This window comes from Actinomycetospora lutea (assembly GCF_028737205.1).
Classification (GTDB): domain Bacteria; phylum Actinomycetota; class Actinomycetes; order Mycobacteriales; family Pseudonocardiaceae; genus Actinomycetospora; species Actinomycetospora lutea.
This window is the reverse complement of the sequence record NZ_JAQZAL010000001.1, coordinates 337550-393459: the sequence shown is the minus strand read 5'-3', so window position 1 is coordinate 393459 and position 55910 is coordinate 337550. Positions and strand designations below refer to the sequence as shown.

Below are 55910 nucleotides of genomic sequence, written 5' to 3'. Positions count from 1 at the left end.
AGGACACCGCCCGCGCGGTGTAGAGGCTCGCCCAGCACCGGCAGACGGCGTCGGCGACCGCGTCGCGGCCCCGCAGCTCGAGGAAGGTGTCGTGCTCGCCCGCGAAGGACGCGCCCGCGGCGTCCTCCCCGACCGCCGACGAGCGCACCGCCACCCGCACGATGCCGCCGGCGAGCCCGTCGTAGGCCGTGCGCACGGCGTCGAGCACCGGCCCGGTGGACGTCGAGCGCAGCAGGCGCGCCCGGGCCTGCGCCGCCGCGCGCTCCACCGCGTCGATCGGGGCGTCGGGGGGCAGGTCACGCAGCGGTGCCTCCACGTCGCCCGTGTCGCCCAGCGCCGCGCGGAACGCGTCGGTGGTGACGACGAAGCCCGCCGGCACCCGCGCGCCGAGCGCGACCAGCCGGTGCAGCCCCGCGCCCTTCCCGCCGACGGCGGCGACGTCCGCGCTCGCCGGGTCGGGGAGGCCGAGGATCCAGGCCCCGCTCACGACCCGTCCCACCCGGCGACCAGCGCGATCACGGCCGCGTCCACGCAGCGGCGCCCCGTCACCGCGGCGGCGGCCTCGTCGGTGGCGACGAGCACCGTGGTCCCGGTCCCGGCGTCGAGCAGGTCGACCGCGACCCGCTGCGCGCCGGAGTCCTGGTCGCGCACCATCACCATGCGCGCCCCGCCGAGCCCGTCCACCTCGCGCTCGGACCACACCCGCCCGACGACCTCGCCGAGGATCATGACGACCCCGGGGCCTCGATCGCCCGGGCCAGGCGGTCGGCGCTCCCGTTCTCGAGCAGCGACACCGACACCCCGTGCGGCTTCGGGTACACCTGCGCGGCCCGCAGCTCGCCGTACTGCTCGATCGCCGCCGACCCCGCGTTGACGGCCTGGCGCACCGCGGCCAGCGACCCGCGCACGGCGGCGGCGAGGTAGCCGCTGCTCACCCGGTCGACGGTGACCGTCTCGACGTCGGCGGTCTTCATCATCGCCTCGATGCCCGCTGCGAGCGCCACGACGCCGCGGGTCTCGAGGATGCCGATCGCTCCGGCTCCACGTTCAGCCATGGGTCCAGCTCCGCTTCGCTCCGTGTCCCGCCGCCATGATCAGCTCCCCACCATCGCCATGTCGCCCGCCAGCGCCTGGACCGGCACGCACGGGCTCGCGAACACGATCGACTTCACGGCGCGCCCGGACACCGCCCGCGCGACCTCCTCGCCGACCTCCACGGCCTCCTCGACCGTCGCGAGATCGCCGGTGACGGCCACCGCGACGAGCCCGCCGCCGAGGCGCACCGCCCCGCGGACCTCCACCTCGGTCGCCTTGACCATGGCGTCGACCGCGTCGAAGACCGGCACGAACCCCTCGGCCTCGATGAACCCCACTGCCCGTGCCATCAGGACTCCCTCTCGGTTGACTCGCCCCGCCCGCCCGACCCGCCCCACCAGACGACCGCTGCTCCCGTGCCCCACACCGGCCCGTAGGCCAGGACCTCGCCCGGCCGGTCCACCGCGCCGCTGCCGTCCAGGAACGCGAACGCGCGGAACTGGCTGTCGGCCTGTGCCGCGTCGGCGAACTCCTCGCGCATCGCCAGCACCGCCCCGCGGTCGCCGGCGCGGATCGCGTCGAGGACCTTGCGGTTCCACCGGTCGTGCTCGGGCTCGACGCGGTCCTCCGCCGGGCGGATCCAGCGCGGCGTCAGCCCGGACGACAGCCCGCTGACGGCGACGATCCCCGGCCGGCGGCCGAGCCCCTGCGCCGCGCGCACCCCGGCCGCGGCCACGGCCGCCATCGCGGCGGGGTCGGCGTAGAGGTTGCACGACACCTGCGCCCACCGACCCCGTCCGTCCGGGTCGAGCAGCCGGGCCGCGACGACCGTGCCGGTGTCGACCGGGAAGCCCTCGTAGCGCGTGCGCCGGGCCTGCATCCCCGCGGCGTCGATCGCGTCGGCCCAGGAGTGGGCGAGCTCGGTGTCGATCGCGAGGTCGTGGTCGAGGTGGCCGTAGTCGTAGGCGTACCAGTTCTCGTCGGTGCGCCGGCCGCGCAGCCGCTCGTCGCACTGCACCTGGTGGCCGAGCACGGTGAACCACTGCGTCGAGAGCAGCAGCACGGTGTCGACGCCCGCGGCGCGCAGGCGGTCGCCGACGGTGCGCGTCGCCGCGGCCAGCTCGGCCCAGCTCGGGGCCGGGTCGCCGGCGAGCAGGTGCGGCATCGTCGGGACCAGGGCCGCGGGGGCTCGTCCGGGCGTCACGGGGCGACCCACTCCACGACCGCGTTGCCCGTCGCGATGACCGTGCCGTAGGCGAGCACGTCGCCGGCGATCGCGGGCCAGCCCATCGCGGCGAGCAGCCAGGTGAGGCTGCCCGCCTTGGTCTCCGACGAGGTGGCCTCGATGTGCTTCGGCACGGCTGCCTTGAGCCGCGACGTCGGGCCCTCGCGGATGGTCTGCAGGAGCTCCATGTCGCCCGCGTACTGGGCGTGGGTGAAGGGGCGCTCGACGCCCATGTCCTCGGGCAGGTCGGGCTCGGTGTCCCAGTGCAGGTGGCTCAGGGAGTTCGAGGCGAGCAGCACCGCGCGACGCCCGGTGCGCTCGACCGCGCGGCGGGTGGCGGCGCCGAGGGTCTCCATCTCGGTGAGCGAGGCGTCGGAGTAGAAGTAGGGGTTGTTGTTGGCCGAGAGCGACACGACCGGGAGGTCCCAGTCGGGGTTGGCCAGGTGCAGCGCCCCGATCGTCGCGTAGTCGACCCGGACCCCGTCCTCGCGCATCGCGCTGGTCACCAGCCCGGCGCGGGAGCCCTCCTCGACGATCGCCTCGGCGAGGTCGACGTCGGTGCGGAAGTCGTAGTGGTAGCGGAACAGGTGCGGGAAGATCGGCTCCACCGAGACGCCGCGCGGGTTCGGCACGCAGTTGACGTGGTGGCCGACCATGGTGATCCAGTGCGGCGCGTGCACGATGAGCACGTCGGGCCGGTGGGCGCGCAGGCGCCGGCGCAGCTCCTCGTAGCCCCAGCGCAGCACCTCCCAGCCCCCGGTGGAGCGCGGCTCGTTCTGCGGCGGGTTCTCGGCGTAGACGAGGTGCGGCGGGTGCGGCGCGAGGTAGCCGGCGACGATGCCGCCACGGCTCGCCGACCTCGGTGCGGGGGCGGGCGCGGGCTCCGTGCCGGGGGCGCGCCGGGCGGCCGAGCGACCGCTCCCGGCGGTGGCGTGGAACACACGGGCCATGGCGGCGACGCTAGGGAGAGCCCGACCCGTCACCCAGGGCGCCGTCCAACGGTGCTGGACACCGCCGTTCGGGAGCGCCCAGACTCGACCGGGTGACGGTGGCGGCGGTGAGCAAGTCCGCGGTCCTGCTGCGCGCCTTCGGGCCGACCACCGACGTGCTCTCCACCCGCGCCCTCGCGGCCCGCACGGGCATCCCGCGCAGCACCGTTCACGTGCTCGCGAGCACGCTCGCGACCGAGGGCCTCCTCGAGACCGTGCCGGGCCGGGGCTGGCGGCTCGGGCCGCTGCTCGTCGGCCTGGCCGGGCAGATCATCGAGCGCACCGGGCTCGTCGCGGCTGTCGAGGGCGGGCTCGGCGGGCTGCGCCGCGCCGCCGGGCAGGAGGTCCACGTCGCCCAGCTCGTCGGCGGCTGGACCGTCTACCTGCACCGCGAGGCCGGCCCGGTGCGAGCGCCGATGGACAACCGGGTCGGTCTGCGCGCGCCGGCCTGGCGTGGCGGCTGCGGCAAGGCGGCGCTCTCGCGGCTGGCGGCGGCCGAGGTCGACGAGCGTGTCGAGCGGCTGTGCCGCGACGAGGGCCTCGCCCCGCCCGACCGCGCCGCCCTGCACGACGAGCTCGGGGCCGCGCGCCGCGCCGGGTACGTGGTGTCGTCGACCTTCCAGGCCGGGCGGACGTCGGTCGCCGCGCCGGTGGTGGACGCCGACGGCCGCCCGGTCGGCGGGCTCTCGGTCGCCGGCCCCTCGTCGCTGTTCAGCCGCGCCGTGCTCGCCCGCTGCGCCGAGGACGTCGTGGAGGCCGCGCGCCGCGCCGCCCGGCAACTCACGTCCTGACCCGTCCCCGGCCCGTCGTGTCCCACCGAGTGGAACGCCGAGGTTCCGCCCCGGCCGTCAGCGGTGCCACGCTGCGGTCATGAGTGCGCCTGCCACGGTCCCGGCCGCCATCGTCGGCCCGGGCAACATCGGCACCGATCTGCTGGCCAAGCTCGCGCGCAGCGCGCGGGTCGACGTCACCGCCATGGTCGGCGTGGTCGAGTCCGAGGGGCTGGAACGGGCGCGCTCGGCGGGCGTCGCCGCGTCGGCCGAGGGGGTCGACTGGCTGCTGCGCCAGGACCCGCTCCCCCGCATCGTCTTCGAGGCCACCTCGGCGAAGGCGCACGCGGCGAACGCCCCGCGCTACGAGGAGGCCGGGATCACGGCGATCGACCTGACGCCCGCGCACCTCGGCCCGATGGTCTGCCCGGCGGTGAACATGCCCGAGCACCTCGACGCCCCGAACATCAACATGATCACGTGCGGCGGCCAGGCGACGATCCCCATCGTCGCCGCGGTCTCGCGGATCGCGCCGGTGGCCTATGCCGAGATCGTCGCCTCGACGGCGTCGCGCTCGGCCGGGCCGGGCACGCGCGCCAACATCGACGAGTTCACCCAGACCACCGCGCGGGCCGTCGAGGAGGTCGGCGGCGCCGAGCGTGGCAAGGCGATCATCATCCTCAACCCGGTCGAGCCGCCGATGATCATGCGGGACACCGTGTTCTGCTCGCTGCCCGAGGGGGCCGACACCGACGCCGTCGCGGGGTCGATCCACGACATGGTCGCCCGCGTCCAGCAGTACGTCCCGGGCTACACGCTGCGCGCCGAGCCGCAGTTCGACCCGCCCACCGAGAAGTGGGGCAGTGCCCACGATGGATCTGGCTACGGCCGGGTGGCCGTGTTCCTCGAGGTCAAGGGCAACGGGGACTACCTGCCGGAGTACGCCGGCAACCTCGACATCATGACCGCCGCCGCGGCGCAGGTCGGCGAGCTGGTCGCCGCCGAGATGTCGGGAGACATCAAGGGGAGCACGCCGATAGGGGAGCGGAGCCCGACCCAGGAAGCAGAGGTGCCCGCATGAGCCGGCCCGAGATTCGCCACGACGTCCGCCTCACCGACACCACGCTGCGCGACGGCAGCCACGCGCAGGCCCACCAGTTCACCGAGGAGCAGGTCCGCGACACCGTGCGCGCGCTCGACCGCGCCGGCATCGAGGTCATCGAGGTGACCCACGGCGACGGGCTGGGCGGCTCGAGCTTCAACTACGGGTTCTCGCACACGAACGAGCTCGAGCTGATCGCCGCCGCCCGCGAGGAGGCGAAGCAGGCGAAGATCGCGGTGCTGCTGGTGCCCGGCATCGGGACCGTCGAGGACCTGCGCCGCGCCCGCGACGCCGGCGCCGACGTCGTGCGCGTCGCCACCCACTGCACCGAGGCCGACGTCTCGCCCCAGCACTTCGGGGTGGCCCGCGACCTGGGCATGGAGACCGTCGGGTTCCTCATGATGGCCCACCGCACGTCGCCCGAGGACCTCGCGAAGCAGGCCCGGATCATGGTGGACGCCGGCTGCCAGTGCCCCTACGTCACCGACTCCGCGGGCGCGCTGCTCATGCACGAGGCCCGCGCCCGGTTCGAGGCGCTGCTCGCCGAGGTCGGCGACGAGGCGTGGGTCGGCTACCACGGCCACCAGAACCTCTCGATGGGCGTGGCCAACTCGGTGATCGCCGCCGAGCTGGGCGTCAAGGAGATCGACGGCTCGCTGTGCGCGCTGGGCGCGGGGTCGGGCAACTCGCCGACCGAGGTGCTCGCCGCCGTGTTCGACCGCCTGGGGATATCGACCGGCGTCGACGTCACCGCGCTGCTCGACGCCGCCGAGGACGTCGTGCGCCCCTACCTGCACCGCTGGCCGAAGATGGACCGCAACGCGATCACGCAGGGCTGGGCGGGCGTGTACTCCAGCTTCCTGCTGCACGCCGAGCACGCGGGCGAGCGCTACAAGGTCCCGGTGCCCGACATCCTGCGCCGCTGCGGCGAGCTGGGCCTCGTCGGCGGCCAGGAGGACATGATCATCGACATCGCGCTGGAGCTGGCCCGCGAGCGCGAGCAGGGGTGACGACGTGCCCGTTCTCGAGCTCCACCTCGTCGAGGGCGACCACTCCCCCGCCGAGCACGCGCGGCTGCTCGGGCTCCTGAGCCGGCGCTACGCCGAGGTGCTCGGGTCGCCGGTCGAGCGCGTGCGGGCCTACCTGACGCTGCACCCGCGGGAGCAGTGGGCGGTCGGCGGCTCGACACACGCCGAGCCGGCGCCGTACTTCACCGCGATCGTCCTCGAGGGCCGACCGGTCGAGCAGCGCCACCGGCTGCTCGCCGACCTCACCGACCTGATCGTCGACGTGCTCGGGGTGGAGCGGTCCCGCGTGCGCGGCCGGGTCATCCAGGTGCCGCCGGACGACTGGGCCATCGGGGGCGTGCCCGCCTCCGGGGCGCGGCGGGACGAGATCGCCGCACGACGCAGATGAGCGGTCGCGGGCGCCGCGCCGACACCCGGTGCGCGCTCGACCGCGGCCGCGAGTCCTTCCACCGCAGGAAGTGGCAGGACGCCTACACCGAGCTGTCGCACGCCGACGCCGACGCCGGCCTCGGGACCGCGGATCTCGAACGCCTCGCCACCGCCGCGTACCTCGTCGGCCGGGACCGCGAGTGCGACGCACTCCGCGAGCGCGGGCACCGGGAGTGCCTGCGCCGCGGCGAGGACGTCGCGGCCGCCCGGTTCGCCTTCTGGCTCGGGTTCGGCCTGCTGCTCCGCGGCGACGAGGTCCGCGCGGGCGGGTGGTTGGGTCGCGCCCGGAGACTGCTCGACGACGGCCGGCACGACTGCCCCGAGCGGGGTTACCTCCTCGTTCCCCTCGCGATCGGCGAGCTGGGCGGGGGCGACGCCACGGCGGCGCTCGCCACCTACGAACGGGTGGGCGAGATCGGCGAGCGCTTCACCGACCCGGACCTCACGGCGCTCGCACGGCTCGGACGCGGCGAGGCGCTGGCCGACACGGGCAGGACCGAGGACGCCGCGGCGCTGTTCGACGAGGTCATGGTGGCGGCCACGGCGGGCGAGCTGTCCCCGACCGTCACCGGGATCGCCTACTGCGCGGTGATCGAGGCCTGTCAGGCGATATCCGACCTCCGCCGGGCCCGGGCGTGGACGTCGGCGCTGACGCAGTGGTGCGCCGCCCAGCCCGATCTCGTCCCGTTCCGCGGCCAGTGTCTGGTCCACCGGGCCGAGATCCTGCTGCTGCAGGGCGCCTGGCCGGAGGCCGCCGACGCGGCGAGGCAGGCCTGCGAGAGCCTCGGCGCCCCGGCGGGGGCCCACGGCGCCGAGGCTCTCGGGCACCCGGCTGCCGCCGGGGCGTTCTACCAGGTCGGAGAGCTGCACCGACTGCACGGCCGAGTCGTCGAGGCCGAGGCGGCCTATCGGGAGTGCTCCCGTCGGGGGCGACAGCCCCAGCCCGGCCTGTCACTGTTGCGCCTCGCCCAGGGGCGGGGCGATGTCGCGGCCGCGGCGTTGCGCCGCGCGCTCGCGGAGGCGTCCCCGCTCGAGCGGCCCACCCTGCTCGCCGCCCACGTCGAGGTCCTCCTGGCGGCCGGCGACACGTCCGCCGCCCGCCGCGCGGCGGACGAGCTGACCACCCTCGCCACACCGGCGCACGCCCGACTGCTGCACGCGATGGCGGCCCGGGCGCAGGGCGCGGTCCTGCACGCGGAGGGCAGACCCGAGGACGCGCTGGGCACACTGCGGGCGGCCTGGCGGACGTGGCAGCTGCTCGACGTCCCGTACCAGGCTGCCCGCGTGCGGGTGCTCCTCGCGATGACCTGCCGGGACCTGGGCGACGACGACGCCGCGGAGATGGAGCTGGACGCGGCCCGCCGGGTGTTCACCGCGCTCGGAGCCGCACCCGACGTCGCCCGGGTGGCCGCACTGACCCGCGCGCCCGACCCGCTGTGCGGGCTGACCGAGCGCGAGGTGCAGGTGCTGCGTCTCGTGGCGACCGGCCGGACCAACCGTGTGATCGCGGCGGAGCTGGTCCTCAGCGAGAAGACGGTCGCCCGGCACCTCGCCAACATCTTCGCCAAGGCCGATCTGTCGTCCCGCGCGGCGGCCACCGCCTGGGCGTACGAGCACGGGCTCGTCTAGCCCGCTGCACAGAACCACCCACGCCTCCCGGCACGACTGCACAGCACGCCCGATGCGCGAGGACGCCCCTCGTTCCTAGCGTCGCCGGGGTCCCGAGTCGCCCGTCGCGAGGTGAGGAACCGATGTCCACGACCACGACCACCCCCGGCTCCCCGATCGCCGAGGTCGCGGACCGCCTCCGCGCCCGCCTGCGCGGTCCCCTGCTCCGACCCGGCGACGACGGTTTCGCGGACGCGACCCTGATCTGGAACGGGATGATCGCCAAGACGCCCGCCCTGGTCGTCCGCCCGACCGGGACCGCCGACGTCGTCGCCGCGGTCGACGCCGCCCGCGAGCACGGGCTCGCGCTCTCGGTCCGGGGCGGTGGTCACCACATCGCCGGCACCGCGCTAGTCGACGGCGGGCTCACCCTCGACATGTCGGCGCTGCGCGGGGTCGACGTCGACCCGGTCGCCCGGACGGCGACGGTGCAGCCCGGGTGCGTGCTCGGTGAGGTCGACCGCGAGACCCAGCTGCACGGACTCGCGACCCCGCTCGGCTTCATCTCGGAGGTGGGGGTGGCGGGGCTGACGCTGGGCGGCGGCCTGGGCTATCTCAGCCGACGATTCGGGTGGACGGTGGACAACCTCCTCGAGGTCGAGATCGTCACCGCCGACGGCCGGGTCCGGCGGGCGAGCCGGGACGAGTCCCCCGACCTGTTCTGGGCGATCCGCGGGGCCGGCGCCAACCTCGGCGTCGTCACCTCGTTCACGTTCCGCCTGCACGAGGTCGGGCCCATCGTCCACGGTGGGCTGATCCTGTGGCCGTTCGACCGCGCCGACGAGGTCCTCGCCGCGTACCGCACGATCGCCGCCGAGGCGCCCCGGGAGCTCAGCGTCTGGATGCTGATGCTGCACGCCCCGCCGGCACCGTTCGTCCCCGAGCCGTGGCACGGCCGCGCGGTCTGCGCCATGGCCGTCTGCTTCAGCGGCGCCCCCGAGAGCGCGGCTGCAGCGCTCGCACCCCTCCGGGCGGTGCCCGACGCGGTCGTCGACCTGGTCGGACCGATGCCCTACACCGAGGTGCAGTCCTACCTGGACGACGGCGAGCCGAAGGGCCACCACTACTACTGGAAGAGCGAGTTCGTCGCCGAGCTGACCGACGAGCTGCTCGCGACGACGCGGGACCTGTTCGTGGAGTGCCCGATCCCGGGGGCCGAGATCGGTTTCCTCCACCTTGGCGGAGCGATCGGCGACCACGACGGCGACGACGGCGTCGTCGGCAACCGGGACGCCCGCTTCGTCTTCGGCATCACCGGCATGTGGGAGCCGGGGCACCCGGGCGCGGAGGGGTTCCCCGGTTGGGTGCGGGCCGGGTGGGAACGCGTCCGGCCGTTCTCGACCGGCGGGAACTACATCAACTTCCAGACCGCCGACGAGGGCGACGAGAGGGTCCGGGCCACCTACGGACCGCGCTTCGACCGGCTCGCAAGCATCAAGGAGGCCTACGACCCGGACAACCTGTTCCGGTCCAACCGCAACGTGGTTCCCCACTGACCTCCATGCCTTGCGCGGAATATTCCTCATGCGGCATGCTCGGCGCCGTGACCACCGCACCGGACACCGGGACGTGGGCGGCGCTCGCCGACCCGCACCGCCGGGCCGTGCTCGGGCTGCTGCGCGAGCGCCCCCGGGCGGTCGGCGAGCTCGTCGACCTGCTCGGACTCAGCCAGCCCAGCACCTCGAAGCACCTGCGGGTGCTGCGCGAGGCGGGGCTGGTGCGGGCGCGGGCGGACGCCCAGCGGCGGGTGTACGAGGTCGACCCCGCGCCACTGGTCGCCCTCGACGCCTGGCTCGCGCCCTACCGGCGGCTGTGGTCCGACAGCCTCGACGCCCTCGGTCGGCGTCTCGAGGAGACCGACCCCCGGAAGGACAGCACCCCGTGAGCCCCACCGGCAGTTACCTGGAGATCGACGGCCGCCCGGCCCTGCGCTTCGTCCGCGAGTACGACCACCCCGCCGACCGGGTGTTCACGCTGCTCACCGACCCCGACGAGCTCGCGCACTGGTTCCCCGCCCGGGTCGCGCCGTCGTCGTGGGCACCAGGCGCGGCGATCACCTACTCCTTCGAGGAGGACGGCGACGGCGGGGGCGGCGAGGTCCTGGCGCACGAGCCGCCGCACCGCGTCGGGTTCTCCTGGGACGGCGAGCAGCTGTGGTTCGAGGTCGAGACCCTGCGCGAGGGCCGCACCCGGCTGACGTTCACCCACGTCATGGAGGAGCGCGACGGCGCCTCGCGCAACGCCGCCGGCTGGGACCTCTGCCTCGACGCCCTGGACGCCGCCGTCGCGGGCACCCCGGACACCCCGCCCGGCGGTCGCACCCCGGCCTGGGAGGAGCTCTACCGGGCCTACGTCGACGCCGGCGTGCCCTCGGGCGCCCCGATCCCGGGCTGAGCGCACCGCCCGAGCAGACTCGGTGTCCGTGAGCACCGACCCCATCGCCGCGCTCGAGCAGGGCCCCGAGGTCACCGACGTCGACCTCTCCGGCGCCGACCCCGAGGCGCTCCGCGAGGCGCTGACCGCCGGCGGGCGGTGGGTGCTCCGGCGCTGCGTGCTCACCGGGCTCGACCTCTCCGGCGTGGACCTCGGCACCGCGACGCTCGAGCGCTGCGACCTCACCCGGGTCCGCCTGCGCGGCGCCGTGCTCGACGGCGCGCGCATCGAGGGCGGCTCGCTCGCCCAGGCCGACCTCGCCGACGCCGACCTGACCGACGCCGTGCTCCGCGGCGTCGACCTCTCGCGCGCCCGCCTCGTCGGCGCCCGGCTCACCGACACCACGTTCCGCGACTGCCGCATGATCGGCGTCGACCTCACCGGGATGCGCAGCCTCGCGGTCACGTTCTCGGTGGACGGGTGCTCGCTCGCCCTCGCCCGGCTCGCCGACGCCGCCCTGCGCGGCTGGCGCCTCGAACGCGTCGACCTCTCCGACGCCGACCTCTCGGGCGCCGACCTGCGCGAGGCCGTCCTCACCGACTGCGCGCTGCGCGGCACGGACCTCACCCACGCCCGCCTCGAGGGCGCCGACCTGCGCGGCGCCGACCTCGGCGAGATCACCCCGGAGACGCCGGCCGTGCTGCGCGGCGCGATCGTCTCCCCCGAGCAGGCGGCCGACGTGTGCCGCGCGCTCGGCCTCCAGGTGATCTAGCCCGAGGCTCTAGGAGAGACGGTCCCCGGCCCGCAGCACCGAGGCGGGCTCGCAGCCCCGGCCCGACACGACCAGGCGGCGCGGGCGCACCCACTCGTCGGCGGTCGCGACGACCGGCCCCTCGTCGTCGGCGTCCACCTCGCCGGGCGAACGCCCCGGGCACGGGCGGCCGGTGGCGGCGAGCCGCACGACGCCGAGGTCGGCGTCGTCGCGGCGCGTCGTCGGGACGCCCCAGGGCGACGGGTAGGGGCCGTAGTCGCAGGCCCGGACGAAGTCGAGGACCTCGCGCGCGGGCTTCGCCCAGGGCACCCGGCCGTCGTGCGGCACCTCGCGGCCGAAGTACCGGCGCGTGGTGAGGTCCTGGGGGTGCCGGGGCACGGTGCCCGCGTCGAGGTGGGCGAGCAGGCGGTCGACGAGCTCCTGGCCGCGGCCGACGCACTGCACCGACACGGTGAGCGCCGTGTCCTCGGCCGTGATCGGGAAACGCGCCTCCTCGACGACGTCCCCGGTGTCGATCCCGGCCTCCATCCAGTGCAGCGTCACGCCGTGCTCGGCGTGGCCCCGCGCGACCGCCCAGCTGGGGGCGTTGAGGCCCGCGCACTCGGGAAGGGGTCCCGGGTGGAGGTTGAACGCCCCGACGCGCGGCGCGGTGAGGACCTCGGGCCGGACGAGGTGGAGCGAGTGCACGTTGAGGAGCACGTCGATCCCCGCGTCGCGGAGCTCGTCGGCGAGACCGGGGTCGCGCACGCGGTCCCCGGGCAGGGTCGGCACGCCGAGCCCGGCGGCCGCCGCGGCGACGCTGCCGCCCTCGTCGGCACGGCTCGCGGTCAGCACCATCCGCAGCCGGTGACCGCTGCGCGCGACCCGCTGCAGTGTGCGGACCCCCGCGGCCTCCTCGGCGACGAGCGCGATCTCCACGGACACCCCCCTTCGGTGGCGATCTCTATCATTCCGGGCCAATCGGGCAGAAGGGTGGCATGAGCATGGGTCGGCGGATCGCCGTGGGCCTCGGCGTGCTGCTCGCGACCGTGCTCCTGCTGGTCGGCGGCCTGTGGCTCGTCCAGCGCGAGCTCGTCTACGTGCCGTCGCCCGGCCCCGTCCCCCCGGCGGCGTCGGCGCTCGCGGAGGCCCGGGACGTCACGCTGACCACGGCCGACGGGCTGGCGCTGGGCGCGTGGTGGGTGCCCGCGCGCGGCGAGCGGCGCGAGGTGACGGTGCTGGTCGCGAACGGCAACGCCGGCGACCGCGCCGACCGTTCACGGCTGGCCGCCGCGCTCGCCGACCGGGGTCTCGACGTCCTGCTGTTCGACTACCGCGGGTTCGGCGGCAACCCCGGGAGCCCCGGCGAGGAGGGGCTGGCGACCGACGCCCGCGCGGCCCGCGACCACCTCGTGCGCGACCGCGGCGTCGCACCGCAGCGCCTGCTCTACCTGGGCGAGAGCATGGGGTCCGCCGTCGTCGCCCGGCTCGCGACCGAGGCGCCGGTCGCCGGCATGGTGCTGCGCTCGCCGTTCGTCGACCTGGCGTCGGTGGGCGAGCTCGTCTACCCGTTCCTGCCGGTGCGGGCCCTGCTCGCCGACCGGTTCCCGGTCACCGAGATGGTCGCGCGCGCCCGGGTGCCGACCACCGTCGTGCTCGGCGGGTCCGACCGCACGATCCCGCCGGCGCAGAGCCGGGCGGTGGCCGCCGCGGCCGGCGGCGAGGTCGTCGAGGTGCCCGGCGCGGACCACGACGACGCCGTCCTCGCGCACGGGCCGGCGGTGGTGGGCGCGGTGGTGGCGCTCGCCGACCGGCTCGGCTGAGCTCCGGACCCCCGGCGCTCAGATGCCCCGGCGCGCCCCCATGTCGAGCGCGAGGGTCGACCCGGTCAGCGCCGAGGCCTCGGGGTCGAGCAGCGTCGCGACCGCCCAGCCCACCTGCTCCGGGGTGACCATCGCGCCCAGCGGCGACTCGGCCCGGCGCTCGGCGAGGACGTCCTCGACGGCGATGCCCCGCGCGTCGGCCTGGGCGGACGAGAGGCGGCGCAGGCGGTCGGTGTCCGCGGGGCCGGGGGCGACGAGGTGCGCGGTGATCCCCCGCGGACCGTGGGCGTCGGCGAGCTGGCGCACGAGGTTGGCCAGGGCCGCGTTGGTGACGCCCGCGCCCGGCACGTGCGGCGAGGGCTCGGCGCCGTAGTGCCCGCCGAGCGCGACGATCCGCGAGCCCTCGCCCAACCACGGGTCGGCGGCCCGGACCAGCCGCAGCAGGCCCCCGACCTTGAGGGCCACCGCCGCGCCGAGCGCCGCGGGCTCCACGGCGTCGAGACCGCCGAGGGCGGGCAGGCCCGCGGCCTGCACGACCATGCGCACCGGCAGGTCCCGGGCCCGCAGCGCGTCGGCGATCACCTCGCCGGCGGCGTCCTCCCCGATGTCGGCCGCGCACGCCCCGATGCCCTCGTCGTCGGCCGCCAGCGCGGCGACGGCCTCGGCCGAGCGGGCGACGGCGAGCACGGGCAGCCCGCGCGAGCGCAGCCGCCGCACGATCGCTCCCCCCAGGGCACCCGTGCCGCCGACGACCACGGCCAGGGGAGACGCAGCATCGAGGGGAGCACGCCGATAGGGGAGCTCGACCATGGGGCGCGGTTCGCTCACCCCCGCACCTTCTCGTACCGCCGATCGGGGACCCACGCCCCCGTTCGGCGGCGGGCAACGTTCGCACTGGTGGAACGTGTTGCTTGCATCACAGAGCCGCCGGGATGAACGGTGGCCCAGCGCTCATCGACGAGGAGGATCAGATGGCCAACGTGGTGCCGGTGGACGAGTTCGCCACGGGCGAGTGGTACCCGGGGTTCAAGCCGGAGCACTTCGAGTCGCCGTACATCGTCGACGCCGCCAGCCCCTTCAAGCCCGGCGACGAGCAGGGCTTCTGGTTCCTGGACTTCCACTGGTCGCGCGGCCTGACCCCGCTCGCCGCCACGCTGTGGAGCTCCGACGGCTACTGCTGGGGCACCCAGCACGCCGCCGAGGCCCTGCCGCTCCCGCCCGGCCGCGGCATCACCGCGCGCTTCGCCGGCACCCACCTGTACGGCTGCGCCCTGCCCGAGACCGATCCCCGCGAGATCGGCGCCCGGGCCAACCGGATCGCGACGAACCTCCCCCACTTCCTGGCGAACTACCGCTCGATCTGGGACGCCGGCCGCGACGAGCTCGAGGCGACCTGGCAGTACTTCCGCGGGGTCGACTTCACCGGCACGCCCGACCTCACCGACCTGCTGACCCAGGGCCGGCGCTACCACAAGCGCTCGATGGAGATCCACTTCGGCGTCATGTACCCGATGCTGGCCAACTTCCTCGGGTTCTACGGCGCCTGCGCCGACATGGGGATCAACCCCGCCGAGATCGGCAAGTTCCTCCAGGGCGAGGACACCAAGATCATGGAGACCGACCGCGAGCTCGACAAGCTCGCCCTGCGGGCCCGCCAGGCCGGCATCGCCGCGGTCTTCGAGGAGAACGAGCCGCACCAGCTGCGCGAGGCCCTCGGCCGTCACGGCGGCGCGGCGTCGGTCTGGCTCACCGAGTTCGACGACTTCCTGCAGATCTACGGCTGGCGCGCCGAGGCCACCTGCGACGTCGGCGTCCCGAGCTGGATCGAGGACAACACGATCCCGCTCGGCCTGGTCAAGACGTTCCTCAAGCGCGACGACGCCCACGACTTCGAGGCCGCCGCCCGCAACGCGGCCGCCGAGCGCGACGAGGCCATCGACAACGCACGCTCGGGCCTGACCCGCGAGGAGCAGGCGGTCTTCGACGCCGGTCTCGCGTCCAACCAGGCGGCGAACTTCCCCTGGTGGCAGGACGACCACAACTACTACATCGACCTCAAGGTCATGCTCCCGCTGCGGTGGGGGTGCCAGGAGCTGGCGCGGCGCGAGAACGCCGACGACAAGGACGACATGCTCTACCTGTTCTGGCCGGAGCTCCTCGACGTCGCGAGCGGGCGCCGGCCCTACGCGGGCGAGCTCAAGAGCCTCGTGGGCGAGCGCCGCCAGTACTTCGACCACTGGTTCGCGAAGCGGAGCGAGATGCCCAAGGTGCTCGGGACCATCCCCGAGGCCGTCGAGGACCCGGTGCTCATCGAGATCTTCGGGCTCAACCCGGGCGCGATCAAGGCCGTGCAGAACCCCGACGCCGCGAAGCAGACGGTGATGTCGGGCGTCGCCGCCGCCAAGGGCACCGCGCGGGGCACCGCACGGGTGCTCCAGTCGTCCGACGAGCTGCACCGCCTCGAGCCCGGCTCGATCCTCGTCTGCGAGTCGACCTCGCCGAACTGGACGCCCGCCTTCGGCAAGATCGCCGGCGCCGTGTGCGACGGGGGCGGCATGCTGTCCCACGCCGCGATCGTCGGCCGCGAGTACGGCGTCCCGACGGTCACCGCGGTCGGCATCGCCACGCTGTCGATCAGCGACGGCGACGAGATCGAGGTCGACGGCACCAACGGCACCGTCACCATCGTCACGAAGGCCACCACCACCACCCCGGACACCGGAGCCGAGACCCCTGCGGGTGTCGCCGGGTGACCGCCGCCCCGGAGGTACGCATGACCGCCGTGGATCCCGTCGAGCCCACGCCCACCACGGGTCACAGCTGCGACGCCGTCGTCTGGATCGACGAGGTCGACCCGGCGCGGGCGATCGCGGCCGGCGGCTCGAAGATGGGACGGCTCGCCGAGCTGCTGCGCTCGGGCGTGGAGGTCCCGCGGGGCTTCGCGGTCACCGTCGACGCCTACGCGCGGCACTGCCGGGAGTCGGGCCTCGACGAGCGGATCGACGCCGTGATCTCCCGGCTCGGGTCGGCGCCGGGCGAGGCCGAGGTCGAGGCGGCGTCCGCCGAGATCCGCGCGATGTTCACGGCGACGCCCGTCGGGGCGGACCTCACGGCCCGGCTCACCGAGGCCTACGAGGAGCTCTGCCTGCGCTGCGTCGACGTCAACGTGCCGGTCGCGGTGCGCTCGTCGGCCACCGGCGAGGACGCCGCCGACGCCTCGTTCGCGGGCATCTTCGACACCTACCTCGGGGTGTCGGGGATCGATCGGGTGCTCGACGCGGTCCGCAACTGCTGGGGCTCGCTGTTCACCGCCCGCGCGCTGGCCTACCGGTTGCGCAAGGGCATCAGCCACCACGCGATGCCGATCGCCGTCGGGGTCATCGAGCTCATCCACGCCCGCAGCTCGGGCGTCGCGTTCTCGGTCCACCCCGTGACCGGCAAGCCCGACCGGATCGTCATCGAGACCAACTGGGGCTGGGGCGAGGCGGTCGTGCAGGGAGTCGTCGACCCCGACCACGTGGAGGTCGGCAAGGCCGACGGCCGCGTGCTGAAGTACGACGTCGCGCACAAGCGGATCGTGTCGGCGTTCGACTTCGCGGTCGGTGCGGTCACCGAGATCGACATGCCGGCCAAGCTGGCCGACCGGCAGGTGCTCGACGACGAGCAGATCGGCGCGATCGCCTCGGCGGTGCGCGCGATCGAGGAGCACTACGGCCACCCGGTCGACGTGGAGTGGGTGATCAGCCGCCACCGCCGCGCGGGCGACCCGGTCTGCATCGTGCAGACCCGCCCCGTGACGGTGACGGCGGCCCCGGAGGAAGCGACCCCGGCCGCCTACGACCCGGTGGCGCTGGCCCAGAAGTACCTGTTCTCGGGCAAGCCGATCCCGGGTCGCTAGTCGGGTCAGGTGAGGGCGAGCCGGCGGCTGATGACCTCGGCGGTGTCGGTGACGAGCGTCGTGTAGCGGCGCATCGTGGCCGCCGCCGCCCGCGTGACGGGGACGGCGACGCTGACCGCGGCGACCGGCTCGCCCTCCCCGTCGCGGATCAGCGCGCCGACCGAGACCACGCCCAGCCGGCTCTCCTCCCGGTTGTCGGCCCAGCCCCGCTCGGCAATCTCGCGCAGGCGCCGGCGCAGCGTCGCCGGGTCGGTGATCGAGTGCGGCGTGGGCCGCTCGGGCGTCCACGCCGCGAGCCGGGCGTCGAGCTCCTCGGGCGCCAGGGCCGCGAGCAGGACCTTGCCCGTGCTCGTGGTGGTGGCCGGCAGGCGCGTCCCGACGCGGGCGAAGATCCGGACGGTGTGCGGGCTCTCGAGGCGCTCGACGTACACCGAGTCCATCCCGTCCAGTACCGCGAGCTGCACGGTCTCGCCGGTGGCGTGGCGCAGCCCGGCCATCGCCGGCATCGCCGCCTCGTGCAGGCCGACGTGCGGCGCGACGCTCGCGCCGAGCTCGTGCACGGCGAGTCCGAGCCGGTAGGTGCCGCCGGGCCCGCGCTCGAGCAGGCGCTCGTCGGCGAGGGTCGCGAGCAGCCGGTGCACCGTGCTCGTCCCGAGCCCGAGGCGGCGGGCGAGCTCGGCGACCCCGAGCTCGCGGTCGACCACCGAGAACTCCTTGAGCAGCCGCGCGGCGTTGCGGACCGAGCCCAGCTCCCAGCTCGGTCGTCCCGCCATGCGGGACAGCGTAGGGGCCCGGTCCGTCAGCGCACGGTGATCGGGACGCCCGGTGACGTGGTCCGGGTGCCGGCGGCATCGGTCGCGACGGCCGTGAGGGTGTGCGCGCCGACGGTGGTGCTCGCGGGGACCCGCCACGTCGCCTGGTACGGCGACGACGTGTCGGTGGCCACCGCCGGGGCGCCGCCGTCGAGGACGAACTCGACGCGGGTCACCCGCGGCGCCACGTTCGGTGCAAGGCCACCGATCGTCGCGCGGAGCTGGACGTTGGCGCCGCGCGCGATCGACGTGCCCGGCGCCGGGGCGGTCACGGTGACGGTCCGCGCCGGGGTCGTCGTGGTCGTCGTGGTGGTCGTGGTCGTCGTGGTGGTGGTCGTCGCCGGCGGCGTCGTCGTGGTCGACGTCGTGGTGCTCGGCGTCGTCGTGGTGACCGGCGGGGTCGTCGTGCTGCTCGTCGTGACCGGCGGGGTCGTGGTCGACGACGGCGGCGTGGTCACGGTGACGGGCACGGTCGTGGCGGTCACGGGCGGCGTGGTGGTCGTGGTCGTCACCGGCGGGCCGACCGACCCCACCGCCTCCCCGACCGTGCGCACGACGGTGCCCTGGTCCTGGCGCGCCGCCAGCCAGTCCAGGAAGGCGTTGAAGATCGTCGGGGACATCGAGTTCCCGCCGGTGCACTGCCCGTCGCAGATGCCGTGGAAGACCAGCGGCACCCAGCCACCGCCGTGGGTCTCGGCGTTCGTCACCGCGGCCTGCAGGTCCGCCAGCGTCGTCGACGACGTGACGCCCTGGATCGTCCGGAGCCGGTAGGGATCCGGCGGCGGCAGGGTCTCGGCGTAGGGGCACGGGCACAGCGGGCCGAACAGGTTGCCGACGTCGCGGCCCGAGGCGTACCCGCAGTCGCGGACGATCTGCTCGACGGTCGGGTTGACGCCCGCTTCGGGATAGGCGAAGGCGGTGACGGGCGAGAACCCCTGCGCCCGGAGCGCGGTCCGGTCGTCGCACACGGCCACCCGGGCGTCCGCGGCGCTGACCGTCGTGAGGTTGGTGTGGCGCAGCGTGTGACCGCCGATCTCGTTGCCGGCGTCGGCGATCTCGTGGATGCGGTCCCACGGCAGGTAGTACGAGCTCGACCCCACCAACCCGGAGTTGATGTAGAAGGTGCCCCGCAGTCCCCGGGACCGCAGCGACTGCATCACCGCGTAGTGGCTGGCCTGCCCGTCGTCGAACGTCAGGCTGACCGACGTCGCGGCCGTGGGCGGCGTGGTCGTCGTGGTGACCGGCGGTGTGGTGACCGGCGCGGTGGTGGTCGTCGGGCTGGTGGTCGTCGGGGTGGTCGACGGGGTGGTCGACGTCGGCGGCGAGGAGCCCGCGAGCGCCTGCGCGACGGTGCGCACGACGGTGCCCTGGCCCTGGCGCGCGGCCAGCCAGTCCAGGAACGCGTTGAAGATCGTCGGGGACATCGAGTTCCCGCCGGTGCACTGCCCGTCGCAGATGCCGTGGAAGACCAGCGGCACCCAGCCGCCCCCGTGGGTCTCGGCGTTCGTCACCGCGGCCTGCAGGTCGGCCAGCCGGGTCGCCGTGGTGACGCCGTCGATCGTGCGCAGGCGGTACGGGTCCGGTGGGGGCACCGACTCCACGTAGGGGCACGGGCACTGTGGTCCGAAGAGACTGCCCACGTCGCGGCCGCTCTGGTACCCGCAGTCGCGCACGGCCTGCTCGGCGGTCGCGTTGACGCCCGCTTCGGGGTAGGCGAACGACACCGGCGAGAACCCCTGCGCGGCCAGGGTGGTGCGGTCGTCGCAGACCTCCGCGCGGACGGTCGCGGCGCTCACGGTCGTCAGGTTCACGTGGTGCGCGGTGTGCCCGCCGATCTCGTTGCCGGCGTCGGCGATCTCGTGGATGCGGTCCCACGGCAGGTAGTAGGTGCTCGTCGCGACGAGCGCCGAGTTGATGTAGAAGGTGCCGACCATGCCCCGCGCGCGCATCGCCTGCATCGCGGTGTAGTGGGTGGCCTGGCCGTCGTCGAACGTCAGGCTGACCGTTGTCGTCGGTGCCGCCGTGGCGGAGGTCGGGCCCGCGACGAGGGCGCCGACCACGATCGCGACCAGGCCGAGCACACCGGCGAGCCGACGTCGCCGTCCTGGTGTCCCCATGGTCCGCTCCGACCGAGCCCGTCCGCACCTGCCCGGGCGGGGACGCTAGGCGCGTCCGCGGGCCGCCGCCTCCGGCATCGGACGGAGGCGGCCTACGTCGTCGGCGGCGTCAGGAGGGGTCCGGGATCGGCGGCGCCGGGATCTCGAAGGCGTTGAGCAGGGCCGAGGTCGCGAGGTACATGCCGACGAGGTGCACCAGGTCGAGCACGCCGTCGCGGCCGAACGTCTCCTCCGCGGCGGCGTAGGTCTCCGGGGTGACGCGGTGGGTGCGCACGAGCTCGTCGGCGAAGCGGTGCGCGGCGAGCTCGTCGGGCGCGAAGCCCTCGGTGGAGCCCGCCCGCAGGCCGGCGATGACCGTCTCGGACAGCCCGACGGACCGTGCCGCGGCGACGTGCGCGTAGACCTCGTAGTCGGCCTGCCACGCGACGCCGACGGTGAGGATGACGACCTCGCGGATCGGCGCGGCCAGCGACGACTGCTGCTGGTCGGCGGCGATCCAGCGGTTGAACGCCCGGCCGGGCCCGGGGCGCAGCACGAAGGCGTTGAACGGACCGAGCAGCCCGCCCCGGTCGTCGGTCGCGGCGAACCCGGAGCGCTCGGCCCACACCGCGCCGCGCTCCACGATCCGGTCCCGGACGGCGCGCTGGTCGTCGTCGAGGTCGAGCGACTCGTTGCGCGGGAGGCGCCCGCCCCAGTCGCGGTCGTCGGCGCCGGGGTGCTCGGTGATCGTCACACGCCCGACGCTAGCTCCGGGCGGGCTCGGCAGCAGGCCGGGTCGCCGCGGCGCGCCGGAGCCCCAGCGAGAGCCCGGCGGCGATCACGCACAGCGCGCCGGCCGACCACCAGGCGCCGTCGTAGGCACCCGTGAGGTCGCGGATGAGGCCGGCCCCGACGGCCGCGATCGCGGAGCCCACCTGGTGCGCCGCGAAGACCCAGCCGAAGACGATCGGCGCGCGGGACCCGAAGTGCTCCCGGCACAGGGCGACGGTCGGCGGCACGGTGGCGACCCAGTCGAGGCCGTAGAAGATGACGAACGCCCACAGCGGCGGCGCGGCGGTCGGCGCGAGCAGGAACGGCAGCACCAGCAGCGACGCGCCGCGCAGCACGTAGTAGACGGCGAGCAGCTTGCGCGGGTCGACGCGGTCGGTGAGGTAGCCGGAGGCGATCGTGCCCGCGACGTCGAACACCCCGACCACCGCGAGCAGCCCCGCGGCGGTGGTGGCGGGCATGCCGTGGTCGTGCGCGGCGGGCACGAAGTGGGTGTTGAGCAGGCCGACGGTGGTCGCGCCGCAGATCGCGAACCCGCCCGCGAGCAGCCAGAACGTGCGCGTGCGGGCGGCGTCGAGCAGCACGGTGACGGTGCGGCGGGCCGCGCCGCCCGAGACGACCTCCTCGGGCTCGGCCTCCCCCGGCGCGGCCCCGTAGGCGAGCGTGCCGACGTCCGACGGCCGGTCGCGCAGCAGGAGCAGGACCAGCGGGACGACGACGAGTGCCCCGGCCGCGACCACCAGCGACGCGAACCGCCAGCCCACCGACCCCGCCAGCGAGGCCATGAGCGGCAGGAACACCAGCCCACCGGCCGCCTGCGCGGCGGTGAGCACACCCGAGACGAGCCCGCGGCGGGCCACGAACCAGCGCCCGGTCACCGTCGCGACGAACGCCAGCGCCATCGACCCGGTGCCGACCCCGACGAGCACGCCCCAGAGCAGGACCAGCTGCCAGGCCTCGGACATGAACACCGTGAGGCCGCTGCCCGCCGCGACGAGCAGCAGGGCGATCGCGACGACGCGCCGCATCCCGAAGCGCTCCATCAGCGCCGCCGCGAACGGCGACATCACGCCGTAGAGCAGCAGGTTCAGCGACACCGCCGACGAGATGGTCGCGGTCGACCAGCCGAACTCGGCGTGCAGCGGCTCGACGAACACCCCGGGCGCCGACCGGAACCCCGAGGCGCCGAGCAGCGTCACGAACGCGGTCGCGGCCACGGCCCAGGGCCAGGCGTTCCGGCGGGCCGGGGAGCGGGTGCGGGGCGGGCTCGGGGCCGGGGGGTCGGGCCGCGTCTCGGTCACGAGGGGACAGCCTGACCCACCGCTCGGCGCCGGGCCAGTGGCCGGAACGCCATGTCGTGCAAGAATCCGGCCATGGCCGCTCTCGATGGTCCGGCTCCGGCAGGCTCCGCGCTCCGTCACGTGATCGCCGTCCTCGCCCTGCCCGAGGTCGTCGGCTTCGACCTGCAGATCCCGCCGCAGGTCTTCGGGACCGCCGAGGGTCCCGACGGCCCGCTCTACGACGTGCGCGTCTGCGGGATGACCGAGCGGGTGCCGTCGACCGCCGGCTTCTCCCTGCTCCTCGAGCACGGGCCCGAGACGCTCGCGGCGGCCGACACGGTGATCGTGCCCGGCACCCACTACGTGCCCGCGCGCCGCGACGGGGTGCTGCCCGACGACCTGCGCGCCGCCCTCGACACGGTGCCCGCGCACGCCCGGTGGCTCTCGATCTGCACCGGCGCGTTCGTGCTGGCCGCGGCCGGCCGCCTCGACGGGCGCCGGGTCGCGACCCACTGGGCCCGCGCCGCCGACCTGCGCCGCCTGCACCCCCACCTCGAGGTCGACGAGTCGGTGCTCTTCGTCGACGACGGCGACGTGGCGACCTCGGCGGGGCTGGCCGCGGGCCTGGACCTCTGCCTGCACGTGCTGCGCGGCGATCACGGCGCCGAGGTCGCCAACGCCGTCGCCCGCCACCTCGTCGTGGCCCCGTGGCGCGACGGCGGGCAGGCGCAGTTCATCGACCACCCGCTGCCGCCGGCGGGCGCGGGCGCGACCGGCGCGGTCCGGGCGTGGGCGGTGGAGCACCTCGACGAGGACATCGACATCGCCGGCCTGGCGGCGCGCGCGTCGATGAGCGTCCGCACGTTCACCCGCCGCTTCCGCGCCGAGACCGGGACCTCCGCGCACGCGTGGCTGGTGGCGCAGCGGGTGGCCCGCGCGCGGCGCCTGCTCGAGGGCAGCGACCTGCCGGTCGACCGGGTCGCCGCCGACTCCGGGCTGGGCACGGCGGCGTCGCTGCGCGCCCACCTCGCCGACGAGGTCGGCCTCTCGCCGCTCGCCTACCGGCGGCGGTTCCGGCGCCGGGGCGCGTGACCGTACACCCCTGTACGGTCGAGCCTCCGTACAGTACTGTACGGTCGCGTGAAACAGCAGCTCACCGCCCACGACTGGGCCGCGGCGGCCCTCGAGGCGCTGCGCGGCGGCGCGGCCGCGGTCGCCGTCGAGCCCCTCGCCAAGCGCCTGGGCGCGACCCGCGGCAGCTTCTACTGGCACTTCTCCTCCCGCGGCGACCTCGTCCGCGCCGCGCTCGCCCTGTGGGAGCGCCGCGAGACCGAGGACGTCATCGCGTGGGTCGAGGCGATCGACGGGCCGCGCGAACGGCTGCGGGCGCTGCTGCTCAGCGCCCTGCGCAGCAGCACCGACGCCGGCGGGGCCGACGTCGAGCTCGCCCTGCAGGCGAGCGTGGACGACCCGGACGTCGCCGAGGCCCTGGCCCGGGTCACGGCGCGGCGGCTCGACTACCTCGCGGGGCAGTTCGCCGCCCTCGGCCTCGACGACGCCGCCGCTCGCGAGCGCGCGACCATGGCCTACAGCGCCTTCCTCGGCCACGCCCAGCTCGTGCACGCGACGCCGGCGCTGGCTCCGGGCGGCGACGCGCTCGCCGGGTACGCCGACCGCTGGATTGCGCTGCTCACCGAGCCGGCGCCCGTCGTGGAGGGTGCCCGGTGAGCCGGGCCGGGCGGCTGCTGCAGGTCGTCGCCCTCGGGCACGCGGCGATCGGCGCGTGGATCTACCGCGACGTCGTCGCCGGGGTCGCGCGCGACGTGCGCGTCGGTGGGCCCCGGGCGCTCGTCGGCGTCGTGCCGGACCGCGGCGACCGGGCGACGGCGTTCTGGTTCCTGGTCGCGGCGCCCGCGCTGTGGACGCTCGGGCGCTCGCTCACGCCGGGCGACCGGGTCGCCGGCGGCGTCCTCGCCGCCACCGGCGTCGCCGGCAGCGTCCTCATGCCGGCGGGCGGCTGGCCCGCGGTGGCCGCGATCGGGGCCTGGAGCACGCTCGGGTCGGCGACGAGCGACGTCACCACCCTCGTCGGCGTGGAGGACGTGCCCGCCGCGGTGCGGGCCCGCAGCGCGCTCCCCGGCCCCGACTACCTCGACCACGTCAGCCTCGCCACCGACGCCGGCGCGTGGGGTGCCGAGGAGTGGGCGCGGGTGATGTTCGAGCGGGTCGGCGGCGAGGGCGCGCAGCGCACCTGGCGGGGCCTCGGGCTCCAGCTCGACCCGCGGCCCTCGCCCGACCACGTCGCCGGGTGGCGGATCGACGGGCGGGGCGACGACTGGGTCCGCCTGCACGCGGGGGCGGACTGGGGCCGCGGCGAGCTCGTCGTGCACCGCGACCGCGGGCACGTGTCGCTGACCACCGCGATCTCCTACGACTCGCCCGCCGGGCGGGCCGTCTGGGGTCCGGCGTCGGCGGTGCACCGCCGCGTCACCCCCGGCCTGCTGCGCGCGGCCCGGGACGCGATGCGCTGACCATCCCGCGGAGAGGGACACGGCTCTTCTCCGTCGCGTGGCGGCTCCCTAGCGTCGAGCTCACCGCCACACCCCGGGAGGACGCACGTGCTGACCGCCGAGCAGAACGAGGAACTCACCGCCGTCGAGGCCGGCACGCCGATGGGCGAGGTGCTGCGCCGCTACTGGTACCCCGTCGCGTTCACCCGCGAGCTCACCGAGTTCCCCGTCAAGCGCGTCGAGCTGCTGGGCGAGTTCTTCGCGCTGTGGCGCACGCCGTCCGGGAAGTACGGGATCATCCCCGAGCCGTGTCCGCACCGGAAGGCGTCGATGGCCTACGGCGTCGTCGAGGGCGACGGGCTGCGCTGCCCGTACCACGGGTGGAAGTTCGACACCGACGGCGCGTGCACCGACCAGCCGGCCGAGAAGGCCAACACCAACTTCCAGGAGCGGGTGCGCGCGACCGCCGGGAAGGTCGAGGAGCTCGGCGGGCTCGTCTGGGCGTACATCGGTCCGGACCCCGCGCCGCTGCTGCCCCGTTTCGACGTCTACGTGATGGACGGCTACCGCGACATCGGCTGGGCCGACATCCCCTGCAACTACGTGCAGGTCATGGAGAACGCGGTCGACCCGCACCACGTCGAGCACCTGCACGGCCGCTACTTCGAGTTCATCGGCCGCCACGAGGGCTTCGAGGCGCCGGCGTCGTTCGGCAAGAAGCACCAGCGCATCGGCTTCGACGCCTTCGAGTGGGGCATCATCAAGCGCCGCGTGCTCTCGGGGGCGAGCGAGGACAACGACGACTGGAAGGTCGGCCACCCGCTCGTCTTCCCCTACAACATGCGCGTCGGCGGCGGCGGCATCCACCAGATGCAGATCCGCGTCCCGATCAACCGCACGACGACGCGCTTCATGCTCTACACGGTGCACGCGCCCGAGGGCTACGAGCCCGTGGCGCAGGAGACCGTGCCCGACTACGAGATCCCGGTGTTCGACGACCGCGGGAACCACGTCGTCAACTACGTCGAGGGCCAGGACATCATGGCCTGGGTGACGCAGGGCCCGATCACCGACCGCACCACCGAGCACCTCGGCCGGTCCGACATCGGCGTCTCGCTGCTGCGCAAGATGTTCCGCCAGTCGATGCAGGCGGTCGCCAAGGGCGAGGACCCGCTGGGCACCATCCGCGAGCCCCACGAGCGCATCGACCTGCCCTGCGAGAAGGACAAGTTCCACGCGGGCGGCGCGGAGTTCGCGATCGACTTCTGCAACATGGGGTCGACCCGCCACTCCCCCGACCTCGAGGCGATCAAGCAGGTGCACCTCACGGCGGCGGCGCGCGTCGAGACCGACAAGGCCGCCGCGCGCCCGTCGTTCACGCCCGCCGGCGGCATCGGCACCGCCACGCTCGCACCCGACACCTCCGCCCAGGTGGACTCGGGGACGATCCCGCGGTGACGCAGCCGGAGGGGATGGTGGCAGCCGTGACGGTTCCCGACGGCTCGCCCGGCGCCAGGATCGACCGCCGCTTCGCCGCGGACGTCGAGGCCCACCGCCGCGACGCGCCGCGTTTCTGCCCGTCCTGCGCCCGCGACCTGGGCCTCGCGAACGAGTTCTGGGAGGGCGACGCGCGCCGGTTCTACTGCTGGTGCGCGAGCTGCGACTGGACCGGCGAGGTCACGACCACCGGCGATCGGGCGATCGGTCACGAGCCGGAGCACTGAGCGACGGGCACCCTTCGCCGGAGCGCCGCCGGCGTCGAGCTAGCGCTCGATCGTGATGTTCCAGCTGTCGAGCGTGCCGCGGTCGATGGCGACGCGGTCAGCCACCGTGAGCGTCCACGCGCCCCCGACCGACTGCCCGACGAGCGGGGCCAGCGGGCCGCCCTGGTTGCCGTCGAGCGCGAGCGCCAGGCCCGGGCGGTTGCGGTCGCACTGGTCGAGGTCGGACAGCACCACCGTCTGCCCCTGTGGCGAGCGCAGGGTGACGACGAGGTCGCAGACGTACGGGTGGCTGATCGTGGCGTTGACCTGGATCGCCGAGACCGTGCCCGAGCCGTCGAGCGTGATCGTGTCGGTGACGCCGACGGGGTCCGAGTCGGGGATCGGCACCGACCGCTGGGACGCGCCCTCGACCGCGCCGCCGCCGAGGGTCAGCACCAGGACGACGACCGCGACCACCGCGACGACGAGCACGGCCGCGCCGCCCAGGATCCAGGGCAGCGCCTTGTTCTTCTTCCGGGGCGGCTGCTGCTGCCAGCCGCCGTAGGGCCCGTAGCCGGGCTGGCCGTAGGGCTGCTGGCCGTACGGCTGCCCGTATCCGGGCTGGCCGTAGGGCTGCTGACCGTAGGGCTGCTGCTGCCCGTACCCCGGCTGGCCGTAGCCGGGCTGCCCGTAGCCCTGCTGGCCGTAGCCCTGTTGCCCGTACCCCGGCTGTCCGTACGGCTGCTGCCCGTACCCCTGCTGGTACGGGGCGCCCTGCGGATCCCCGTAGTAGGGCTGGGGCCCGGACGGCTCAGCCGTGGGCCCGTACTGGGTGGGCTGGGAGCCGAACGACTCGGACCGGTCGGGGTCACCGGATCCGGAGCCACCGCCGAAGGGGGAGGACACGCGCGGCAACATACCTTCCACGACCCGTCGTCAGGCCGCCCCCGGCGACACCGTTCCGGGGACCCGGACGAGCCGGGCGGATCACTCCCGCGCGTGGGCCCGCAGGCGCTCCGACCACGACAGTTCCCGGGGCGGCTCGCCGACGTCGGCGTAGGTGACGCCAGAGATCTCGCGCACGGGGTGGACGCCGAGCACGTGCTGCGGCGAGGTCGCGCACTCCCCCGTGTCGAGGTCGAAGCGGTACCAGTGCCAGGGGCAGACGAGCGTGGCCCCGTCCCGCACCCAGCCCTGCTCGAGCGGACCCCGGTTGTGCGGGCACACGGCGTCGACGACGCGCAGGCCGTCGGGCACCGCGAGCACGACGAAGCGCCGGCCGTCGTCGCTGGTGACGACCCCCGGCCCCTCGACGCGGACCAGCGTCACCGCCGACCGGAGGCCCGCAGCGCCGCGAGCGACTCCCCGCCGACGAACCAGTGCTCCGGCTCGCACTCGGTGACGACGACGCGCACGTTCTCGGCGGGCGCACCGACCGCGCGCGTCACGGCCGCCGTGACCTCCTCCCCCAGCGCGGCAAGCTGCTCGGGGCTGCGGCCCCGGGCGAGGGTGATCTGCACGAGCGGCATGGAAGCCTCCAGAGCGGTCAGGACGAGCAGGCCAGCTCGATCGTCCCGAGGCGGTCGATGGTCACGGTGACGACGTCGCCGGGAGCGACTGGCGTGGCGGCGGTGAGGCCGCCCGAGAGGACCACCTCGCCGGCCGCCAGGCCCTCGCCCTGCGCGGCGAGCCGGCGCACGAGCCAGGCCACGGCGGCGGCGGGGTGCCCGAGCGACGCGGCCCCGGAGGCGGTCGCCACGAGCTCCCCGTTCTTCTCCAGCAGCACCCCGACGAGCCGGACGTCGATGCCCGCGGCGGGCACCGGCGTGCCGACGACGAAGCGGGCCGCCGAGGTGTTGTCGGCGACGACGTCGGCCATGGTGAACCGGTAGTCGCGGAACCGGGAGTCGAGGATCTCGATGCCGGCGGCGAGCCCCGACGTCGCGGACAGCACGTCGGCGGCCGTGACGTGCTCGCCGGCGAGGTCCCGCCCGAGCACGAACACGATCTCCGGTTCGGCACGCGGCTGGATCAGCTCGCCGGTGCGCAGCGGCTCGCCGAGGTCGAGGGCACCGGCGCCGGGCAGGAACCCGAAGACCGGGTCGGACACCCCGACCTGCGCCTGCTTGGCCCGCGAGGTCACCCCGAGCTTCCAGCCCACCCGCGGACCGGCCTGCTCGCGCAGCACGCGCTGCACGGCGTAGCCGGTCTCGAGGTCGAGGTCCGGGACGTCGTCGGTGAGCGGGTCGATCGCCGTGCGCTCGGTGACCGCCTTCGTCAGCCGGGACGCCAGCTCGTGCACGTCGGCAGCCATCAGCCCTCCACCCTGATCGTCACCGGCCCCAGCCGGTCGAACTCGGCGCGGAACACGTCGCCCGCGGCCAGCGGGACCGCCGCGTGCAGCGCGCCCGTCATGATCATGTGCCCGGGCTCGAGCGCCACCCCGGCCTCGCCCAGCACGTTCGCCAGCCAGGCCACGACGGCCAGCGGGTCGCCGAGGGCCGCGGCGCCGGCGCCCGTGTCGACGAGCTCGCCGTTGCGCGTGAACGTCATCCCGATCAGCCGGGTGTCGAGCCCCGCGAGCGGCACGAGCCGCGAGGACACGGCCACCGCGCCGTTGGACGCCAGGTCGGCGACGGTGTCGGCGAGCTTGATGCGCCAGTCGGCGATGCGCGAGTCGACGATCTCCATCGCCGCGGCCACCCCGGCGATCGCGGGCGCGACGTCGGTCGGGCCGATGCCCGGGCCCTGCAGCCGCTGCCCGAGCACGAAGACGATCTCCGCCTCGACCTTGGGCTGGATGAAGCGGCTCAGCGGGATCGCGTCGCCGTCACGGTAGACCGTCGACGCGAGCACCGGGCCGTAGTCCGGGGTGTCGATGCCGATCATCTTCTGCATCGCGGCGGAGGTGACGCCGACCTTGTGCCCGACGACCCGGTCGCCGTCGGCGAGCAGCAGCGGCACGAGCTCCTGCTGGATCGCGTAGCCGTCGGCCATGTCGAGGTCGGGCTCGGTGTCGGTGAACGGCGCGATCGGCACACGCGTGCGCCGCGCCTCGTACAGCGCCCGCGCCTTCGCCTTCACTGGATCTCCCGGGGGGTCGGTGACGGCCACTCAGCTCTCCTTCTCGAGTACGGGGGCCTGCTCGGACCACCCGAGGCGCCGGGACACGGCTTCGCCGGCCTCGACCACCGTGCGGGCCAGGCGCTTGCGGGGCATGGCGCGGAACCGGCTGACCGGCGCGCCGATGCCGATGGCGGCGACGACCGCACCCCGCGCGTCGCGGATCGGGGCGGCCAGCGACGCGACGCCGACCTCGCGCTCGTCGACGGCGTCGGCCCACCCTCGGGCCCGGACGGTGGCGAGCGCGCGGCGCAGGTCGTCGGGGTCGGTCAGCGTGTGGGGCGTGTGGCGGGTCAGCGGGGCCGTGGCCAGGTAGCGCTCGCGCACCGGCTCGGGCGCGAAGGCGAGCAGCACCTTGCCCGAGCTGGTGCAGTGCACCGGCACGCGGCGCCCGGTCTCGGTGAACAGCCGCAGCGCGTGGCTGGACTCCAGCCGGTCGACGTACACGACGTCGTGGCCGTCGAGCATCCCGACCTGCGCGGACTCGCCGGTCTCCTCGCGCAGGTGGGCCAGCACCGAGCCGGCGGCGGCGTGCAGATCCATGTGCACGCGCACGGCCTCGCCCAGCTCGAAGACGACGAGCCCGAGGCGGTAGCCGCCCGTGCGCGGGTCCTGCTCGACGAGCCCCTCGGCGGCGAGCGTGCTGAGCAGCCGGTGCACCGCGCTCTTGCCCAGGTCGAGGCGGCGGGCGAGCTCGGAGACGCCGAGCGACTCCTCGCGCGTCAGGAACGCCTTGAGCAGCCGGGCGGCGTTCGTGACCGTCTGCAGCGGCGCGTCGGTCACGCCGGCTCCTGCCCCGACGGGTCCAGCTCCCCCATCGGCGTGCTCTCCTCAGTGCTCCGTGTCCCGGTGAAGCGCTCGAGCAGCACCTTGCGCACCGCGTCCGGGTCGGGCGTCGCGCCCGGGCGCAGGGCGGCGTCGACGGCCTCGCCGACCGCCGAGTCGTACGGGCGGATGGCGCGCGCCAGCAGGATCTGGGCCCGGGCGAGCCCGGCCACGGCGGCGCCCTCCATCTCGTCGACCAGCGCCTCGCGGCCCCGGGCCCGGTCGCGCAGGCGCTCGAAGTCGCGGGCGGCCGCGGAGTGGGCGCTCGCCAGCCCCGAGCCGACATGGCCCGCGTGGTGGGGCGAGAGACCGGAGCCGGGCTGGGTCACCACGTGGTAGACGACGGTCGAGATGCCCAGCGCGCCGCGGACCGCGTCCGACGCCGGACCGTCCGACTCGTCGATGAGCCCGAGCGCGGGCACGACCACGGGGTCGTAGAAGCGCACGACCCACTCGAGCCCCTCGGCGGAGCCCGGGAGCTCCACCTCCTGGCCGCGCGTCGGGCCGAGCCCCTCGGTGGTGGCGAGGATGTGCAGGTTGCGCGCGCCGACCGCGGCGACGGTCACCCGCCCGGCCGCGATCAGCGGCAACCGCCCCTGCACCGCGGGCGGGAACGTCCCGGCCTGCTGGAGGTAGGCGCGGTGGATGCCCTCGACGTAGCCGGCGACCGCGCGGCGCATGGCCATCGGGTCCGCCACGACGACCCCTCCCGTCAAGCCCCGGCGTTCCGGAAGTCGGAACACGCTGTCTTCCTTCCGGAACGCTAGGGCGGTTAGCGTCGCGGCGTCAAGGAAGCCGGCCCCGCCCGGAAAGGGCATCTCGCATGGGAATCCTCCGCCTGGCCCACGTCGACGTCCGCACGCCCGATCTCGATCTCTCGGCGGCGTACTACACCGAGGTGATGGGCCTCCAGCAGGTGCAGCGCACCGACGACTGCGTATACCTCAAGTGCTGGGACGAGGAGGACCACCACTCGCTGCGGATGCGCTACAACCCGCGCACCGGCTTGGACTCCTTCACCTTCCGCGTCGAGGAGGAGGACGACCTCCACGAGCTGGAGAAGAAGGTCGAGGCCTACGGCTGCCCGACCTCGCGCGTCAGCCGCGGCGGCGCGGTGGGCCAGGGCGAGTCGATCCGGTTCGAGGTTCCCTCCGGCCAGATCATGGAGCTGGTCTGGGACATCGAGAAGACCGGCAACCTGCTCGGCAAGCACAACCCGTCGCCGGTGCCGCCGCCCGACCTGCCCGGCATCGCGCCGCCGCGGATGGACCACATGCTGGTCAACGCCGAGGAGGTGGCCGAGTCGGCGGCGTTCTTCATCGACGTGCTCGGGATGCGCATGACCGAGCAGGTGCTCGACGGCAACGGCCACCAGCTCGGCGTGTGGCTCGCGGGCAACACCCGTTCGCCGCACGACATCGCCATCGTCAACGGCCCCAACGGCGCCCTGCACCACTGGGCGTACTGGCTCGACGACTGGGACCACATCCGCAAGGCGGCCGATACGCTCGCCTTCAACGGGGTGCAGATCGACCAGGGCCCGACGCGCCACGGCGTCACCCGCGGCAACACCATCTACTTCTTCGACCCGCTCGGGATCCGCAACGAGGTCTTCACCGGCGGCTACTGGGTCGACCCCGACACCGAGATCCTCACCTGGACCGAGGACAACTTCGGCAAGGGCCTCTTCTACTACGAGAACGTCATCAGCCAGCGGTTCCTGCGGATGCACACGTGAAGGACTCGTCGACCATGGCCACCACCTCCGACCGGATCATCCGGTTGCAGCACGTCGAGGTCCGGGTCCCCGACCTGGAGCTCGCCACCGCCTACTACACCGAGGTCCTCGGCCTCCTGGAGACCGCGCGCGACGAGCGCGACGGTGCCCCGCGGGTGTTCCTCAAGTGCTGGGACGAGCGCGAGCACCACTCGGTGATCCTGCGCGAGGCCCCCACCTACGGCCTCGACCACATGTCGTTCAAGCTCAACGAGGCCTCGGACCTCGACCACTTCACGAGCAGGCTCGAGGCCGCCGGCGTGCCGGTGAAGCGCTTCGCCGCCCGCGAGCTGGGCCCGGGCTGGGGCGAGGCGATCCGCTTCGACGCCCCGTCGGGCCACCTCGTCGAGCTGACCCACGGCACCGAGCGGATCGGCAACATGCTGCCGAGGACGAACCCGCCGCCCCGTCCGCAGGACCTCATCGGGATCGCGCCGCCGCGCCTCGACCACGTCTTCGTGATGGCCGAGGACGTCGAGGCGTTCACCGCGTTCTTCACCGAGCTGCTCGAGTTCCGGCTCACCGAGCAGATCCTCGCCAACGACGGGCACCAGCTCGCGACGTTCCTCGAGCACTCCCACACCCCGCACGACATCGCGGTGATCACCGGACCGAACGGGGCGCTGCACCACTTCGCGTTCTGGCTGGACGACTGGAACGGCATCCGCGAGGCCGCCGACGCGCTCGCCTACCACGGCGTGACGATCGACGTGGCCCCTACGCGCCACGGCGTCACCCGCGGGTACACGACCTACTTCTTCGACCCGGCCGGCAACCGCAACGAGCTCTTCACCGGCGGCTACTGGGTCGACCCCGACTTCGAGCCGATCACCTGGACCGAGGAGGAGATGGGGCGGGCCATCTTCTACTACCACCGCCAGGTCAACGAGCGCTTCTTCACGGTGCACTCGTGACAGGCACCGAACAGCGGCCCGACGCCCGCTCGGTGCACCGCTACGAGGCCCCGGACTACCTGTCGCGCTACCGCTCGCGCCGCGGAGCCGAGAAGTCCGCTCCCGAGGCCGCCGCCCCCGTCGCCCCGCCGGAGCCCAGCCAGAACCCCGACCAGGCAAGCACGCCGCTCTACCTGCGCCGCTTCCGCGAGCGCGGGTCCGCGCCCGCCGACACGGGGACCGTCTCCTGGGAGGGCCAGGAGTTCACCCCCGCGCTCGCCGAGGCGAGCCGCGGCAAGGAGGTCGCCGCACCCGTCGAGCGCCGCGCGTCCGAGAAGATCGTCTGCGAGATCTCGATCATCCGGCACGGCATCACCCAGGGCTACTCCACCGACGCCGGCCTCACGCCGATGGGCGGCTGGCAGGCCCACCGGCGCGGCCACGAGCTCGCGCGCCGCTTCGACCACGGCGACCGGGTCCGCCTGGTCTGCGCCGACACCAACCGCGCGCGCCAGACCGCCGACCAGCTCTACAACGGGGTCACCGACGGCCTGCAGATGTGGGGCATCGACGCGGAGATCACCGAGAAGGAGCCCATCCCGGAGCTGCGCAACTTCGGGGTCTGGACCCCCGACGGCCTGCGCGACGTCACCTCGGCGTTCCGGCAGTACCAGGCCACCAACGAGACCCTCGAGCGGCTCGCCGTCGGCGACCGCCCGCGCTGGCTCGTGGAGATCGACCGCTTCTACCGGACCCAGCTGGGCGGGGCGGACCCGATCCAGGAGTGGCTGACGATCCCGATGATGTACTTCGAGCCGCCGGCGATGTGCGTGCGCCGGTTCTGGCGCGGGTTCCACCGGCTGATCACCGAGTCGACGCGGCCCGACGGCTCGCTGACCCACCGCCGCATCCTCGCCGCGACCCACTCCGGGCCGATGCGCGCCTTCGCCACCTGGGCCCACGGCTACGACCCGGGCGAGCCGCTGAACACCGAGGAGATCCGGATCAAGGTCCGTGAGGGCGCCCGGAGCGCGTTCGTCTCCTACCGCAACCGCGTGACCGAGGTGAACGTGCCGCCGCCGGACGAGTTCCCACAATGGGAAGAGGATGCGGGAGGCCCGAGTCGATGACCGTCCTGTCCCTCCCCCCGCTCGACCTCGACGCCGGCGGACCCGGCGACGACGACTCCCCGCTGCGGTCGGTCTCGACGGCGGTCTCGGTGCTCGACTGCTTCGCCGACGAGGCCGAGCTCGGGGCGACGCGGGTCGCCGCCCGGCTCGGGATCGCCAAGAGCACCGCCTGCCGGATGCTGGCCGCCCTGGCCACCGGCGGGCTGCTCGAGCGCACCGGCTCGGGGCGCTACCGCCTGGGCCTGCGGCTGTTCGAGTACGGCCAGCTCGCCGTCGACCGTCTCATGCTGCGCGACGTCGCCCTGCCGGCGATGGGCGACCTGCGCGAGCTGCTGCGCGAGACGATCCAGCTCGGGGTCAGCGTCGGCACCGACGTGCTCTACGTCGAGCGCGCCGAGGCGGCCGGCATGAACGTCCGCTTCCGCAGCGAGCACCGCCGCAACCCGGCGCACTCGTCGAGCGCGGGCCGGGTGCTGGCCGCCGCGGACCCGGCGCTCATCACGGCGATCCTCGAGCGCGGGCTGCGGCGGTACACGCCGTTCACGGTGGTCGACCCGCTGCGCTACCGGCAGATCCTCGCGATCACCCGCGATCAGGGCTACGCGACCTCCCGCGAGGAGTTCGAGCCCGGCTGGTCGTCGATCGCCGCGCCGATCACGCTCACCCGCGAGGGGCGCCCGCACCCGGTCGCCGCGCTGTCGGTGGTCGGGCCGACCTCGCGCGTCCTCGGACCCCGCAAGCCGGCGGTCGTCCAGGGCGTGCGCCGGGCCGCGGCGCGGATCTCGGCGGACCTGGAGCGGGCCCGGGGCTGAGCGAGCCTCAGGAGGTGAACGCCGCGGCCTCGACGTCGCCCGGGTGCGCGACGAGCGCCAGGCCTCGGTGCCGTGTCGACGACCTGGGAGGAGCTCGACCCCGAGGCGTACTCATTCACGCGGACCGTCGCCGACCAGATGCGCGGGCACGACGACCGCGAGCGGTTCCTCGAGGGCGTCGACGTGGTGCTCGCCGGCATCGTGACGACCGTTCGCCGCACCGGAACGAGGTGATGCCCGCCTCCCCGCCGCGCTCCTAGCGTCGGGTCCATGCAGCGCAGCACCGACCGCGTCCTGACGACCCACGTCGGCAGCCTCGCCCGCCCCGAGGCCCTGCTCGACACGATGCGGGAGAAGGAGCACGGGCGTCCCTACGACGCCGACCTCTTCGCCCGGCAGGTGACCGAGGCCGTCGCCGACGTCGTCGCCCGGCAGCGGGAGGTCGGGCTCGACGTGGTCACCGACGGCGAGATGGGCAAGGTCAGCTTCGCGACCTACGTCCAGCGCCGGCTCGACGGCTTCTCCCCCGACTCCGGCGAGCGGCTCCTCCCGCCGTCCTGGCAGGTCGAGATCGACGCGTTCCCCGAGTACTACGAGGGCTACCTCGGCAAGTACGCGAAGACGGTGGCGCCGATGCAGAGCGTCGCGTGCGTCGGGCCGGTGAGCTACACCGGCCACGACGAGCTGCAGACCGACCTCGCCAACCTGCACAAGGCCCTGGCCGGGGTGTCCGGCGTCGTCGAGGCGTTCATGCCGTCGACCTCGCCGCGCGGCTTCGGGCGCAACGAGTACTACGCCAGCGACCGCGAGTACTACGAGGCCGTCGGCGAGGCGCTGCGCGAGGAGTACCTGGCGATCGTCGACGCCGGCTTCCTGCTGCAGATCGACGACCCGTGGCTCATCGAGATCCTCTCCGACCCGGGTCTCGCGCCCGCCGAGCGCGACCGCACCGCCCGCGAGCACGCCGAGATCGTCAACCACAGCCTGCGCGGCATCCCGACCGAGAAGATCCGCCTGCACACCTGCTACGGCCTCAACCACGGGCCCCGGATCCACGACATCGGCATGGGCGAGGTCGCCCCCTACATGCTCGGGATCCGCGCCGGGGGCTACTCCTTCGAGGTCGCCAACCCCCGCCACATGCACGAGTGGAAGGTCTGGCAGGACCTCCCGCTGCCCGACGGCGCGGTGCTCATCCCGGGGCTGCTCGGCCACGCGCAGAACTACGTGGAGCACCCGGAGCTGATCGCCGACATGATCGGCTGGTACGCCTCGGTGGTCGGGAAGGAGAACGTCGTCGCCGGCGCCGACTGCGGCTTCTCCTCGCGCGCGAGCTACGCCCCCGAGGTGCACCCGACGGTGGTGTGGGAGAAGTTCCGGGCGCTGTCGGCGGGCGCGGAGATCGCCACCCGACGTCTCTGGAGCTGACGCGCGGAGAGGGGAGGCGGGGGCGCCGCCGGCGTCCCCCCGGGCGCCGGAAGCCCCCGCCTCCCCCTCCCGTCGCGCGCCCGGACAACGGGATCCCGGGCGAGCGCGAGGACGTCCGAGCGACCACTCCGGTCCCCCGACGACCGTCGTCCCGCCCTCGAGGGGAAGCCTCGCGGATCGCGCCGAGCGGCACATCAGAAGAATTGACTAGCCCGGCGGGTCGCCTGCGTACGCCGCTGGACGCCGCCGTTCGCGCGCGCCTAGCGTCGTCTCCGTGCCAGGTCAGGGGGTGTCGGACGGGGGTGGCGACGGCACCGCCGTCACCGACCCTCCGCCGTGGCGGGCGGCCGACGCCGCCGTCCTGGCGCGGTGCTGGGAGCGGGCCACGACGACCGGCGCGCTGACCGTGCTCCTGACCGGCGACGCCGGGGCCGGCAAGACGCGGCTGGTCCAGGGGCTGGCGCAGCGCGCGGAGGCCGACGGCGGGGTCGTGATCTCCGGTGCCGCGGTCGACGTGGGCGAGCAGCTGCCGCTCTGGCCGGTCGCCACCGGGCTGCGCCGCCTGCTGCGCGGTCCCGGCAGCGCCGCCGACGGCACCCCCGACGGGGTCGCGCCGGCCGTGCTGACCGCGCGGGCCGCGCTCGAGCCCTGGCGCGACGAGCTCGCGCCGCTGCTGGACCCGGGGCCCGGCGCGACGCCGCCGTCGGGCGGGCACCTGCTCGAGCTGGTGCGCCGGGTGCTGGCCACCCTGGCCGCCGAGGCCCCCGTCCTGCTCGTCGTCGACGACCTGCACTGGGCCGACCGCACCACCCGCGAGCTCGTCGTCTCCCTCGTCGCGCACCTCACCGACGAGCGGGTCCTGCTGGTGGCCACCGCCCGCTCGGAGGCGCTCGACGCCACACACCCGCTGCGCCGCATGCTGCCCGAGCTCGCCCGCGACCGGGCCGTGCGCGCGATCGAGCTCGCCCCGCTGCCCCGCCCGCGGGTCGAGGGCATCGTGCGCGACGCCGGCGGCGACCCCGCGCTGAGCGAGCTGGTGTGGCGGCGCTCGGCGGGCAACCCGTTCATCGTCGCCGAGACCCTCGCCGCGGTCGCCGACGGCGCCGTCGACGGCCTCTCCCCCGGACTGCGCGGGCTCGTGCTCGGCCGGCTCGCGGGCCTGCGCCCGCTCGCGCAGACCGTCGTCGCCGCCCTCGCGCTGGGCGAGGAACCCGTGCCGCACCGCCTGCTCGCCGACGTCGTGCGCGGCGAGGAGGACGACCTCCTCGCGGCCCTGCGCGAGGCGGCCGAGGCCGCGATGGTCGTCGTCGACCCGGACGTCGAGGGGTACGCGCTGCGCCACGGCCTCATGCGCGACGTGGTCGCCGGCGAGCTGATGCCCGGGGAGCGCCGGGGACTGCACCGCCGGTATGCCCTGGCCTACGACACCGTCCTCGGCGACGTCGGGGACCTCGCGCCCGCGGCGTCGCTGCGCCGGGCGCACCACTGGGCCCGCGCCGACGACCCCGAGCGCGCGCTGCCCGCGGTGGTGCACGCCGCGCACGTCGCCGAGCAGATCCACGAGTTCGGCACCGCGCACCGGCAGTGGATGGCGGCGCTCGCCCTCGCCGCGGCGCGCGCCACGCCGCGGTCGGCGCGGGTGCTGCCCGGCCACCGCCCGCCGGCCCTGCCCCCGGCGGGCGGGGACGACCCGGAGGCGGGCGCCCTGCTCGCCCGCGCCGCCGACACCGCGCGGCTCGCCGGCGAGTACGACGCGGCGGTCGACCTGCTGCGCCGCCTCGTCCCGGACCCCGCCACCGCCGGGCGCGCCGAGCTGCCGACCGTCGTGCGACTCGGACGCTCGCTGCTCGACGCGGGCCGGACCGGCGACGCGGTGGCCGTGCTGCACGACGCCGGGCGCGCCGCCGATCGGGTCGGCGACGACCCGGCCCTGGCCGCGGTGCACGCCGCGCACGCCGAGGCGCTGCTGATCACCGGCGACGTGCGCGGCGCCCAGCACGAGTCCGAGCGGGCGCTCGCGGTGTCGCGTCGCCGGGGCGAGCAGGCCGAGCAGGCGCCGATGCTCGCCACGCTCGGGTCGGCGCTCGCGTACCTGGAGAACCCGGACGCCGGGCTCGCCGCCGTCGCGGACGGCCTGATGATCGCCGAGCGCACGGGCGACGCCGCCGCGGTCGGGCGCGCCTACCAGGCCTGGGCGGACCTCCTGTCCGGCCCGCTGGGCGAGCTGCACGAGGGCGTCGAGATCGCGCGGCAGGGTGTGGCCCGGATGCGCGACCTCGGGCTCGCCCGCTCGGCCGGCGTGCGCCTGCTCGCGACCGCGGCGAACGGCCTGTTCCGCCTCGGGCGCTGGTCGGAGGCCTCGGACGCCGTCGACGAGGCCTGGGCGCTCTCGCCCACCGGGGCCGACGCGCTCGAGGTCCGGCTGGCGCGCTGCCGCCTCCAGGTGGGGCGCGGCGAGTTCGTCGAGGCGGACGAGGACCTCCGCGCGGTCGACCTGCTCGCCCTCGACGGCACGGGCGAGGACGGTGCTCCCGACGACGCCGACGAGCACCCCGAGGAGCCCGGCCGATCCCCGGCCCCGCCCCGCCGCGGCACCGTCGCCTCGCGCTACCGCGTGCCGCTGCTGACCCTGCGCTCGGGCGTGGAGATGTGGCGCGGGCGCCCGGACCTCGCGCGCGGGCTCGTCGCGCGCGGCCTCGACGTCGCCGAGCACACCCCCGACGACGTGTTCCTCGTCGCCCCGCTCGTCTGGCACGGGCTGCGCGCCGAGGCCGAGGCCGCCGCCCGCGGCATGGCGGGCGACCGCGCCGCACTCGAGCGCCTCGCCGGCCACGTCGTGCACCTCGAGCGGCGGGTTCCCCACACCGTGCCGGCGCTGCGCCGCACGGTGCTCGCCTACGTGCGGATGTGCCGCGCCGAGGCCGGGCGCGCCGCCGGGGCCTCCGACCCCGACGCGTGGGCGCAGGTCGCCGAGATGTGGAGCGCGCAGCTCAACCCCTACCCCGCCGCCTACGCGATGCTGCGCCGCGCCGAGGCCCTGCTCGCCACGGGCACCCGGCGCGGCGAGGCGGCGCGCGCCCTGCGCTCGGCGGCCGGGACCGCGACGGCCATGGGCGCCGGGCCGTTCCTCGACGAGATCGCCGGGCTCGCCCGCCGGGCCCGCCTGGACATCGCCCACGCGGGTGACGCCCCGGTCGCGACCACGGCGGCCGGGGACACGGCCGCCGCTCGCCGCGCCCCCGAGCTCGCCGCGCTCACGACCCGCGAGCACGAGGTCCTCGCCGTCCTCGCCGACGGGCTGTCCAACCGCGAGATCGCCCACCGCCTCTACATCAGCGAGCGCACCGTCGCCGTCCACGTGTCCCGGGTGCTCGCCAAGACCGGCACCCGCTCGCGCACCCAGGCGGCCGCCCTGCTCCAGCGCGTCCGCGCGCGTCCCACCGGCCCGGAACGAGGTCCCCGTGCCTGAACGCCAGACCCTGGTCGGCAACCAGACCCTGCTGAAGCCGCTGGCCGCCCGGCGGCCCACCGACGTCCCCGGCGTCGTGACGGCCCTCCGCGAGCTCCGCGACGTCGCCGACGGCCTCGCGGGCACCGGCGACCGGCACCGCGACGGGATCGCCTGCTTCTCCGACCTGTACCTGACGATCACGCAGGACGTGCTCGCCGAGTACGAGCGCGGCGCGCTGTTCCACTGCGGGGAGTTCATCCTGCAGCTCGACGTCGCGTTCGCACGGCGCTACCTCGTCGCCCTCGACGACCACCTGCACGCCCGGCCGACGGCGCCGGGCTGCTGGGACGTGCTGTTCGACAGGCGACAGGACGACCACGAGGAGTGGCAGTTCTCGGTCGTCGGGGTCAACGCGCACGTCAACTTCGACCTCGCGTTCGCCCTGCTCGACGTCTGGGAGGACAACCCGACCCCGCTGGCGACGACCAGCGCCCAGTACGCCGACTACGAGGCCATCAACACGATCTTCCGCAACAACATGGACGCCCTGTGCGAGGAGAACGAGGTGCCGTGGACGAAGTGGGGACCCGACGGCGGCATCGTCGACGGGCTCGGGAACTTCGTCGGCAACATCCTGGTCTCGGGCACGCGTGACGTCGCGTGGACCTTCGCCGAGCTCATGTGGGCGCGGCGCCACGCCGATCCCCACCACTACCGCGTGGCGCCGACCGCGGCGCTCGACTCCCTGGCCACCGGCGTCGCCGAGCTGTTCCTCTAGGGATCCGTAGTCTCGGTCCGTGCCCCGCCGCAGCCCGCCGCTCCCGCCGCGCGACGGGCTCGACCCGGCGCGGGTGCGGATGCCCGACGACGGCCCGTGGGCGACGCTGCGCGAGCACCTCGTCGACCGGCTGCCCGTCCCGCCCGCCCGCGTCGACGCGATGCTCGCCGAGGGCCGGGTCGTCGACCACGACGGGCCGCTCGGGCCGGACGCGCCGTTCGTGCCCCGCTCGGTGATCTGGTTCCACCGCGACCTGCCCGACGAGGCGCCGGTGCCCTTCGAGCTCCACGTCCTGCACCGCGACGACGAGATCGTCGTCGTCGACAAGCCGCACTTCCTCGCCACGATCCCCCGCGGGCGCCACGTGCGGGAGACCGCGCTGGTCCGGCTGCGCCACCGCCTCGGGCTCCCGATGCTGAGCCCCGCGCACCGCCTGGACCGGGTCACCGCGGGCCTCGTGCTGTTCGTCGTCGAACCGGCGCGGCGCGGGACCTACCAGAACCTCTTCCGCGACCGGCGGGTCGGCAAGGCCTACGAGGCGATCGCCCCGCACGACCCCGCGCTGGACCTGCCGCGCGTGGTGCGCAGCCGCATCGTCAAGGAGCGCGGGGTGGTCACCGCCGCCGAGGTGCCCGGCGAGCCGAACGCGGAGACGCTGGTGGAGCTGGTCGAGGCGCGGGAGGGGCGGACCCGCTACCGGCTGACGCCGCGCACGGGACGCACCCACCAGCTGCGCGTGCACATGGCCTCGCTCGGCCTGCCGCTGCTCGGCGACCCGTTCTACCCCGCGGTGCGCGACGTCCCGCTCGACGACTTCCGCGCGCCGCTCCAGCTGCTGGCCCGCGAGCTGGCGTTCCCGGACCCGCGCACCGGGCAGGAGCGGGTGTTCACGAGCCGCCGCACGCTGCAGGCCTGGGACGATCCCGCGGGCTGGGAGGCGGGACCGTGACCGATCCGCTCGTCGTCACCGCCCTGTTCGACGCCGCGAGCCAGGACGAGCTCGACGCGCGCCGGCGCCGCTGGTTCCCGTCCGGGCGGCGGGTCGTCGGCGCGCACCTGACGCTCTTCCACGCCCTGCCCGGCGAGCGGTTCGACGCGGTGTCCGCGGTCCTCGACGAGGTCACCGGGCGGGCACCGCTGGCCGCCGGGATCGGGGGGCCGATCTCGCTGGGGCGCGGCGTCGCGCACCCGGTCGACGCGCCGGGCCTCGCGGAGGTGCACGGGCGCATCCAGCGGGCCTTCGCCGACGACCTCACGCGCCAGGACGCGGCCCGGCTGCGGGCCCACGTCACCGTGCAGAACAAGGTCGACCCGCAGACGGCGCGGGCCACGCTCGCCGAGCTCGCGGCGCAGCACCGGCCCTGGACGGCGACGATCACCGGGCTCGGGCTGTGGCACTACCGCGGCGGGCCGTGGGAGGCCGCCGGCGAGTACGCGTTCCGGGGCTGACCCCGGGGACAGAACGGCCCGTCCCCCTCGCCGGGGACGGGCCGTGGGTCGTTCAGATGCCTCCGGCACAGGCCGCCTAGAAGTAGGTCTTGCGGCCACCCACACCACGGCCGACGGCGCCCAGGATCGTCAGGATGAGGCCGACGACCGCGAGGATGGCGCCGATCGTGTAGAGGATCGAGATGCCGGTGACGGCTCCGATGATGATGAGAATGACGCCGAGAATGATCACTGCTTCTCCTTGGTACGAAGTCCCTCGGGGTGGGGCCAGCCTGATACCCGGCCGGATCGGGGAGGAACCTCGGCATTCGGAGCATTCTCGCTCACGCGTCCGGTGGACGTTGTCGGCGGCGAAACCGCTCCTTCGTGAGAATCGCGGGACGCGCCGACTCGATCGGTGATCGTCGAGAGCCGACGGCGTGACGCTCGCCGCGCCGCCGGCCGCCCGACGTCCGCTAGTCCGTCCGGACCGTGAGACCCCAACCGGTCAGCTGGCCCTGGTCGATGCCGACGCCGTCGACGACCTGCAGGCGCCACTGTCCGCCGGCCTGCTCGCCGACGAACGGGGCGAGCGGGCTGCCCGGGGTGGCGCTGTCCAGACCGATCTGCAGACCCGGGTTCGCCCGGCTGCAGTCCTGCGGGTCGGCGAGCGTGGCGGGGGTGCCCTGCGGCGAGATCAGCGTGACGGTCACGTCGCACGTGAACGGATGGGTCAGCGAGGCCTCGACGTGGATGCTCTGCACCTGCCCGGAGCCGTCGAGCGCGATCACGTCGGTGACCCCCGCCGGATCGGCGTCGGGGATCGGGACGGCGGCCGTCGACACCCCGATCAGGGTGCCGCCGCCCGAGAGCAGCACCACCATGGCGACGATGCCGGCGACGAGGACCAGGGCCACGCCGCCGACCAGCCAGCCGATCCAGCCGCGCCGCCGCGGCGGCGGCGGTCCCGCCGGGGCGGAGCCGACGCCGGGGAGGGTGCCGGTGGGGGGCGGGATGTACGGGGGCGGCGGGTAGGCGCCCGGGGCCGGCGCCGCGCGGCCCACCGGCCCGGACGGCGCCTGCCCGAATGCGGGCGGAGCTCCGCCGTGCCCCGGTGGGGTGTGACCGACCACCGTCGTGGGCCGAGCCGCCGCGGGGCCCTGGCCGACGGCGGAGGTCGGCTGCGACGACGGCTCCCCGTCGCCGGGGGACCACGACGGCGGGAGGACGGTGCTCATGGGGCGCTCCGGGGGATGAGCGGGCGAGTGTCTCGACGCACGGTAATCAAATCCCGGACCCCACCGCGCATTCTTCACTCGTTCAGCTCAGTGACGACTTCGTTCGGTGAGTGACGCGCGTCGCTGGCCGGAAAAGCTTTGACGTCCTACTATTTGCCCGGAGCGCCGACCTGGACTGCGAGGAAGCATGACGGACGAGCTGTACGTCCCGACCCACCCGATCCGCTTCGTCACCGCGGCGAGCCTGTTCGACGGGCACGACGCGGCGATCAACATCATGCGGCGGATCCTCCAGCGCCAGGGCGCGGAGGTCGTGCACCTGGGGCACAACCGCTCGGTGGACGAGGTGGTCACCGCGGCGATCCAGGAGGACGCCCAGGGCGTGGCGATCAGCTCCTACCAGGGCGGGCACGTCGAGTACTTCTCGTACCTCGTCGACCTGCTGCGCGAGCGCGGCGCCGGGCACGTGAAGGTCTACGGCGGCGGCGGGGGCGTCATCGTCCAGGACGAGATCGACCAGCTGCACGCCCACGGCGTGGCGCACATCTTCTCCCCGAGCGACGGCCAGCGCATGGGCCTGCCGGGGATGATCAACACGATGATCGAGGCGTGCGACGTCGACCTCGGCGCCCAGCCGCCCTCGAGCTGGGACGGCGTCTTCACCGGCGAGCCCGCCACGCTCGCCCGCGCCCTGTCGGTCGCCGAGGCGGGCGCCCTGCCCGACGAGGTCCGCGACCGCGCGCGGACGGCGATCGAGGGCAGGAGCGTGCCGGTCCTGGGCATCACGGGCACCGGCGGCTCGGGCAAGTCGTCGCTCACCGACGAGCTGGTGCGCCGCTTCCGCCTCGACCAGGAGGACAAGCTCCGGATCGCGGTGCTCGCCGTCGACCCGACCCGGCGCAAGGGCGGCGGGGCGCTGCTCGGCGACCGCATCCGCATGAACTCGCTCGGCGGGGCGCAGGTCTACTTCCGCTCGATGGCCAGCCGCGGCGGCGGGGGGACGCTGCCCGAGAACCTCGCGGACGCGATCCTGCTGCTGCGCGCCTCGGGCGCCGACCTCGTCATCGTCGAGACCCCCGGGATCGGCCAGGGCGACGCCGGCATCGTCGACTTCGTCGACGCGTCCCTCTACGTCATGACGCCGGAGTTCGGCGCCGCGTCCCAGCTCGAGAAGATCGACATGCTGGACTTCGCGGACGCGGTCGCGATCAACAAGTTCGAGCGGCGCGGGGCCGACGACGCCCGCCGCGACGTGTCGCGCCAGCTCGTCCGCAACCGCGACGCGTTCTCCGCGTCGTGGGAGGACATGCCGGTCTTCGGCACCAGCGCCGCGACCTTCCACGACGACGGGGTCACCGCGCTCTACGGCTACCTGCGCACGATGCTCGGCGAGCACGGGCTGACGATCGGCGAGGGCCGGCTCACGATCCCGGACTCGAAGGTCTCCACCGACTTCGCGGCCTCGATCCCGCCGGAGCGCGCCCGCTACCTCGCCGACATCGCCGGCACGGTGCGCGGCTACCACGAGGAGACGGCCGCGATGGTCGCCGCGGCCCGGCGACGCGCGGCGCTGCGCACCGCCGCCGAGGCCCTCGGCGACCGCGAGGCGGGCGAGCTGCCCGCCGTGCTCGCCGAGGCCGAGCGCGACCTGCCCGGCGAGGCCGCGAGCCTGCTCGACGCCTGGCCGGAGACCGTCGAGGCCTACGCCGGCGACGAGATGGTCGTGCACGTGCGCGACAAGGAGCTGCGCACGCAGCTGACGCGCGAGACGCTCTCGGGCAACAAGGTCAACAGGGTCTCGCTGCCCCCGTTCACCGCCGACGAGGAGGTCCTGCGCTTCCTGCGCAAGGAGAACCTGCCCGGGCACTTCCCGTTCACCGCCGGGGTGTTCTCGTTCAAGCGCGAGGGCGAGGACCCGGCACGCATGTTCGCCGGCGAGGGCGACGCGTTCCGCACCAACCGGCGCTTCCACTACCTCTCGCAGGACTCGCCGGCCAAGCGCCTCTCGACCGCGTTCGACTCGGTGACCCTCTACGGCCACGACCCGGCGACCCCGCCCGACGTCTACGGCAAGGTCGGCACGTCCGGGGTGTCCATCGCCTCGCTGGACGACATGAAGGTCCTCTACTCGGGCTTCGACCTCACCTCGCCGACGACCTCGGTGTCGATGACGATCAACGGCCCGGCGCCGGCGATCCTCGCGTACTTCCTCAACACCGCCGTCGACCAGCAGGTGGACGCCTACGTCGAGGAGCACGGCGAGCAGCCGTCGGACGAGAAGCGCGCCGAGCTCGCCGAGCACGCGTATCGCAACGTGCGCGGCACGGTGCAGGCCGACATCCTCAAGGAGGACCAGGGCCAGAACACCTGCATCTTCTCCACCGAGTTCTCGCTGCGGATGATGGCCGACATCCAGGAGTGGTTCATCCGCCACCAGGTGCGCAACTTCTACTCGGTGTCGATCTCCGGCTACCACATCGCCGAGGCCGGGGCGAACCCCATCAGCCAGCTCGCGTTCACGCTGGCCAACGGGTTCACCTACGTCGAGTCCTACCTCGCGCGCGGCATGGACATCGACGACTTCGCGCCCAACCTGTCGTTCTTCTTCTCCAACGGCATGGACGCCGAGTACTCGGTGATCGGCCGGGTCGCGCGGCGCATCTGGTCGGTCGCGATGCGGGAGCGCTACGGGGCCAACGAGCGCAGCCAGAAGCTGAAGTACCACGTGCAGACCTCGGGCCGGTCCCTGCACGCGCAGGAGATGAACTTCAACGACATCCGCACGACGCTGCAGGCGCTCTGCGCGCTCTACGACAACGCGAACTCCCTGCACACCAACGCCTACGACGAGGCCGTCACCACCCCGTCGCAGGAGTCTGTGCGGCGCGCGCTGGCGATCCAGCTGATCATCAACCGCGAGTGGGGCCTGTCGATGAACGAGAACCCGCTGCAGGGGTCGTTCGTCATCGACGAGCTCACCGACCTCGTCGAGGAGGCCGTGCTCCAGGAGTTCGACTCCATCGCCGAGCGCGGCGGCGTGCTCGGCGCCATGGAGACGGGCTACCAGCGCGGCAAGATCCAGGACGAGTCGATGCTGTACGAGTCGCGCAAGCACGACGGCTCGCTGCCCATCGTCGGCGTCAACACGTTCCTGCCGCCGGAGGACGGCGAGGAGGAGGGCCACGAGCTCGAGCTCGCCCGCGGCACCGAGGAGGAGAAGAAGGGCCAGCTCCAGCGGGTCGCAGACTTCCAGTCGCGCCACGCCGACACCGCGCCCGAGGCCCTGCGCCGGCTGCAGGACGCGGCGACCTCGGGCGCGAACGTCTTCGACGAGCTCATGTCGGCGGCCCGCGTGTGCACCCTGGGCCAGCTCACCGACGCGTTCTTCGAGGTCGGCGGGCAGTACCGCCGCTCGATGTAGAACGACGCGCCCCGGGCTCGTGAGCTGTCACCGACGCTCGAACCAGGGCCCGGCGTCGGCGCGGTGGACAGGACCGTCGGGACGGTCGTCGTCGCGTCACCGCTCGGGGAGCACGGGGAACAGCGCGAGGACGGTCAACGCGCTCAGCACCTGTCATCACGAGACGCGCCCGGTAGCTCACGCGGCGTAGCTAGGTGTCTGCGGACAGCGCCGCGACCTGGTCGTCGAGCGCCGCCACGAACCGGTCGACGCCCTCCTCGCCGCCCAGCACCCCCGTGTCCGCGGCCACGCCGAGGCGCACGCGGCCCGCGTAGCTCAGGATGCTCACGCCGAGGGCGAGCCGACCGGAGCAGGGCACCCAGAACAGGAGGTCGCGGACCGGTGTCCCGGCGAGGGTGAGCTCGCGCGCCGGGCCGGGGACGTTGGTGATGATCAACGTCGCGGCCTCGGCGTAGCGGCCCACGAGCGCCCGGGTCCAGGCGGCGCGGCCGTGACCGGCGCCGGCGATGCCGATGAACGTCGCCAGCGCCTGGTTGGTGCGCTTGATCTGCGCCATCGTCCGGTGCATGCGCTCGACCCGACGGGCGAGGTCGGGCTCGTCGGTCGGGATGGTCGGGAGCACGAGGCCGAACTCGTTGCCCAGCCAGTGCGACACCGGCCGGTCGAGGCGGCGCAGGTTGGTCGGCATCACCGCCCGCAGACGCGGGGTGTCCTCCCCCAGGTACGCCCGCAGCGCGCCGGCGATGGCCGCGCACAACACGTCGTTGACGCTCGCCCCGTGCTCCTTGCCGGCCCATTTGACGGCCTCGAGGTCCACGCCGCGGGTCCAGCGCGCGGCCTTCGCCTCGCCCAGCTCGCCCTGCAGCGCGGTCCGGGCGTCGGCGGGCGGGCGGGCGATGAGCGCCGTCGACCGTCCGATCGCCCGGCCGGTGGCGGCGAGCTCCCGCGCACCGCCGGGACGTGACGACCCCGCGACCGTGCGGGTCAACCGGCGCAGGCGCGCGGGGATCTCGCGGCGCACGAGGCGGACGTCGCGGACGCCGTGCCGGCGCTTCGGCGGGGCGGCGTAGGCGACGGGGGTGCCCTCCTCCGTGCCCGGCGCCTCGTCGGCGAGGGCGTGGAACAGGTGGTTGAGCGCCACCCCGTCGGCGAGCCCGTGGTGGATGCTGACGACGACGGCGCTGCCGTCCCCCGCCCGGCCCGTGAGCACGTGCATCGCCCACCACGGCCGGTCCTCGGGCAGCGGGCGCGACATGAGCGCGCCGACGTGCCGGGCCAGCGCGGCGTCGTCCCCGGGCGCCTCGAGCGCGACGGTGTCGACGTGGGCGGTGAGATCGGGGTCGTGGTCGGTCCAGCGCACCGGGCCGAGGCCGCCGGCCGGCCACACCGGGCGCTGCCGCAGCCCCGGGTAGACCGCGACCCACCGCTCCCGGACCCGCTCGCGCAGCACCTCGACGTCGACCGGACCCGCACAGAAGAGGATCCCGTGCACCACCATCCGGTTGGTGGGCTGCTCGAGCTGCAGCCACGCGGTGTCGATGCCCGACGCCCAACGATCCACGGTTCGTGTGCCTCCGCTCACGGTGTGATGGCGGTACCGACGGTATCGGACACCATTCGAGCGCTTCCTGCGGCACCCTGGAGGCATGAACGTGATCGACGACGAGGGCCGCCGCATCCCCCTGCCCGCCACCGTCGGCCGGGTGGTCAGCCTCGTCCCGTCGCTCACCGAGGCGGTGGGGGTCACCGAGCCGGGTCTGCTGGTGGGCGCGACCGACTGGTGCACGCACCCCGACGACCTCGACGAGCACGGGATCACGCGGGTGCGGGGCACCAAGAACCCCGACATCGAGGCGATCGTCGCGCTGCGGCCGGACCTCGTGCTGGCCAACGCGGAGGAGAACAAGCCCGCCGAGCTCGAGAAGCTGCGCGAGGCCGGGCTCGCGGTGTACGTCACCGACATCCGCACGGTCGACGGCGCCCTGCGCTCGCTGGAGCGGATGCTCGCCGCCTGCGGCCTGGAGCGCCCGGCGTGGATCGACGGGGCCCGCGCGGCCTGGGACTCGCTACCCCTGCCCGACGCCCCGCGCCGCGCCGTGGTGCCGATCTGGCGCAAGCCCTGGATGGCGGTCGGCCCCGACACCTTCACCGGCGCGGTGCTGGCGCGCCTCGGGGTGGACAACGTGCTGGGGGGAGACGCGGCGCGGCGGAGCTCGACCACGGCGAACGACGCGGGCGACGAGCGCTACCCGCGCTTCGACCCGGCCGAGCTCCCCGAGCACGACCTCGTCGTGCTCCCCGACGAGCCCTACCGGTTCACCGCCGACGACGGACCGGAGGCCTTCGACGCCCCGTCGGTGCTGGTCAGCGGCCGGCTGCTGACCTGGTACGGCCCCAGCCTGCTGGAGGCCGCGCGCGTGCTGCCCGCGCAGCTGGCCGCCGCCGGGGACACCGCGGCGGCCCGCTGACCCGCTACGACGACGCGGCGGCCCGGCGCACCTCGTCGTGGGAGCCCTCGAGGTCGATGCGGGCGAGCGCGCCGGCGAGGCGACCGATCTTCTCGGGCTGCTCGCCGTAGCGCGCGAGGTCCTCGGCGCTCTCGCCCAGCCCGAGGGCGGAGGCGGCGCGCAGCGCGCGGGTGTCGGCGAACGGGGCGACCTCGTTCCAGAGCACCTGCACCTCGCGCAGGAACACGTCGGCGACGCCGTCGTCCACCCCGGGCAGGGCGGTGAGCAGCCGGCGCTCCCGGGCCGGGTCCTGCCCCGCCTCCTCGCGCAGCGTGCGCAGGTCGCCGCCCCGGTCCTGCGCGAGCGCGCCCGCGAGGGCGACCAGCGTCGCGGCGGCGTCCGAGGCCGTGTCGTCGCCGTCGCCGCGGTCGATGCCCTCCACCGCGGCGCCGAGCTCCTTGGCGACGTCCTGCTCGCTCGCGGCGGCCAGGTCGGTGGCCGTGTGCCAGCGGTTGGTCACCTCGTGCGCCGCCTTCGCCGCGCCGCTGCTCTCGCCGCGCGGGGCCACGAGGACCGCCGCGACGAGCAGCCCGAAGAGGCTCGCCGGGTTGTTGGTGCGCCCCAGCCCGATCTCCTCGGCGAACCCCCGGCCCTCGCGCGCGAGCACGGCGCGGGCGGTCAGCTTCTGCTCCTCGGCCAGCGTGTCGTCCATGGGCGCGGGGCTACCCGTCCTCAGGTCGTCGTGACGCCCCCGTCGACCGTGAGCGTGGTCCCGGTGACGTAGGACCCGGCGTCCGAGGCGAGGAACACCACGGCCGCCGCGAGCTCCTCGGGATCGCCGATCCGCCCGCTGAGCATCCGCGGCATCATCGTCTCGAGGTAGCCCTCCTGGTAGCTGTCGGTCATCTCCGAGGTGAAGAAGCCGGGCGCCAGCGCGTTCACCCGGATGCCCTTGCGGGGCGTCCACTGCTGGGCGAGGTCGCGGGAGAGCCCGATCACCCCGGCCTTCGACGACGCGTACGCGGCCTGCGGCAGGCCGGCGGTGGTCAGCGCGAGGATGCTGGAGACGTTGATGATCGAGCTGCCGGGCTGCATGTGGCGCGCCGCGGCCTGGGCCATCCAGTAGCTGCCGTTGAGGTTGATGTCGATGACCTCGCGGAACTGCTCCGGGGTCTCCTTGGTGGCCGGGTAGGCGGTGCCGATGCCGGCGTTGTTGACCAGGACGTCGAGGCGGCCGAGCTCGCTCATCGCGGCGTCGGCCAGCGCGCGGCAGTCCTCGGGCGACGAGACGTCGGTGCGCACGGTGACGCACCGGCGGCCGCGCTCCTCCACCGCGCGGCGCGTGTCCTCGAGCTTCTCGGTACGCCGCGCCCCGAGGACGACGTCGGCGCCCGCCTCGGCCAGGGCGGTGGCGAACACCACGCCCAGCCCGGAGGAGGCGCCGGTGATCACGGCGACGCGGTCGTCGAGTCGGAAGCGGTCGAGGATGCCCATGGTCACAGGACCGTAGGGCACGGTCGGCTCCCTAGGCTCGGGCGGTGATGTGCGGGTGAGCGGCGTGCTGACGGGGTTCCTCGTGATCGGCGTCGTCGTCGCCGTCGGGGTGCTCGTGGGGCGCCTGGGCGTGCTGCCCGACGGGGCGACCGAGACGCTCTCGCGCACCGCGTTCTTCGTGGCCAGCCCGGCGCTGCTGTTCGTCACGCTCCTGCGCGCCGACGTGGCCCGGGTGCTCTCGACCGGGCTCGTCGTCACCGCGCTCGCGGCGATCGCCGTGTGCCTGCTCTACATCCCGGTCGGCATGGTGCGGCGGCGCCCGCGCGGCGAGACCGTGGTCGGCTCGATGGCCAGCGGCTACCTCAACGCCGGCAACCTCGGCATCCCGATCGCCACGTACGCGCTGGGCAGCGCCGCGGAGATCGCGCCCTCGCTGATCTTCCAGCTGGCGGTGCTCACGCCCGCCTACACGACCCTGCTCGACGTCGTCGCGGCCCGGCGCCGGGGCGAGGACCCCGGGGTGGGCGGGGCGCTGCTGGCGCCGCTGCGCAACCCGCTGCTGCTCGCGACGCTCGCGGGCCTGCTGCTCAACGTGGCCGGGGTGCACGTGCCCGAGGGCCTGCTCGAGCCCGTCGAACTGCTCGCCGACCTCGCAGTGCCGGCGATGCTGCTGGCGTTCGGGCTCTCGCTGGCCCACGCCCAGCGCCCCGGGCGCGACGACCCGGTGTGCCTGGGCGCGGTGATCGTGCTCAAGAACCTCGTGCACCCGTTCCTGGCCTGGCTGATCGGGTCGGCGTTCGGGCTCACGGGCCCGGCGCTGCTCGCGGTCGTGGTGAGCGCGGCCCTGCCCACGGCGCAGAACGTCTTCGGCTACGCGGTGCGCTTCGCGACCGGGGTGCCGCTGGCCCGCGACGCCGCGCTCCTCACGACGATCGTGAGCGTGCCCGTGCTCCTGCTGGTGGCGCTCTAGCCATGTGAGCGAACTTCGGGGCTATAGCCCCGAAGTTCGCTCACGTAGGCCGTCAGGCCGCCGCCAGGGCGCGTTCCGGCGCAGCGGGCTCCGGGGCTTCGGCGGCGGTCCGGCGGCGGCCGCGGACCTCGAGGCCGCCCGAGAGCATCAGCACCGCGAGGCCGGCGACGGCGAGGGTCGCGCCGACGATCGTCGGGGCCAGGTAGCCCAGGCCCGCGGCGATGACCATCCCGCCGAGCCAGGCACCCAGCGAGTTGGCGATGTTCGACGCCGACTGGATCGCCGCCGAGGCCATCGTGGGCGCGTCGCCGACGAGGTCGAGGATGCGGGTCTGGATCGCCGGGCCGAGGGCCAGCGAGAACATGCCCGCCCCGAACAGCGACAGGATCGCGAGCACCGGGTGGTGCACGGTGACCACGAAGCTCACCAGCACGCCGGCCAGCGCCAGCAGGCACACGTAGAGGGTGGCCATCGGCGCCCGGTCGGCGGCGCGCCCGCCGAGCACCGAGCCCGCGGTCATGCCGAGCCCGACCACGGCGAGCAGCACGGTGACCGTCGTGGCGGAGAAGCCGCCCACCTCGGTGAGCATCGGCGTCACGTAGCTGTAGCAGGCGAACATGGCGCCGAAGCCGAACACGACGGCGGCCAGCGAGAGCACGACCTGCGGGTGGCGCAGGGTCGCGACCTCGGTGCGCAGCACGCCCTTCCCGGTGGCGGCGGGCGCGGCGGCGGGGACGAACGCGGCGACGCCGGCCACGGCCACCAGGCCGATCACGCCGACCACCGCGAAGGTCGCGCGCCACCCGGCCGCCTGGCCGAGCAGGGTGCCGAGCGGGACGCCGACCACGTTGGCGATGGTCAGGCCCAGGAAGACGCGCGAGACGGCGGTGGCGCGGCGGTCCCGGCCGACCATGGCGGCGGCGGCCACCGACGCGGCGCCGAAGAACGCGCCGTGCGGCAGGCCGGTCAGGAAGCGGACGGCCATCAGCGACCCGATCCCGGGCGCGACCGCGGAGAGCAGGTTGCCGACCGCGAAGACGGCCATCAGCGCCATGAGCACGGTGCGGCGGGGCAGTTTCACCATGGCACCGGCGAGCAGCGGCGCGCCGACCACGACGCCGGCGGCGTAGGCGGACACGAGGTGGCCGGCTTCGGACACGGGCACGCCGAGAGCGGCCGCGACGTCGGGCAGCAGGCCCATGATCACGAACTCGGTGGTGCCGATACCGAAGGTGCCCAGGGCGAGGGCGAGCAGGGCCAGAGGCACGGGGAGCTCCTCGGGGGTGGACGACTGGTCTTCATCCGACGTCATCCACCGTCAGCGACCTGCCGTCATAAGTCGAAGAAGCTCAGCCACAGATCGCATAAGCTGATCTGATGCCGACCCTGCGCCAGCTCGAGTCCTTCGTCGCCGTCGTCGACGAGGGCTCGTTCACGCGGGCCGCTGACCGGCTGTTCGTCAGCCAGCCCGGCCTGTCGCAGCAGATCGCGGCGCTCGAGAAGGAGTTGGGCGGCTCACTGTTCAGCCGCCTGCCGCGTGCGGTGGCTCTCACCCCGACCGGGCGGGCCCTGCTCCCCCACGCCCGCGCCGCCGTGACGGCCGCGGAGCGCGGCAGCGCCGCCGCCCGCCAGGTCACCGGCTCCGAGGGCGGCGAGCTGCGCATCGCCTGCGTCTACTCCGTGAGCCTGGGCCTGCTGCCGGGCGTGCTGCGGCGGTGGCGCGCGGAGAACCCCGACGTCACCGTGCGCCTCTTCGAGCACCGGCACGGCGACACCCTCGCCGCCGCGGTCCGGGAGGGTCAGGCCGACATCGGCGTCGGCCCCGTGCCGCCGCAGTGGCGCGGACGCCTGCGCTCCCTCGGCCACGAGGAGATGGTCGTGCTGCTGCCGCCCAACCTCGGCGCCGACGACGTGATGGCGCCCGCCGGCGGGGAGATCGCGCTGCGCCGCCTCGAGCACGTCCCCTGGGTGCAGTACGCCCCGGACCACGCGCTGGCCGACGTCCTGCTCGACGCGTGCGAGCAGGCGGGCTACCGGCCCCAGGTCGCCGTGCGCACCGAGCAGACCGCGGTCGCCCCGCTGCTCACCGCCGCGGGGATCGGCCCGTCGCTGGTGCCGGCGGCGATCGTCCCCCCGGTGTTCGCGGGGACGATCGCGCGCCCGCTCCCCCGCGTCGAGCGCGAGCTCGCGGCCTACACCGGCGCCGAGCCGGACGCGCTGACCAACCGCTTCGCCGCCGACGTGGCCCGGTACGCGGTCCTCGTGCCCGACCACGTCACGGCGGCGCTGCGGGGCCCCGCCGTGCTATGACACGGGCTGCCCCGATCGACCAGGAGGTCACCCCGCATGGATGCACGCCCGACGACCGCCGTCATCGGCGGCGGGACGATGGGCGCCGGGATCGCCCACGTCCTGCTCGCCGCCGGCTCCCCCGTGGTGCTGGTGGAGGCGGACGCGGCCCGCGTGGACGCGTCGCGACAGGCGGTGGAGGCGAGCCTCGACGGCGCCGCCCGGCGCGGCAAGCTCCCCGAGGGCGTGGGCCGCGACGACCTGCTCGAACGCCTGACGATGTCCACCGCCGTCGACGAGCTGCCCGGCGACACCGCGCTGGTCGTGGAGGCCGTGCCCGAGCGCGTCGACATCAAGCAGACGGTGCTCGGCGGGGCCGCGCGCGCCTGCCCGGAGGCGGTGCTCGCGTCGAACACGTCGTCGCTGTCGATCGGGGCGATCGCCGCCGACCTGCCCGGCGACCGCGTCATCGGGATGCACTTCTTCAACCCGGTGCCGGCGCAGAAGCTCGTCGAGCTGGTGGTGCACCCGGGCACCTCGGAGGCCACGACGACGGCGACCCGCGAGTGGGTCGAGGCGCTGGGCAAGACCGCGATCGTCGTCAACGACGCCCCCGGCTTCGCGACCTCGCGGCTCGGCCTCACCGTCGGCCTCGAGGCCATCCGCATGGTCGAGGAGGGCGTGGCGAGCCCGGAGGACATCGACACGGGCATGCAACTGGGCTACCGCTGGCCGATGGGCCCGCTGCGCCTCACCGACGTGGTCGGGCTGGACGTGCGCCTCGCCATCGCCGAGCACCTCACCCGCGAGCTGGGTCCGCGCTTCACCCCGCCCCAGCTGCTGCGCGACAAGGTGGAGCGCGGCGAGCTCGGGCAGAAGTCCGGGCGCGGCTTCTACGACTGGAGCTGAGCGTGGAGCTGGGACTCGGCGGCCGGGTCGCGATCGTCACGGGCGCCTCGCGCGGGATCGGCCTGTCGTGCGCGCGGGAGCTCGCGACCGAGGGCGCGCACGTCGTCCTGGTGGCCCGCGACGCCGACGCGCTGGAGATCGCGGCGGGCCGGGTGCGGGCGGCCGGCCCGGCGTGGCGCGTGGTGCCGATCGTCGCCGACACCACCGACGACGCGTCGGTGCGCGCGATGGTCGCGCGGGTGGTCGACGAGCTCGATGGGGTGGACGTGCTGGTCAACGCCGCCGCGCGGCCGGCCGGCGGTGCGCCGATCCCACCGCTGGCCGAGCTCACCGACGACGCCGTGCTCGCCGAGGTCGACACCAAGGTGCTGGGCTACCTGCGCACCGCGCGGGCCGTGGCACCGCACATGACCGCGCAGGGCTGGGGCCGGATCGTCAACGTCTCGGGGCTCAACGCGCGCCGCACGGGGTCGATCGCGGGGACGATCCGCAACGTGGGGGTCGCGGCGCTGACCGCCAACCTCGCCGACGAGCTCGGGCCGCACGGCGTCGGCGTCGTCGTCGTGCACCCGGGCTACACCGAGACCGAGCGGACGGCGGGGATGATCGCCGACCGGATGGCCGCGACCGGGCTCCCGGAGGCCGAGGTCCGCGCGGAGCTCGCGCAGGGCACCAGCCTGCGACGGATCATGACCGCGGACGAGGTGGCCGACGTCGTCGTGTTCCTCGCCTCGCCCCGGGCGGTCGCGGTCACCGGCGGCGCCGTCGCGGCCGCGGGCGGCGAGCGCGGGGTCGTGCACTACTGACAAGCCCCTCACATGCACGAACCGGCGCCCCGTGATCGGGACGCCGGTTCGTGATCTGGGAGGAAGTGTCAGCTCGGGACCCGCACGGTCCCGGTCGTCCCACCGACCGCTTGTCTGCGCTCAGCGGCGTGGAGTCTGGTGTGGATCAGCTCCCGTGCGCGGTGCGGCGCCGGGTCGACCGGGTCCTTGTGATGCGGTGCGGGGTGTTCCCTGCGTCCAATCCATCACCTCGATCCGGTCGGTCAGCTCGGGCGCGTGCGCGGTGCGGATCAGCCCTCAGCTCGTGTGATCGGCACCACAGCGACACCCCTGAACATACTCTCGCGGCCCCCGGGGTCAAGGGCTCGACCGCTCCAGCGCCAACAGCAATCGCTTGCGCGCGATGCCGGGTCCCCCTCCCGAGGGACGTC

Annotated in this window: 59 protein-coding genes (2 of these 59 running past the window's edge); 33 read left to right on the top strand and 26 right to left on the bottom strand. The window is 74.7% G+C overall.

Annotated features, from left to right (window positions below; genetic code table 11):
• The 6 genes in view from PHK61_RS01985 to PHK61_RS01960 are tightly spaced (at most 39 nt apart) and all read right to left on the bottom strand, a layout consistent with a single transcriptional unit that may run on beyond the window.
• Positions 1-487, bottom strand: the 5' end (the start) of a protein-coding gene (locus PHK61_RS01985; protein ID WP_274279279.1) for a PEP/pyruvate-binding domain-containing protein. Its footprint begins 602 nt before the window's first position; only the first 487 of its 1089 coding nucleotides appear in the window; the start codon lies at positions 485-487; the stop codon falls past the left edge of the window.
• Positions 484-729, bottom strand: coding sequence for a EutN/CcmL family microcompartment protein (locus PHK61_RS01980; RefSeq protein WP_274279278.1), 246 nt, complete (start codon positions 727-729; stop codon positions 484-486). Before PHK61_RS01980 ends, PHK61_RS01985 begins: the two co-directional genes overlap by 4 nt.
• On the bottom strand, positions 726-1055 hold the full coding sequence (locus tag PHK61_RS01975) for a BMC domain-containing protein (protein WP_274279277.1): 330 nt from the start codon (positions 1053-1055) through the stop codon (positions 726-728). Before PHK61_RS01975 ends, PHK61_RS01980 begins: the two co-directional genes overlap by 4 nt.
• A 39-nt stretch (positions 1056-1094) precedes the next feature.
• Positions 1095-1385, bottom strand: coding sequence for a BMC domain-containing protein (locus PHK61_RS01970; RefSeq protein WP_208114379.1), 291 nt, complete (start codon positions 1383-1385; stop codon positions 1095-1097).
• Positions 1385-2239 (bottom strand): class III extradiol ring-cleavage dioxygenase family protein, encoded by an 855-nt coding sequence (locus PHK61_RS01965; protein ID WP_274279276.1) that lies wholly within the window; start codon positions 2237-2239, stop codon positions 1385-1387. Before PHK61_RS01965 ends, PHK61_RS01970 begins: the two co-directional genes overlap by 1 nt.
• Positions 2236-3210: a DODA-type extradiol aromatic ring-opening family dioxygenase gene (locus PHK61_RS01960; RefSeq protein WP_274279275.1), complete on the bottom strand. Its 975-nt coding sequence runs from the start codon at positions 3208-3210 to the stop codon at positions 2236-2238. The genes PHK61_RS01965 and PHK61_RS01960 overlap by 4 nt, the downstream gene beginning before the upstream one ends.
• A 107-nt stretch (positions 3211-3317) precedes the next feature.
• On the opposite strand from PHK61_RS01960, the gene PHK61_RS01955 reads away from it, so the two are divergent.
• The 9 genes from PHK61_RS01955 to PHK61_RS01915 all read left to right on the top strand — a co-directional run bounded on the left by PHK61_RS01955 (position 3318) and on the right by PHK61_RS01915 (position 11391).
• Positions 3318-4040 (top strand): IclR family transcriptional regulator, encoded by a 723-nt coding sequence (locus PHK61_RS01955; protein ID WP_274279274.1) that lies wholly within the window; start codon positions 3318-3320, stop codon positions 4038-4040.
• 79 nt (positions 4041-4119) lie between these two features.
• Positions 4120-5100: an acetaldehyde dehydrogenase (acetylating) gene (locus PHK61_RS01950; RefSeq protein WP_274279273.1), complete on the top strand. Its 981-nt coding sequence runs from the start codon at positions 4120-4122 to the stop codon at positions 5098-5100.
• The gene (gene dmpG, locus PHK61_RS01945; RefSeq protein WP_274279272.1) at positions 5097-6131 is read left to right on the top strand and encodes a 4-hydroxy-2-oxovalerate aldolase; all 1035 of its coding nucleotides are present in this window, start codon (positions 5097-5099) and stop codon (positions 6129-6131) included. The genes PHK61_RS01950 and dmpG overlap by 4 nt, the downstream gene beginning before the upstream one ends.
• A 4-nt stretch (positions 6132-6135) precedes the next feature.
• Positions 6136-6537: a tautomerase family protein gene (locus tag PHK61_RS01940; protein ID WP_274279271.1), complete on the top strand. Its 402-nt coding sequence runs from the start codon at positions 6136-6138 to the stop codon at positions 6535-6537.
• A complete protein-coding gene (locus tag PHK61_RS01935; protein WP_274279270.1) occupies positions 6534-8207 on the top strand; it encodes a LuxR family transcriptional regulator in 1674 nt (557 codons plus the stop codon). The genes PHK61_RS01940 and PHK61_RS01935 overlap by 4 nt, the downstream gene beginning before the upstream one ends.
• 122 nt (positions 8208-8329) lie before the next feature.
• Positions 8330-9742 (top strand): FAD-binding oxidoreductase, encoded by a 1413-nt coding sequence (locus tag PHK61_RS01930; protein WP_274279269.1) that lies wholly within the window; start codon positions 8330-8332, stop codon positions 9740-9742.
• A gap of 47 nt (positions 9743-9789) precedes the next feature.
• On the top strand, positions 9790-10131 hold the full coding sequence (locus tag PHK61_RS01925; protein WP_274279268.1) for an ArsR/SmtB family transcription factor: 342 nt from the start codon (positions 9790-9792) through the stop codon (positions 10129-10131).
• Positions 10128-10640, top strand: coding sequence for an SRPBCC family protein (locus PHK61_RS01920; protein ID WP_274279267.1), 513 nt, complete (start codon positions 10128-10130; stop codon positions 10638-10640). Before PHK61_RS01925 ends, PHK61_RS01920 begins: the two co-directional genes overlap by 4 nt.
• Before the next feature lie 28 nt (positions 10641-10668).
• Positions 10669-11391, top strand: coding sequence for a pentapeptide repeat-containing protein (locus PHK61_RS01915; protein ID WP_274279266.1), 723 nt, complete (start codon positions 10669-10671; stop codon positions 11389-11391).
• A 9-nt stretch (positions 11392-11400) separates the two neighbouring features.
• Here the strand turns inward: PHK61_RS01915 and PHK61_RS01910 are convergent, their stop codons facing one another.
• On the bottom strand, positions 11401-12315 hold the full coding sequence (locus PHK61_RS01910; RefSeq protein WP_274279265.1) for a methionyl-tRNA formyltransferase: 915 nt from the start codon (positions 12313-12315) through the stop codon (positions 11401-11403).
• Positions 12316-12368: 53 nt separating this feature from the next.
• Between PHK61_RS01910 and PHK61_RS01905 the strand changes: the two genes are divergently transcribed.
• Complete coding sequence (locus tag PHK61_RS01905; RefSeq protein WP_337993905.1) at positions 12369-13193, top strand: alpha/beta hydrolase; 825 nt, start codon at positions 12369-12371, stop codon at positions 13191-13193.
• Between the two features lie 18 nt (positions 13194-13211).
• Here the strand turns inward: PHK61_RS01905 and PHK61_RS01900 are convergent, their stop codons facing one another.
• A complete protein-coding gene (locus PHK61_RS01900) occupies positions 13212-14021 on the bottom strand; it encodes an SDR family oxidoreductase (RefSeq protein ID WP_274279264.1) in 810 nt (269 codons plus the stop codon).
• Positions 14022-14164: 143 nt separating this feature from the next.
• On the opposite strand from PHK61_RS01900, the gene PHK61_RS01895 reads away from it, so the two are divergent.
• Together PHK61_RS01895 and PHK61_RS01890 are read left to right on the top strand one after the other, a co-directional pair.
• Positions 14165-15946 (top strand): PEP-utilizing enzyme, encoded by a 1782-nt coding sequence (locus tag PHK61_RS01895; protein WP_274279263.1) that lies wholly within the window; start codon positions 14165-14167, stop codon positions 15944-15946.
• 20 nt (positions 15947-15966) lie between these two features.
• Positions 15967-17091 (top strand): PEP/pyruvate-binding domain-containing protein, encoded by a 1125-nt coding sequence (locus tag PHK61_RS01890; RefSeq protein ID WP_274279262.1) that lies wholly within the window; start codon positions 15967-15969, stop codon positions 17089-17091.
• Positions 17092-17096: 5 nt separating this feature from the next.
• On the opposite strand, the gene PHK61_RS01885 is transcribed toward PHK61_RS01890, so the two are convergent.
• From PHK61_RS01885 to PHK61_RS01870, 4 genes are all read right to left on the bottom strand, one after another.
• Positions 17097-17864, bottom strand: coding sequence for an IclR family transcriptional regulator (locus PHK61_RS01885; protein ID WP_274279261.1), 768 nt, complete (start codon positions 17862-17864; stop codon positions 17097-17099).
• 26 nt (positions 17865-17890) lie between these two features.
• Complete coding sequence (locus PHK61_RS01880; protein WP_274279260.1) at positions 17891-19984, bottom strand: polysaccharide deacetylase family protein; 2094 nt, start codon at positions 19982-19984, stop codon at positions 17891-17893.
• 145 nt (positions 19985-20129) lie between these two features.
• Positions 20130-20753 carry a carboxymuconolactone decarboxylase family protein gene (locus PHK61_RS01875; RefSeq protein ID WP_274279259.1) on the bottom strand — a complete coding sequence of 208 codons (624 nt, stop codon included), beginning with the start codon at positions 20751-20753 and terminating at the stop codon, positions 20130-20132.
• Positions 20754-20763: 10 nt separating this feature from the next.
• Positions 20764-22089: an MFS transporter gene (locus tag PHK61_RS01870; RefSeq protein WP_420791331.1), complete on the bottom strand. Its 1326-nt coding sequence runs from the start codon at positions 22087-22089 to the stop codon at positions 20764-20766.
• A gap of 72 nt (positions 22090-22161) precedes the next feature.
• Between PHK61_RS01870 and PHK61_RS01865 the strand changes: the two genes are divergently transcribed.
• The 5 genes from PHK61_RS01865 to PHK61_RS01845 all read left to right on the top strand — a co-directional run bounded on the left by PHK61_RS01865 (position 22162) and on the right by PHK61_RS01845 (position 26302).
• On the top strand, positions 22162-23160 hold the full coding sequence (locus PHK61_RS01865; protein ID WP_274279258.1) for a GlxA family transcriptional regulator: 999 nt from the start codon (positions 22162-22164) through the stop codon (positions 23158-23160).
• A 48-nt stretch (positions 23161-23208) separates the two neighbouring features.
• Positions 23209-23796, top strand: coding sequence for a TetR/AcrR family transcriptional regulator (locus PHK61_RS01860; protein WP_274279257.1), 588 nt, complete (start codon positions 23209-23211; stop codon positions 23794-23796).
• Positions 23793-24599: a DUF6463 family protein gene (locus PHK61_RS01855; RefSeq protein ID WP_274279256.1), complete on the top strand. Its 807-nt coding sequence runs from the start codon at positions 23793-23795 to the stop codon at positions 24597-24599. The genes PHK61_RS01860 and PHK61_RS01855 overlap by 4 nt, the downstream gene beginning before the upstream one ends.
• Before the next feature lie 87 nt (positions 24600-24686).
• Entirely contained in the window at positions 24687-26036 is a 1350-nt protein-coding gene (locus PHK61_RS01850) for a Rieske 2Fe-2S domain-containing protein (RefSeq protein ID WP_274279255.1), read from the top strand.
• Between the two features lie 26 nt (positions 26037-26062).
• The gene (locus PHK61_RS01845; protein WP_274279254.1) at positions 26063-26302 is read left to right on the top strand and encodes a hypothetical protein; all 240 of its coding nucleotides are present in this window, start codon (positions 26063-26065) and stop codon (positions 26300-26302) included.
• A 39-nt stretch (positions 26303-26341) separates the two neighbouring features.
• Here the strand turns inward: PHK61_RS01845 and PHK61_RS01840 are convergent, their stop codons facing one another.
• The 7 genes from PHK61_RS01840 to PHK61_RS01810 form a co-directional block, all read right to left on the bottom strand.
• Entirely contained in the window at positions 26342-27187 is an 846-nt protein-coding gene (locus tag PHK61_RS01840; protein ID WP_274279253.1) for a proprotein convertase P-domain-containing protein, read from the bottom strand.
• A gap of 81 nt (positions 27188-27268) precedes the next feature.
• Complete coding sequence (locus tag PHK61_RS01835; RefSeq protein WP_274279252.1) at positions 27269-27610, bottom strand: Rieske (2Fe-2S) protein; 342 nt, start codon at positions 27608-27610, stop codon at positions 27269-27271.
• Positions 27607-27810 carry a 2-hydroxymuconate tautomerase gene (locus tag PHK61_RS01830; protein ID WP_274279251.1) on the bottom strand — a complete coding sequence of 68 codons (204 nt, stop codon included), beginning with the start codon at positions 27808-27810 and terminating at the stop codon, positions 27607-27609. Before PHK61_RS01830 ends, PHK61_RS01835 begins: the two co-directional genes overlap by 4 nt.
• 17 nt (positions 27811-27827) lie before the next feature.
• Positions 27828-28595 (bottom strand): 2-keto-4-pentenoate hydratase, encoded by a 768-nt coding sequence (locus tag PHK61_RS01825; protein ID WP_274279250.1) that lies wholly within the window; start codon positions 28593-28595, stop codon positions 27828-27830.
• A complete protein-coding gene (locus tag PHK61_RS01820) occupies positions 28595-29395 on the bottom strand; it encodes a 2-keto-4-pentenoate hydratase (protein WP_274279249.1) in 801 nt (266 codons plus the stop codon). Before PHK61_RS01820 ends, PHK61_RS01825 begins: the two co-directional genes overlap by 1 nt.
• Positions 29396-30187 carry an IclR family transcriptional regulator gene (locus PHK61_RS01815; protein WP_274279248.1) on the bottom strand — a complete coding sequence of 264 codons (792 nt, stop codon included), beginning with the start codon at positions 30185-30187 and terminating at the stop codon, positions 29396-29398. It abuts the gene before it with no gap.
• Positions 30184-30927: a hypothetical protein gene (locus tag PHK61_RS01810; protein WP_274279247.1), complete on the bottom strand. Its 744-nt coding sequence runs from the start codon at positions 30925-30927 to the stop codon at positions 30184-30186. Before PHK61_RS01810 ends, PHK61_RS01815 begins: the two co-directional genes overlap by 4 nt.
• A 125-nt stretch (positions 30928-31052) precedes the next feature.
• Between PHK61_RS01810 and PHK61_RS01805 the strand changes: the two genes are divergently transcribed.
• The 10 genes from PHK61_RS01805 to PHK61_RS01760 all read left to right on the top strand — a co-directional run bounded on the left by PHK61_RS01805 (position 31053) and on the right by PHK61_RS01760 (position 41947).
• Complete coding sequence (locus PHK61_RS01805; RefSeq protein WP_274279246.1) at positions 31053-31967, top strand: catechol 2,3-dioxygenase; 915 nt, start codon at positions 31053-31055, stop codon at positions 31965-31967.
• 14 nt (positions 31968-31981) lie between these two features.
• Positions 31982-32920 (top strand): catechol 2,3-dioxygenase, encoded by a 939-nt coding sequence (locus PHK61_RS01800; RefSeq protein ID WP_274279245.1) that lies wholly within the window; start codon positions 31982-31984, stop codon positions 32918-32920.
• A complete protein-coding gene (locus PHK61_RS01795; protein WP_274279244.1) occupies positions 32917-34029 on the top strand; it encodes a histidine phosphatase family protein in 1113 nt (370 codons plus the stop codon). Before PHK61_RS01800 ends, PHK61_RS01795 begins: the two co-directional genes overlap by 4 nt.
• Positions 34026-34841, top strand: coding sequence for an IclR family transcriptional regulator (locus PHK61_RS01790; RefSeq protein ID WP_274279243.1), 816 nt, complete (start codon positions 34026-34028; stop codon positions 34839-34841). The genes PHK61_RS01795 and PHK61_RS01790 overlap by 4 nt, the downstream gene beginning before the upstream one ends.
• Before the next feature lie 72 nt (positions 34842-34913).
• Positions 34914-35075, top strand: a complete 162-nt coding sequence (locus PHK61_RS01785) for a hypothetical protein (protein ID WP_274279242.1) — start codon at positions 34914-34916, stop codon at positions 35073-35075.
• 36 nt (positions 35076-35111) lie between these two features.
• Complete coding sequence (locus PHK61_RS01780; RefSeq protein WP_274279241.1) at positions 35112-36269, top strand: cobalamin-independent methionine synthase II family protein; 1158 nt, start codon at positions 35112-35114, stop codon at positions 36267-36269.
• 274 nt (positions 36270-36543) lie between these two features.
• Entirely contained in the window at positions 36544-39738 is a 3195-nt protein-coding gene (locus PHK61_RS01775) for a helix-turn-helix transcriptional regulator (protein ID WP_274279240.1), read from the top strand.
• Positions 39731-40498: a DUF5995 family protein gene (locus tag PHK61_RS01770; RefSeq protein WP_274279239.1), complete on the top strand. Its 768-nt coding sequence runs from the start codon at positions 39731-39733 to the stop codon at positions 40496-40498. Before PHK61_RS01775 ends, PHK61_RS01770 begins: the two co-directional genes overlap by 8 nt.
• 79 nt (positions 40499-40577) lie before the next feature.
• Positions 40578-41447, top strand: a complete 870-nt coding sequence (locus tag PHK61_RS01765; RefSeq protein ID WP_274279402.1) for an RluA family pseudouridine synthase — start codon at positions 40578-40580, stop codon at positions 41445-41447.
• Positions 41444-41947: a 2'-5' RNA ligase family protein gene (locus tag PHK61_RS01760; RefSeq protein WP_274279238.1), complete on the top strand. Its 504-nt coding sequence runs from the start codon at positions 41444-41446 to the stop codon at positions 41945-41947. Before PHK61_RS01765 ends, PHK61_RS01760 begins: the two co-directional genes overlap by 4 nt.
• A 76-nt stretch (positions 41948-42023) precedes the next feature.
• Here PHK61_RS01760 and PHK61_RS01755 read toward each other — a convergent pair whose 3' ends face one another.
• Positions 42024-42179: a hypothetical protein gene (locus tag PHK61_RS01755; protein ID WP_166660086.1), complete on the bottom strand. Its 156-nt coding sequence runs from the start codon at positions 42177-42179 to the stop codon at positions 42024-42026.
• Positions 42180-42402: 223 nt separating this feature from the next.
• On the bottom strand, positions 42403-43164 hold the full coding sequence (locus tag PHK61_RS01750) for a proprotein convertase P-domain-containing protein (protein WP_274279237.1): 762 nt from the start codon (positions 43162-43164) through the stop codon (positions 42403-42405).
• Positions 43165-43351: 187 nt separating this feature from the next.
• Between PHK61_RS01750 and icmF the strand changes: the two genes are divergently transcribed.
• Positions 43352-46585, top strand: a complete 3234-nt coding sequence (gene icmF, locus PHK61_RS01745) for a fused isobutyryl-CoA mutase/GTPase IcmF (RefSeq protein WP_274279236.1) — start codon at positions 43352-43354, stop codon at positions 46583-46585.
• Between the two features lie 190 nt (positions 46586-46775).
• Here icmF and PHK61_RS01740 read toward each other — a convergent pair whose 3' ends face one another.
• The gene (locus PHK61_RS01740) at positions 46776-48146 is read right to left on the bottom strand and encodes a wax ester/triacylglycerol synthase domain-containing protein (protein WP_274279235.1); all 1371 of its coding nucleotides are present in this window, start codon (positions 48144-48146) and stop codon (positions 46776-46778) included.
• 85 nt (positions 48147-48231) lie between these two features.
• Here PHK61_RS01740 and PHK61_RS01735 point away from each other — a divergent pair, with 85 nt between their 5' ends.
• Entirely contained in the window at positions 48232-49053 is an 822-nt protein-coding gene (locus PHK61_RS01735) for a helical backbone metal receptor (protein WP_274279234.1), read from the top strand.
• Between the two features lie 4 nt (positions 49054-49057).
• On the opposite strand, the gene PHK61_RS01730 is transcribed toward PHK61_RS01735, so the two are convergent.
• Both PHK61_RS01730 and PHK61_RS01725 read right to left on the bottom strand, forming a co-directional pair.
• Complete coding sequence (locus PHK61_RS01730; RefSeq protein WP_274279233.1) at positions 49058-49744, bottom strand: HhH-GDP family DNA glycosylase; 687 nt, start codon at positions 49742-49744, stop codon at positions 49058-49060.
• 20 nt (positions 49745-49764) lie between these two features.
• Positions 49765-50526, bottom strand: coding sequence for an SDR family NAD(P)-dependent oxidoreductase (locus PHK61_RS01725; RefSeq protein WP_274279401.1), 762 nt, complete (start codon positions 50524-50526; stop codon positions 49765-49767).
• A gap of 55 nt (positions 50527-50581) precedes the next feature.
• Here PHK61_RS01725 and PHK61_RS01720 point away from each other — a divergent pair, with 55 nt between their 5' ends.
• The gene (locus tag PHK61_RS01720; protein WP_274279232.1) at positions 50582-51496 is read left to right on the top strand and encodes an AEC family transporter; all 915 of its coding nucleotides are present in this window, start codon (positions 50582-50584) and stop codon (positions 51494-51496) included.
• 52 nt (positions 51497-51548) lie between these two features.
• Here the strand turns inward: PHK61_RS01720 and PHK61_RS01715 are convergent, their stop codons facing one another.
• Entirely contained in the window at positions 51549-52763 is a 1215-nt protein-coding gene (locus PHK61_RS01715; RefSeq protein ID WP_274279231.1) for an MFS transporter, read from the bottom strand.
• Positions 52764-52873: 110 nt separating this feature from the next.
• Here PHK61_RS01715 and PHK61_RS01710 point away from each other — a divergent pair, with 110 nt between their 5' ends.
• Genes PHK61_RS01710 through PHK61_RS01700 form a run of 3 tightly spaced genes read left to right on the top strand, consistent with a single transcriptional unit; the run spans position 52874 to position 55500 of the window.
• A complete protein-coding gene (locus PHK61_RS01710; RefSeq protein WP_274279230.1) occupies positions 52874-53806 on the top strand; it encodes a LysR family transcriptional regulator in 933 nt (310 codons plus the stop codon).
• A gap of 36 nt (positions 53807-53842) precedes the next feature.
• On the top strand, positions 53843-54694 hold the full coding sequence (locus PHK61_RS01705) for a 3-hydroxyacyl-CoA dehydrogenase family protein (RefSeq protein WP_274279229.1): 852 nt from the start codon (positions 53843-53845) through the stop codon (positions 54692-54694).
• A 2-nt stretch (positions 54695-54696) separates the two neighbouring features.
• Complete coding sequence (locus PHK61_RS01700) at positions 54697-55500, top strand: SDR family NAD(P)-dependent oxidoreductase (RefSeq protein WP_274279228.1); 804 nt, start codon at positions 54697-54699, stop codon at positions 55498-55500.
• A gap of 336 nt (positions 55501-55836) precedes the next feature.
• On the opposite strand, the gene PHK61_RS01695 is transcribed toward PHK61_RS01700, so the two are convergent.
• Positions 55837-55910 carry the end of a methylated-DNA--[protein]-cysteine S-methyltransferase gene (locus PHK61_RS01695; protein ID WP_274279227.1) on the bottom strand. 418 nt of this gene lie beyond the right edge of the window, so the window shows 74 of its 492 coding nt (coding positions 419-492); the start codon falls outside the window, past its right edge — the gene reads right to left on this strand; its stop codon occupies positions 55837-55839.

Coding starts and splice junctions, on each gene's coding strand:
- PHK61_RS01790 (WP_274279243.1), top strand. CDS start 34,026: ATGACCGTCCTGTCCCTCCCCCCGCTCGACCTCGACGCCGGCGGACCC.
- icmF (WP_274279236.1), top strand. CDS start 43,352: ATGACGGACGAGCTGTACGTCCCGACCCACCCGATCCGCTTCGTCACC.
- PHK61_RS01730 (WP_274279233.1), bottom strand. CDS start 49,744: ATGGACGACACGCTGGCCGAGGAGCAGAAGCTGACCGCCCGCGCCGTG.
- PHK61_RS01970 (WP_208114379.1), bottom strand. CDS start 1,385: ATGGCACGGGCAGTGGGGTTCATCGAGGCCGAGGGGTTCGTGCCGGTC.
- PHK61_RS01765 (WP_274279402.1), top strand. CDS start 40,578: ATGCCCGACGACGGCCCGTGGGCGACGCTGCGCGAGCACCTCGTCGAC.
- PHK61_RS01735 (WP_274279234.1), top strand. CDS start 48,232: ATGAACGTGATCGACGACGAGGGCCGCCGCATCCCCCTGCCCGCCACC.
- PHK61_RS01705 (WP_274279229.1), top strand. CDS start 53,843: ATGGATGCACGCCCGACGACCGCCGTCATCGGCGGCGGGACGATGGGC.
- PHK61_RS01950 (WP_274279273.1), top strand. CDS start 4,120: ATGAGTGCGCCTGCCACGGTCCCGGCCGCCATCGTCGGCCCGGGCAAC.
- PHK61_RS01865 (WP_274279258.1), top strand. CDS start 22,162: ATGGCCGCTCTCGATGGTCCGGCTCCGGCAGGCTCCGCGCTCCGTCAC.
- PHK61_RS01830 (WP_274279251.1), bottom strand. CDS start 27,810: ATGCCGCTCGTGCAGATCACCCTCGCCCGGGGCCGCAGCCCCGAGCAG.
- PHK61_RS01780 (WP_274279241.1), top strand. CDS start 35,112: ATGCAGCGCAGCACCGACCGCGTCCTGACGACCCACGTCGGCAGCCTC.
- PHK61_RS01930 (WP_274279269.1), top strand. CDS start 8,330: ATGTCCACGACCACGACCACCCCCGGCTCCCCGATCGCCGAGGTCGCG.
- PHK61_RS01710 (WP_274279230.1), top strand. CDS start 52,874: ATGCCGACCCTGCGCCAGCTCGAGTCCTTCGTCGCCGTCGTCGACGAG.
- PHK61_RS01725 (WP_274279401.1), bottom strand. CDS start 50,526: ATGGGCATCCTCGACCGCTTCCGACTCGACGACCGCGTCGCCGTGATC.
- dmpG (WP_274279272.1), top strand. CDS start 5,097: ATGAGCCGGCCCGAGATTCGCCACGACGTCCGCCTCACCGACACCACG.
- PHK61_RS01750 (WP_274279237.1), bottom strand. CDS start 43,164: ATGAGCACCGTCCTCCCGCCGTCGTGGTCCCCCGGCGACGGGGAGCCG.
- PHK61_RS01935 (WP_274279270.1), top strand. CDS start 6,534: ATGAGCGGTCGCGGGCGCCGCGCCGACACCCGGTGCGCGCTCGACCGC.
- PHK61_RS01980 (WP_274279278.1), bottom strand. CDS start 729: ATGATCCTCGGCGAGGTCGTCGGGCGGGTGTGGTCCGAGCGCGAGGTG.
- PHK61_RS01800 (WP_274279245.1), top strand. CDS start 31,982: ATGGCCACCACCTCCGACCGGATCATCCGGTTGCAGCACGTCGAGGTC.
- PHK61_RS01825 (WP_274279250.1), bottom strand. CDS start 28,595: ATGGCTGCCGACGTGCACGAGCTGGCGTCCCGGCTGACGAAGGCGGTC.
- PHK61_RS01895 (WP_274279263.1), top strand. CDS start 14,165: ATGGCCAACGTGGTGCCGGTGGACGAGTTCGCCACGGGCGAGTGGTAC.
- PHK61_RS01805 (WP_274279246.1), top strand. CDS start 31,053: ATGGGAATCCTCCGCCTGGCCCACGTCGACGTCCGCACGCCCGATCTC.
- PHK61_RS01890 (WP_274279262.1), top strand. CDS start 15,967: ATGACCGCCGTGGATCCCGTCGAGCCCACGCCCACCACGGGTCACAGC.
- PHK61_RS01885 (WP_274279261.1), bottom strand. CDS start 17,864: ATGGCGGGACGACCGAGCTGGGAGCTGGGCTCGGTCCGCAACGCCGCG.
- PHK61_RS01975 (WP_274279277.1), bottom strand. CDS start 1,055: ATGGCTGAACGTGGAGCCGGAGCGATCGGCATCCTCGAGACCCGCGGC.
- PHK61_RS01905 (WP_337993905.1), top strand. CDS start 12,369: ATGAGCATGGGTCGGCGGATCGCCGTGGGCCTCGGCGTGCTGCTCGCG.
- PHK61_RS01960 (WP_274279275.1), bottom strand. CDS start 3,210: ATGGCCCGTGTGTTCCACGCCACCGCCGGGAGCGGTCGCTCGGCCGCC.